The organism is Pseudomonas sp. NFACC46-3 (genome assembly GCF_900114515.1).
Classification (GTDB): domain Bacteria; phylum Pseudomonadota; class Gammaproteobacteria; order Pseudomonadales; family Pseudomonadaceae; genus Aquipseudomonas; species Aquipseudomonas fluorescens_Q.
The window spans coordinates 1-56,693 of sequence record NZ_FOTH01000020.1; the positions used below are offsets into that span (position 1 = coordinate 1).

Here is a 56,693-nt window from a genome sequence, read left to right on the forward strand (position 1 = left end):
TTGCTCCGTGGGCCGCCGCGAAGGGCCATCCATGGCCCAGCGCGGCTATCCCGGCATCCATGCCGGGATGCCCACTGCGCAATGCCTGCGTTCGGCCAGCGTGGTTTAACGGGGCGCCCCAGATCAAAAGCATGCCCGAGGCGGCCTTATAGCCGGCCTGTCTCCTTGTCGTACTCCGCTCCAATTGTGGGAGCGAGCTTGCTCGCGATGGCGGCCTGACAGCCGACCAGGATTGGTGGGATGGCCGGAGATTTTGATCGCTCCCCTGGCCTTCTGAAAATCTCGTAGGAATCTCCCCTTTTGTGACGAGGGGATTTATCCCCGCTGGGCTGCAAAGCAGCCCCCTCTTTTCGTCAGACCAGCCCCATACCCAGGATTTACGGCGGCTGCGCCACCGAGCGAGAGCAAGCTCCCTCGTCACAGAGGTTGTGGGCGTCCTACAGGTCGGTTGTTGCCTCAAAAATCCCCTTCTATAGTTCGGTTCACCTGCTGGCTTTGGTTAGCGGAGGGTTTCGCAGCCCTATCGAGGAATACATGGCATTTCTTTTTCTTCGAGGACTTCAACCTTATGTCGACAAATCAATCATCCAGCAACTTCACCCCGCTTACCCCAACAGCCACCACCCACCCCGTCCTGTTCATCGATAAAACCGCCCCACTGACCGAACTCCACGCCTGCGCCAGCGAACGCCTGCACGCCACCCTCGACTACCTGACGCTCATGGCCTGCACCACACTGCGCGATTCGGCCGAGACCGACATCAACACCATCACCAACATCGCCCGGATCATGGTCCAGGATGTGGCGGATGTTTTTGGGGTGATTGAACAGCGCGGGCTCGAAGGACAGTAAAAACCTGCGGGAGGAGTCTGCTCGCGATACTGTTGGCGCAGCAGGAAGAGCTGTTGGCTGACGCACTATTAACGCGAGCGGGCTCGCCTATCGTCCGCCTACAGTCATCGCTGACTCAGGAAGTCATGTGCATATTCTCCAGAGCAGAGTAGGATTAAATCCTATCTTATTCAGGAAGCCCATCATGCGTAGCACTCAACAGTTCAGCATAACTCTGCCTAAGCAGATGGCCGACGTGGTGAAAGCCAAGGTTGCTGCCGGTGAATACGCCACTGAAAGCGAAGTCATTCGTGATGGCCTCCGGGCGCTGCTGGCCCGTGATCGCGCTTTGGAAAACTGGCTCGTAGGCCAAGTAGCCCCCGCTTATGATGCATTGAAAGCTGACCCCTCACGCGCGCTGAGCGTCGATGAAGTGCGCTCCCGATTGGCGGCGGAGCACCAGAATGCCACTATCAAATCGTAATGGCGTATAGCATTGATTTTGTCCCGGAAGCCCTTGAGCAGTTAGCTGCGCTATATAGCTACATTGCCACGGCGTCTTCGCCAGAAACCGCGCAGCGGTATACCAACGCCATCGTGACCTATTGCGAAGAACTACGGACGTTCCCGCACCGAGGCAACCAGAGGGACGACATACGCCCTGGGCTGCGTATCACAAACTACCGCAAGCGGACCGTGATTGCCTTTGTCGTTGATGCCGAGCAGGTTTCCATCTTGGGCGTTTTTTATGGGGGGCAGGACTTTGAAGTCGCTTTGCAATGTGAACTGGACGATTAACGTGCAGTAGATTCTGTGTAGGGTCAAAGGGGATTTACACACAAATACAAAACAAAAAAACCCGCATCACTGCGGGTTTTTTCTGACACCTGAAACTCAGTTGACCTTAGCGTTCAACTCACCCTTCAAATACCGCTGATACATCGCTTCCAACGAAATCGGCTTGATCTTCGAAGCATTCCCCGCCGTCCCAAACGCCTCATAACGCGCAATGCACACATCACGCATGGCCGTCACAGTAGCGCCGAAGAACTTACGTGGATCAAACTCGCTCGGGTTGGTCGCCATCAAACGACGCATGGCACCGGTAGAGGCCAGGCGCAGGTCGGTGTCGATGTTGACCTTGCGCACGCCGTACTTGATGCCTTCGACGATTTCTTCAACCGGCACGCCGTAGGTTTCTTTGATGTCGCCGCCGTACTGGTTGATGATCGCCAGCCACTCCTGCGGTACCGAGGACGAACCGTGCATCACCAGGTGAGTGTTGGGGATGCGCTTGTGGATTTCCTTGATGCGGTCGATGGCCAGTACGTCGCCGGTAGGTGGCTTGGTGAACTTGTAGGCGCCGTGGCTGGTGCCGATGGCGATGGCCAAGGCGTCGACCTGGGTCTTCTTGACGAAGTCCGCAGCCTCTTCCGGGTCGGTCAGCATCTGGCTGTGGTCCAGCACGCCTTCGGCACCGATGCCGTCTTCTTCACCGGCCATGCCGGTTTCCAGCGAGCCCAGGCAACCCAGTTCGCCTTCCACGGAAACGCCGCAAGCGTGGGCCATGGCCACGGTTTGCTGGGTGACGCGCACGTTGTATTCGTAATCGGTCGGGGTCTTGCCGTCTTCGCCCAGGGAGCCGTCCATCATCACCGAGCTGAAGCCCAGCTGGATGGAGCGCTGGCAGACGTCAGGGCTGGTGCCGTGGTCCTGGTGCATGCACACCGGGATGTGCGGGAACTCTTCGATCGCCGCCAGGATCAGGTGACGCAGGAATGGCGCACCGGCATATTTACGGGCGCCGGCCGAAGCCTGGACGATCACCGGAGAGTCAGTCTTGTCAGCGGCTTCCATGATGGCGCGCATCTGCTCAAGGTTGTTGACGTTAAAGGCTGGAACGCCGTAGCCGAACTCGGCTGCGTGGTCCAGCATCTGACGCATGCTGATAAGTGCCATTAGTGTGTCTCTCCCGGTCGAGGGTCGTTAATCGTGCCAGCCTGCCGGAGCGGCGGCGGCTATTCAAGTCATTGCGGATCGGGGGTCGGCCCCGGCCTGCGTGTTCGGTGAAACAAAATCTCAAAACTAAGAGGCCCGCTCCCACATTGGGTCTCCGTGGATCAATTGGCCTTGCAACCCCGCCCAATCAAGTCATTGGTGGCGACCCAATACACCAGGCCTTCCTCACCCTTGACGTGAAACGCCAGCATGTCATCGCTGTACAGTGAACCTTCAGCACCCGGTTCAAGCTTGAGGCGATAAACCTTATCGGCGCCGCCCAGGCGTACATCGACTTCCTTGTGGGCGGTATCGGTGTAGCGCCAGAGCACTTTGGCCTCGCTGTCACAGGTCCAGGTCGTCCAACCTTCAACAGGTTCGGACGAGTGTAAAAAGTCCAACTGCGCACAACCGCCCAGCAATACCAACGCCACGACGGCGATCAAGCCTTTCATCCGTGTTCCTCGACTGACGGCACACGCCGCCAGCCATGAGTTAAGAGTCAGACCCGTCAAGGACAGCCATGTTCCTTGGTCGGGGTTTGCGTCTCGTATTTGTCCAGGCCGTCCGGCCCGGAACGCTTGTTCAGCACCGGGTTGGTCTCGGCCTGCCAGTCGGCCTGGTAACAGCCATCTTCAGGCGCCGGCGTGCCGGGTTGCGGGGCCGTAGCCTGCGGGCCGCTTGAGCAGGCCACCAGCATCGTCGCCGCCAACAGCAACGGGATCGTCTTGACCATCAGAACACTCCTTTGCCTGGTCAACGCAGCTTCAGGCCTTGGCCCGGCTTTCCAGGACTTCCACGGCTGGCAACACTTTGCCTTCGACGAACTCGAGGAATGCGCCGCCGCCCGTAGAAATGTAGGAGATCTGCTCGGCCACGCCATATTTGTCGATGGCCGCCAGGGTGTCGCCGCCACCTGCGATGGAGAACGCAGCGCTGTCGGCGATAGCCTGGGCCAGCACCTTGGTGCCATTGCCGAACTGGTCGAACTCGAACACGCCGACCGGGCCGTTCCACAGGATGGTTTTGGAAGACTTCAGCAGTTCGGCGAAGTTGGCTGCGGTTTGCGGGCCGATGTCGAGGATCATGTCGTCCTCGGCTACGTCATCGATCAGCTTGACGGTGGCGGTGGCGCTTTCTGCGAATTCCTTGGCCACGACCACGTCCACAGGCAACGGTACGCTGACCTTGGCGGCGATTTCCCGAGCGGTGTCCAGCAGGTCCGGTTCGTACAGGGATTTGCCGACCGGGTGACCCGCAGCGGCGAGGAAGGTGTTGGCGATGCCGCCACCGACGATCAACTGGTTGCAGACCTGGCTCAGGCTGTTGAGCACGTCCAGCTTGGTGGAGACCTTGGAGCCGGCAACGATGGCGGCCATCGGCTGGGCCGGGGAGCCCAGGGCCTTGCCCAGTGCGTCCAGTTCAGCAGCCAGCAACGGACCTGCTGCGGCGACTTTGGCGAACTTCGCCACGCCGTGGGTCGAACCCTCGGCGCGGTGGGCGGTGCCAAAGGCGTCCATCACGAACACGTCGCAAAGGGCGGCGTACTGCTGGGCCAGTTCGTCGGCGTTCTTTTTCTCGCCCTTGTTGAAGCGCACGTTTTCGAACAGCACGACATCGCCGGCCTTCACGTCCACGCCGCCCAGGTAGTCAGCAACCAATGGCACATCGCGGCCCAGGGCACGGCTCAGGTAATCGGCCACAGGCTTGAGGCTGTTTTCCGCCGAGAACTCACCTTCGGTCGGACGGCCCAGGTGGGAGCAGACCATCACGGCCGCGCCTTTTTCCAGGGCCAGCTTGATGGTCGGCAGCGAAGCCAGGATACGCGCGTCGCTGGTGACAACACCGTCCTTGACGGGGACGTTGAGGTCTTCGCGGATCAGTACGCGCTTACCTTGCAGATCGAGGTCGGACATCTTCAACACGGTCATGGGTCGCAATTCCTGGGTAACTGTTTAGAGAGCAGGTTTTTTTGAAGCGGTTTGCAGGTAATGCTCGGCAACATCCAGCATTCGGTTGGCAAACCCCCATTCGTTGTCGAACCAGGCCAGGATGTTCACAAGCCGAGGCCCGGAAACACGGGTCTGGCTGGCATCGACGATGGCCGAATGCGGGTCATGGTTAAAATCACAACTGGCATGAGGCAACTCGGTGTAGGCCAGAAGGCCTTTGAGCGGACCGCTGGTGGCGGCTTCGCGCAGGATCCGGTTGACCTCGGTGGCGTCGGTATCGCTCACGGTCTGCATCGTAATGTCGAGGCAGGACACGTTGACCGTCGGCACCCGCACGGCTTTGGCCTGAATTCGCCCCGCAAGTTCCGGCAGCAGCCGTTCAATGCCGCGCGCCAGACCAGTGGACACCGGAATCACCGATTGGAATGCCGAACGGGTGCGGCGCAAGTCCTCATGGTGGTAGGCGTCGATCACCGGCTGGTCGTTCATCGCCGAGTGAATGGTGGTGATCGACACGTATTCCAGGCCAATGGCCTGGTCCAGCAGGCGCAACAGCGGCACGCCGCAGTTGGTGGTGCAGGACGCGTTGGACACCAGCAGTTCGTCGCCGGTCAGGCAATCCTGGTTCACGCCGTAGACAATGGTCGCGTCCACGTCCGTTTCGCTGGCCATCGGCTGGGAGAACAACACCCGTGGCGCGCCGGCAGCGAGAAAACGCTGGCCGTCTTCGCGGGTGTGGTAGGCACCGGAGCATTCGAGCACCAGATCGACATCCAGGGACGCCCAATCGATGCCTTCGGGGGTGGCACTGCGCAAGACCTTCACGCAGTCGCCGTTAATATGCAGACAATCGCCCTCGACCCGCACTTCGCCGGGAAACCGGCCGTGGGTGGAGTCAAAGCGTGTCAGGTATTCGATGCTGGCCATGTCGGCCAGATCGTTGATGGCCACAATCTCGAACCCGGCCTTGGCCCCTCGCTCGAACAACGCACGCAAGACGCAACGACCAATCCGGCCGTAGCCGTTGAGTGCAACTTTGTAGGGACGCGGTTGGGGCATGGGGTTCTCTGACCTAGTTGAATCCATTGAGGCAGTTCGTCTGAGCCACCGCTATCGCGAGCAAGCTCGCTCCCACAGGATCGGTGAAAATCCTTGTGGGAGCGAGCTTGCTCGCGATGGCGGCAGAACAGACAACCTGTTTGCGGATCAGTCTTCCAGCAACTCTTCAGCCTGACCCAGGATGTTTTCCAGGGTAAAACCGAATTCCTCGAACAGCGCTGGCGCAGGCGCCGATTCGCCGTAAGTGGTCATGCCAATCACGCGACCTTCCAGGCCCACGTATTTGTACCAGTAATCGGCATGGGCAGCCTCGATGGCGATCCGTGCACTGACCTGCAGCGGCAACACCGCTTGCTTGTAGCCGGCATCCTGGGCATCGAACACACTGGTGCAAGGCATGGACACCACGCGCACGTTGCGGCCCTGCCCGGTCAGCTTGTCGTAGGCCTGGACGGCCAGGCCGACTTCGGAACCGGTGGCGATCAGGATCAGCTCAGGCTCGCCGATGCAGTCCTTGAGCACATAGCCGCCACGAGCGATGTCGCCGATCTGGTCGGCATCACGGTTCTGGTGCTGCAGGTTCTGGCGGGAGAAGATCAGCGCCGACGGGCCGTCGTTACGCTCGATCGCGTATTTCCAGGCCACCGCCGATTCCACGGCATCGCATGGGCGCCAGGTATCCAGGTTCGGCGTGCAACGCAGGCTCGCCAGTTGCTCGATCGGCTGGTGAGTCGGGCCGTCTTCACCCAGGCCGATGGAGTCGTGAGTGAACACATACAGGACGCGTTTTTTCATCAGCGCCGACATGCGCACGGCGTTGCGGGCGTATTCCATGAACATCAGGAAGGTCGCGCCGTAAGGCACCAGGCCGCCGTGCAGCGCCACGCCGTTCATGATCGCGCTCATGCCGAACTCGCGAACGCCGTAGTACATGTAGTTGCCGCTGGCATCTTCAGCGCTGACGCCTTTGCAGCCTTTCCACAGGGTCAGGTTGGAACCGGCCAGGTCGGCCGAACCGCCCAGCAGTTCCGGCAGCAACGGGCCGAAGGCGTTCAGGGTGTTCTGGCTGGCCTTGCGGCTGGCGATGGTTTCGCCCTTGGCGGCGACTTCAGCGATGTACGCCGAGGCTTTTTCGGCGAAGTCGGCCGGCAGCTCGCCGCTGAGGCGACGCACCAGTTCATTGGCCAGTTCAGGGAATTCGGCGGAATACGCGGCGAAACGCTGATCCCATTCGGCTTCGACCGCGCGACCTTTTTCCTTGGCATCCCATTCGGCGTAAATGTCGGCCGGGATTTCGAACGGGCCATGGTTCCACTTCAACGCGGCACGGGTCAGGGCGATTTCCTCGGCACCCAATGGCGCGCCGTGGCAGTCTTCCTTGCCTTGCTTGTTCGGCGAGCCGAAACCGATGGTGGTCTTGCAGCAGATCAGGGTCGGCTGGGCGCTTTTGCGGGCCGTCTCGATGGCGGTCTTGATCTCTTCCGGGTCGTGGCCGTCGACGTTGCGGATCACCAGCCAGTTGTAGGCTTCGAAGCGCTTGGGGGTGTCGTCGGTGAACCAGCCTTCGACTTCGCCGTCGATGGAGATGCCGTTGTCGTCGTAGAAAGCAATCAGCTTGTCCAGGCCCAGGGTGCCGGCCAGGGAGGCGACTTCGTGGGAAATGCCTTCCATCATGCAGCCATCACCCAGGAATACGTAGGTGTGGTGATCGACGACGTTATGGCCGGGACGGTTGAATTGCGCCGCCAGGACTTTTTCTGCCAATGCAAAACCCACGGCGTTGGCCAAGCCCTGGCCCAATGGACCGGTGGTGGTTTCCACGCCTGGGGTGTAGCCGTATTCCGGGTGGCCCGGGGTGCGGCTGTGCAGTTGACGGAAGTTTTTCAGGTCATTGATCGACAGGTCGTAGCCGGTCAAGTGCAGCAGCGAGTAGATCAACATCGAGCCGTGACCGTTGGACAGTACGAAACGGTCACGGTCGGCGAAGGCTGGGTTGCTCGGGCTGTGCTTGAGGTAGTCGCGCCAAAGCACCTCGGCGATATCCGCCATACCCATGGGGGCACCGGGATGGCCGCTGTTGGCTTTCTGCACGGCATCCATGCTGAGGGCACGAATGGCATTGGCACGCTCACGACGGCTGGGCATCGCTGTTCTCCTGCGGGTATTGAATCGAGAATGAATAAAATGGAACTGAAAAAAGGCGAGCATTTTCCCTCACCCACCCGCCCCGGGGCAATGACAGATAGTCATCCTTGGGCGTTTTTCCGGCAGATAAAGTCGCATTCACCAGGTGAAACCTTTCCGCTGATGGCTTGTAGAGTCAAGCACAGGCTGGGAAGTGCCATTTATCCAGCAATATCAAAACTTTTTGATATTGAACTTGCGGTGATCCAAACCCCTCACTAGACTGCCCCACTATGAAACAGACTGCCGCACTATGAACTTACCTGCGCCTTCCATTCGCCATGACGACTGCGATGAGCTGGCGGCCCTTTGCAAGGCCGGCGGCGATCCGTTGCGGCTCAATGTATTGCGCGCCCTGGCCAACGACTCGTTCGGCGTGCTGGAACTGGCGCAGATCTTCGGCATCGGCCAGTCCGGCATGAGCCACCACCTCAAGGTCTTGGCCCAGGCGGACCTGGTGGCGACCCGCCGGGAAGGCAACGCCATTTTCTATCGCCGCGCCCTGCCCCACACCGACCTGCTGGGCGGCAAGCTGCACGCCGCGCTGCTGGACGAAGTGGACACGCTGAACCTGCCGACGGACGTGCAGGCTCGCATCGCCCAGGTACACGGGCAACGGGCCGCCGCCAGCCAGGACTTTTTCGCCCGGGTCGCCGAGAAATTTCGCGCCCAGCAAGACCTGATCGCCGGTCTGCCGCAATACCGCGAAAGCGTCGTGGCACTGCTCGACAAACTAAGCTTCGAAGCCACGGCCACGGCGATCGAAGTCGGCCCCGGTGATGGTGCTTTCCTGCCGGAACTGGCGCAGCGTTTCAGCCAGGTGACGGCGCTGGACAACAGCCCGGCCATGCTTGAACTGGCGCGCCAGGTGTGTGAACGCGAGGCCCTGGCTAATGTCAGCCTGCAACTGGCCGATGCATTGGATGGCATGAGCTTGCAGGCCGATTGCGTGGTATTGAACATGGTGCTGCATCATTTCGCCGCGCCGGCCGATGCACTCAGGCACATGGCCGGCCTGCTGCAACCGGGCGGCAGCCTGCTGGTGACGGAGTTATGCAGTCACAACCAGAGCTGGGCCAGGGAGGCCTGTGGCGATCTCTGGCTCGGATTCGAACAGGACGACCTGGCCCGCTGGGCCACCGCTGCGGGCCTCGTGCCCGGGGAAAGCCTCTATGTAGGCTTACGCAATGGTTTCCAGATCCAGGTTCGCCACTTTCAGCGGCCGACTGGCGACACTCACCAACGGTAACTTGTAGGAAAACATCGAGATGAGCGAATACTCCCTTTTCACCTCCGAGTCCGTGTCTGAAGGGCATCCGGACAAAATCGCCGACCAGATTTCTGATGCGGTGCTGGACGCCATCATTGCTGAAGACAAGTTCGCCCGCGTGGCGTGCGAGACTCTGGTGAAAACGGGCGTGGCGATCATCGCCGGCGAAGTCACCACTTCGGCCTGGGTCGACCTGGAACAGATCGTCCGCGACGTGATCCTCGGCATTGGCTACAACAGCTCCGACGTCGGCTTCGACGGCGCGACCTGTGGCGTGATGAACATCATTGGCAAGCAGTCTCCCGACATCAACCAAGGCGTTGATCGGGCCAAGCCTGAAGACCAGGGCGCCGGCGACCAGGGCCTGATGTTCGGCTACGCCAGCAACGAGACCGACGTGCTGATGCCGGCCCCGATCACTTTCTCACACCAGTTGGTCCAGCGTCAGGCCGAGGCCCGCAAATCCGGCCTGCTGCCTTGGCTGCGCCCGGACGCCAAGTCCCAGGTGACCTGCCGTTACGAAGGCGGCAAAGTGGTCGGTATCGACGCCGTGGTCCTGTCGACCCAGCACAACCCTGACGTGTCCTACAAAGACCTGCGCGAAGGCGTGATGGAGCTGATCGTCAAGCACGTGCTGCCTGCCGAGTTGCTGTCCAAGGACACCCAGTTCCACATCAACCCGACTGGCCAGTTCATCATCGGCGGCCCGGTGGGCGACTGCGGCCTGACCGGTCGCAAGATCATCGTCGACAGCTACGGCGGCATGGCCCGTCACGGCGGCGGCGCGTTCTCCGGCAAGGACCCATCGAAGGTTGACCGCTCGGCGGCCTACGCCGGCCGTTATGTAGCCAAGAACATCGTCGCCGCCGGCCTGGCCGAGCGCTGCGAGATCCAGGTGTCCTACGCCATTGGCGTGGCCCAGCCTACGTCGATCTCGCTGAATACCTTCGGCACCGGCAAGATCGGTGATGACAAGATCATCAACCTGGTCCGTGAAGTGTTCGACCTGCGTCCATACGCCATCACCACCATGCTCGACCTGCTGCACCCGATGTACCAGGACACTGCCGCCTATGGCCACTTCGGTCGTACGCCGCAGACCAAGACCGTGGGTGACGATACCTTCACCACGTTCACCTGGGAAAAAACCGACCGCGCCGACGCCCTGCGCGCCGCTGCCGGCCTGTAATACCGGCGTGTAAAGAAAAAGCCCCTGGCGACTGGGTCGCCAGGGGCTTTTTTTGTGCCAAAAGATAACCCTGTGGCGAGGGAGCTTGCTCCCGCTGGGGTGCGAAGCGCCCCCCTGCAACCCTCAGGAGTATTGGGTTGCCTGGGTGGTTAGTTGGGGTTGCTTCGCAACCCAGCGGGAGCAAGCTCCCTCGCCACAGGGGACCCTCAGTGAAGTTAGGTCCTGCGTGCCACCAACAAAAACGAAGCCGCACTGGCCAGCAGCCCCGCACACATCCGATTGAACAGGCGCTTGCCACTGGGCCGGGCGAATAGCCGTCGCGCGTAAATGCCCATGTAGCAATACAAGCCGATGGCGATGCACTCCAGTGCCAGGAACAAACCACCCAGCACGGCGAATTGTTGGGTGACGGTGCCCGCACGGTCGACGAATTGCGGCAGGAACGCGGTAAACAACAGGATCGCCTTCGGATTGCCGATCGCCACCAGGAACTCCTGGCGCGCCAGGCCGGCCCGGCTCATCGACGCAACCACGGTTTCGCTGCCGGCCTCGGGCTGGGCCCGCCACAATTGCACCGCCAAATAGAACAGGTAACCGGCACCGACGAGCTTGATCCCCAGGAACAGCAACTCCGAGGTGTGCAGCACGGCGGTAAGCCCCACCGCTGCCAGGGCGATCATGATCGCAAATGCCAGCAATCGACCAATGCCGCCACTGCACGCCCGGACGAAGCCATAACGCGAGGCGTTGCTGATGGACAGCAGGTTGTTCGGCCCCGGCGCCATGTTCAGCGCAAAGCAGGCCGGGATGAAAACAGCGAGCGTCGACAGTTCCATCGGGAGCATTCCAGGCAGCGGCGAATCGAAAGTCCATTCTGCGCCGGCCGTTGACGAGGACAAGGCACAGTTGCGCGACTAAATCGCCTCGCACTGTACCGCCGCGATTTTGCCACCAGGCCCCGCAAAATCCGGTAACGCTCCGGGCCTCGCAACTTCCGGGACGGTGGCTAGCCTTCAGTACTCAACCAAGCAAGGATGCTTCGATGCCACCGTTTTTGTATGCACTCGCCTGTCTTGTCTTCATTGCCATTCCTGCGCTCGCCGCGCCCTGCCCCGATTGGCCCACTGAACGCGCCCAGGCCGAGATCGCCGCGCGGCAGCAGCAAATCGACACCTGGGACGACAGCTATCACCGCCTCGGCCAATCGCTGGTGGCCGATGAACTGTATGATCAATCCCGCATAGAGTTGGGCCAATGGCGCCACTGCTTCAACCTCGCAGCGCCCGACGATCCGCTGCGCTCAGCGGGCGGGAAGATACCGCACCCCGTGGTCCACACCGGCCTGGAAAAGCTTAAGGACGCCGACGCCGTGGGGGCTTGGTTGCGGGGTCGCAAGGACGTCTGGGCACAACCGAAAGTCGATGGCGTGGCGGTAACCCTGGTCTATCGCAAGGGTCGCCTGCATCAGGCAATCAGCCGCGGCGATGGCGTGCAAGGGCACGACTGGACCCCGAATGCGCGCAAGATCGGCGCCATCCCACAACGGCTGCGCCAGCCTCTGGACCTGGTCGTCCAAGGCGAGTTGTATTGGCGCTTGCTCACCCACGTCCAGGCCAGCAGCGGCAGCCTCAACGCCCGGGGGACCGTGGCAGGCCTGATGGCGCGCACGAACATGACGGCGCAGGAGGCGGCGGACATTGGCCTGTTTGTCTGGGACTGGCCTGAAGGGCCGGCCACCCTGCCGGAACGGATGGCCGCGCTGAATGAACTGGGCTTCGCTGATACGCTCCATTACAACCAGCCTATCCAGGTTCTGGCCGATGCCGAGCACTGGCGCGACCATTGGTACCGCACACCGCTGCCATTCGCCAGCGACGGGATCGTCCTGCACCAGAGCCGCCGCCCACCCGCCGACCGCTGGCAGGCCAGGGCGCCGTTCTGGAGCGTGGCCTGGAAATACCCGTATGCCCAGGCGCTGGCCGAAGTGCGCAAGGTGCACTTCAAGGTCGGTCGTACCGGACGCATCACGCCCGTACTGGAGCTTGAACGTATCCGGCTCGACGACCGGTGGATTCGCCGGGTAAGCGTCAGTTCCCTCAAGCGCTGGAAGGAAATGGACATTCGTCCCGGCGACCGGGTCGCTATCAGCCTGGCCGGGCTGACCATCCCACGACTCGACAGCGTCGTGCTGCGCAGCGCCGAGCGGCAGGACCTCAACGTCCCTGCGCAAACCGACTATCACTTCTTGAGTTGCTGGCAACCGACAGCCGGCTGTGAAAGCCAGTTCCTCGCACGACTGGGCTGGCTCAGTGGCAAACAAGGGCTTGCCCTGCCCCACGTCGGCCCGGGCACCTGGGAAAAGTTGCTGGCCGCCGGACGACTCGACGGATTGCTGGATTGGATGACCCTCGATGCCGCCGAGCTTGCTAATATTGCCGGCTTCGGCGAACACAGCAGCACCCGCCTGCTCGCCAGCCTGCACAGCGCCCGGCAACGCCCTTTCGCGCAATGGCTCAAGGCCCTGGGCCTGCCGCCCGCTGGTGAGGCCCGGCTGGAAGGGCCGTGGCAGGTGCTGGTCGAGCGCAGCACCGAACAATGGCAAGCCGAGGCCGGTATCGGACCGGGACGCGCCGCGCAACTGAGCGCATTTTTTCGCGACCCGCAGGTACAGGCCTTGAGTGACGTATTACGCACTGCCGGGGTCGACGGTTTTTAATCCGGGCCCTGTGCGGTTGAACCCAAGGGGCAAGCATGCGTTCCAACAGCGCATCTGTACCGACCGCTCGAGATTTTTTACGGAGTTGCTATGAATTTCCTGTCCCCCGTTGCCCTGCTGGTCTTATGCAGTGCCATGGCCGCCCCCTTGATGGCGGACGAGCAAACCCCGGAGCTCACCGGTTGCGCGGCCAAGCGCCAGGGCATCATCAACCAGATCGAACTGGCCAAGTCCCGTGGCAACCAGGACCAGCAGGCAGGCCTGGAAACTGCGCTGGACGAAGTCACCAGCCATTGCACCGATGCGTCCTTGCGCAAGGAGCGTGAAAACAAGGTGCTCGATGCCAAGCACGAGGTCAGTCGGCGTCAGGCCGACCTGGAAAAGGCCATGAAGAAAGGCGACGCCGAGCGGATCAACAAACGCAAGGACAAGCTGGCAGCCTCCCGCAAGGAACTGCAGGAAGCGGTGGATGAGTTGGATCAGTAGCAGTTGCAAGTGTGGAGCTTTGAGCTTGCCGCTTGAAGCTTGAAGCTCGCAGCTGCTTTCATTCAATGATCGCGAAACTCTTTATGGCAGGCGCTGCACGCATCCTCGACCTTTTGCACCGCCGGCCCCAAGTAACTGGCCTTGTAGGGTTGAACGTTGCTGGCGGTCACCAATTCACCGGTGGCGGCTTCAAGGTGGCGGGCCATTTCCTGGAAACGCGCCTGCTTTTGCCAGACTTCATCCCGGGCGCTGGTGTGGTCTTGCTCGCGCACTTGCGGGAAATGTTTCCACGGCTCATGGGAGAGTTGATCCAGTTGCGCCGCGCCTTCGGCAAATCGTGGGCCATCGAACGGGACCCGGCCACGCAACATGCCGCCCAATTCTTCGTTGGTCTTGAGCATCTGCTTGAAGATCGCCTTGCGCTGGCCAAGGGGAGAATTGGGATCGACGCCGCCACAGGCGGACAACATCAGGCAAGCCAGCACTGCCATGGAAAATCGTTTTACAAACATCTTGGCCTCGGGGCAGGAAACGGCGGTTAGTATCCTCGGGTCATCGGTAAAGACCAATGGCCTTATCAACAATACGGGTTGTACGAGCGCCTGGCAGCGTTCGAATGACTGCAAAGGAAATCTTCATGAACAGCCGCATCAAGACCTGGCACAAAGGCCTGGCACTGGCCCTACCGCTGATCGCACTGTTGGCCGGTTGTAATCGCGGCGAAAAGGTCGAAGAACCTCAGACCCACGCCCTCGCCACCTATGTCAGCGTACCGTGGGAGGCCTTGCCGGCGGTGTCCGATGAAGACCTGCTGGCCGGGTTCGGCTCCTGGCGCAGCGCTTGCACCCGGCTCAAGGCCGATGCGAACTGGGGGCCGACCTGCGCGGCGGCGGCCAATGTGCCGCAAACCGCACAGGATGTACGCAATTTCCTGAAACAGAAACTGGACGTCTATGGCCTGCGCTCGGGGGACAACAGCCCCAATGGCCTGATTACCGGCTACTACGAGCCGGTCTACCCCGGCAGCCTCACCCAGACCGCCACGGCGAATATCCCTGTCTACGGTGTGCCGGAGGACATGATCATTGTGTCGCTGGACAGCATTTACCCTGAACTCAAGGGCAAACGCCTGCGTGGCCGCCTCGAAGGCCGCGTGCTCAAGCCATACGACGACGCGGCCACCATCGAAACCAACGGAGTCAAGGCACCGATCATCGCCTGGCTGACCGACCCCATGAACCTGCAATTCCTGCAAATCCAGGGTTCGGGACGCATTCGACTCGCCGATGGCCGCCAGCTGCGCATCGGTTATGCCGACCAGAACGGCCACCCTTACCGTCCCATCGGGCGCTGGCTGGTTGAACAGGGCGAGCTGAAGAAAGAAGACGTGACCATGGGCGCCATCAGTGCCTGGGCCAAGGCCCATCCGAACCGTATTCCCGAATTGCTGGGCAGCAACCCCAGCTACGTGTTCTTCAACCGTAACCCCGACAGCAACGAAGGACCGCGAGGCTCGCTGAATGTACCGCTGACAGCCGGCTACAGCGTGGCGGTGGACCGCAAGGTAATTCCGCTGGGCAGCCTGCTCTGGCTATCCACCACCCGACCCGACGGCAGCACATTGAACCGGCCCGTCGCCGCCCAGGACACTGGCGGTGCAATTGCCGGCGAAGTGCGGGCGGACTTGTTCTGGGGCACAGGCGAGGCGGCCGGACAACTGGCCGGGGACATGAAGCAACAGGGGCAGATCTGGATGTTCTGGCCCAAGGGCATGGCGTTGCCGCAAGTGCCACAGGTGGCGAATGCGGTTACCGCCAATCCCTAGGGAATGGGCTGACTGTGTCGACCCCATCGCGAGCTTGCTCGCGATGGCGCCAGCACCGACCCCGGGATTCCGCCGCCAGGTTCAGACCGAAACGAAGAAGAAACTCAACACCAACCCCACCCCCACGAACCACACCAGCGAACGCAGAATCGCCCAGTCAGCCAGATAGCAAATGATGTAGAGCAGGCGACTGGTGATGAACAGCACCGCCAGCACATTGATGGTCACCAGCTCGGCATTGCCGGCCAGGTGCGCGACGATCACGGCGGCGGCAAAAAAAGGGCTGATTTCAAAGCTGTTCAGTTGCGCCGCGTATGCCCGCCGGGGAGCGCCTTCGAGTGTGTCCAGAAAGTCCCGAGGGTCGTGGTTATCTGCCAGCCTGTATCTTCCACCAATCTTGGCAATGGCGACGCACAGGTAAGGCAGGAGAAAGGCAATCAAAATACACCACAGGGCAACCGTCATTGACGCAGTTCCTTCTTTGAGTTTTATAGAAAATCGCGAGTTCGGGCGCCGGTCAGAACTTCATCACCAGCATGCCAACCAACACCAGCCCGCAGGCTAAGAGCCGCGGCAAACCAAAAGGTTCTTTCAAGTAACGCATGCCGAACAGCACCACCAGGATCACGCTGATCTCCCGCAGGGCCGCCGCTTCGGCAATCGACCCCAGCTGCATGGCCCACAGCACCAGAGCGTAGCTGAATAACACGCAGAATCCGACCGCCAACCCCAGCCGCCACTGCTCACGCCAGAACCGCATGAACGCCGGCCGCTTGCCCACCAACGCCAGCAACGGGAATGGCCAGGCGCTGAGCAGCGTGACCCAGACCAGGTAATCCAGCGGATGGGACCAGCGTCGCAAGGCATGGCCGTCAATGAAGGTGTAGCAACCGATGCACAGGCCGATCAGCGCCACCACCGGCAGCATCGACCAGGGCAACCGCGCCCCGCCACCGCCCTGCCATAACAGGCAGAGCATGCCGAACGGGATCAGCAGGATGCCGAAGATTTGCTGGGTCGTCAGCGCTTCACCGGCAAAGATGAAAGTCAGGGCCAGCACCACCAGCGGCGACAGGCCGCGCATCAGCGGATAGACCAACCCCAGGTCGCCGACCCGATACGCCTGGATCAGCAAATAGCGATACAGCAGCTCGAACGCCGCCGAAGCCAGGATCCACGGCCATATCGCCAACGGCGGCAGTGCCACGAAGCCCAGGGCCAAGGCGACGAACAGCAACGCAACGCTGTCCATGCAAGCCACCACCAGCAAACGCTCGCCGCTGAACTTGATCAGCGTATTCCATGCCGCATGCAACAGCGCCGCTACCAACACCAAGGCCGTTGCAAGCACGGCACGCTCCTTAGCCATTCAGAGAATTGATTCGCCATCCATCGGCAGCCGTTTATACTGCTAGCGACCACGCCGCACTCAGTTGCGCATAAGCCTATTCCAATAATTCTGCTGCTGTCCTGTTCGTTCGAACCAGGACGCCGGCATGCGTATGCCTGATCAGAGCGTCAAGACTACAGACAGAGACCCTGCGCATGCCACTCGCCTTGCTTGCTTTGGCCGTCGCCGCTTTCGGCATCGGCACGACTGAATTCGTCATCATGGGCCTGTTGCCCGATGTCGCCCGTGACCTGGCCGTGAGCATTCCCCAGGCCGGGCTGCTGATCACTGGCTACGCCCTGGGCGTGGTGTTCGGTGCGCCGATCCTGGCCATCGGCACCGCCAACATGCCACGCAAGGCCACGCTGCTGGGCATGACCCTGATGTTCATCCTCGGCAACGTGCTCTGCGCCCTGGCGCCGAACTACGCCACGCTGATGGCCGCCCGGGTCATCACCGCGCTGTGTCACGGCGCCTTCTTTGGCATCGGTTCGGTGGTGGCGGCCGGGTTGGTGGCGCCGAACAAACGGGCCCAGGCGATTGCGATGATGTTCACCGGCCTGACCCTGGCCAATGTGCTGGGCGTACCGCTGGGCACAGCCTTGGGCCAATACGCCGGCTGGCGCTCGACCTTCTGGGCGGTGTCGGTGATCGGGGTGATCGCCGCCATTGCCCAATGGGTCTGGCTGCCCAAGGACATCCCCATGGACAAAGCCAACCTGGCCAGCGAATTCAAGGTCCTGGGCAAGGCCAACGTATTGCTGGCCCTGGGCATGAGCGTGCTGGCCTCCACCAGCCTGTTCAGCGTATTCACCTACATCGCGCCGATCCTGCAGGACATTACCGGCGTCAGCCCCCATGGCATCACCGTCATGCTGCTGTTGTTCGGGGTCGGCCTGACGGCGGGCAGCTTCCTCGGCGGACGCCTGGCCGACCGCCGCCTGCTGCCCTCGCTGGTAGGCATGGCCCTGGCCGTGGTGCTGGTGCTCGCCGCGTTCAGCCAGACCAGCCAGTCGGTGATTCCGGCAGCGATCACCCTGGTGTTGTGGGGCATCTTCGCCTTCGCCCTGTGCCCGATCCTGCAATTGCTGATCATCGACCAGGCCTTTGAGGCGCCGAACCTCGGATCGACCTTGAACCAGAGCGCCTTCAACCTCGGCAACGCGGCCGGGGCATGGATCGGTGGGTTGGTGGTGGCCAGTGGGGCTGACCTGGCGGACTTGCCGTGGACGGGGGCCGCTGTCGGCGGCCTCACGGTATTGACGGCTTTGTTCTTTATTCATCGACAACGACGCTTGGCGGCAATCGCTGTCTGAGCGTGTAGGAAATTTGCCCCAGCACCTCGATGAATGGGCGACACGTTCAGTAGGGCCTCAACCCAGATCCGTGCGGGCTGTTTTACCTGCCCGCCAAAAAGCCCATTCCAGAGCGCTCGCTTCGAAAACATGCGAGCGCCGTTCGCGGACGGCTGATGTTTTTCCAATTGAGTAATGACGCAATCTGCCTTCAGGTTTTGTTTACAGTTCGCGCCTCCGCCCTAGGTACAAGGAACGAACCTGAATGCCCATATCCCCGATCGTCCTTTCTTTCCCTACCGGTCAGAAGCCCATCCAGACATCGCCAGAAGTCGTCGACAATGTATATGACGGTCGCGACTTCGATTGCGAGGACAACGTACTTGCGGACCTGAAAAACCCACGCGTACTGGTACGCGGCGCGACTGAACAGTCGATAACCATCGTCGAACATGACGATGGTGTCGTACTCATTATTGGTCGCCCCCCTATCGGTCGATTGGCCATGAGTGGGGGTGGCGTCAAGGGAGCCGCCTTCTCCGGCGCCATCGAGGCACTCGAAGCCATGGGTATCATGAAGTCTATCCATACGATTTCAGGATCCTCCGCAGGGGGCTTATCGGCCGCTCTGCTGGCCAGCGGAATGAACCATAAGGGCTTCGACCGGATCTCTGACAAAATTTCCCTTATTCAATTGCTCGACAGTGATAAGGCTGACGTTAAAGCCGAGCAGAGAGAGTGGTCGCGGATGGGCGAGAACATGAAAGCCCTCCCCATGGTGCAACTGCTTTGCAATCTATTGCCACGCCTGGGTACCAAAGGTACGGAGCTGGAAAAGCTGATCAGGGAAGAATCCTGTGCGGCGTTCGTGGCGTTGTGTAAAAACAGGACAGGGCTTACCGAGTTAGCGCAAAAGGCTATTGCCGATGTGCAGACGCGCAATTACGTCACCTTCCGCGACCTGGAGATCCTGAGCAAGGAGGTCAAGGAGATCAAGGCCCTGGAGATCACCGGCACCGCCATGTTCAAGGAAGGCGCGCAACTGGTGGTTTTCAGTGCGGAGCTGACCCCCGACATGGACATCGCCAAGGCTGCGCATATCTCCGCAGCGCTGCCGATCGTATTCAGCAAACCGACCGAGCAAGGGCTGCCGTTCCAAGAAAGGAAGGAGGAAGGCAGCGATGAAGGCATCGATGAGGTCACGGCATTTGCCGATGGCGGTATCCTGCGCAACACACCGATCCACGGACTCGGCGACCCCGTGACCAGCATGAGCGCGATACCGGATGAGGAGTCGTTGATTCTCGTATTCGAGTCGGTACCCGCCAAGGAAAGCACGCACGGCACAGGTCTATCGGCCTTTGCCGACTGGTTCCTTGGAGCCCCTCATGCGGCGAGCTCTGCCCACGATGCCAAACGAATGGAAGATTTCGAGGAGCAGACCGTCACCGTGCCACTGAACACCGAGGAAGGCGATCGCCGCGGAATAGTAGATGGAACACTCGCCTTCAACATATCAGAGGAGAGCAAGGACTATCTTCAGGAAGAGTTGCGCAAGGTGACCTTGAAACATTTGGACAAGCGTGGCGCCGCACGAAAAACCCATCACTTCCCTTCGCACGACGCCGCCCTGCTGGCATTGAATGACAAGCTGTTCATCCAGTTAGGTGCGCAGTTGGAAGGCAACGAAACCTATGCCGAGGTGAAAGCCTTCAGGCAGGCTGCGCTGACAGCACTGTCGGAACTGAAAGTCGCGATCAAGCCCTCCGGCCTTGAGCCGACCCCGGAGCTACGCAACGCCATTCTGAACCTCGACGTCGTGGCGGATACTCCCGACAAGGTGGAGTGGCTGGCGAAACGCATCACTCACGACAACGATCCGGATTTCATGTACTTGCTTCAGGCTGCTGTTCGTTGGGATCGCGAAGCTTCTGACGCAGCTCGCCGAGCCGTAGAGAAACTGAACCCCGGAAATGATCAGGACCTCATCCAGCACCTGCAGGCCGCGGCTCGCAGGGAAATCCGTGCATCCGCTCATACCCCCCAGGTGATCCGCCAGGCCGTCGAGGAAATGAATAGACGGGACATCGCCACCCGTGCCGCTAACGTCGTGCAACACGTGCTGTACCGCTCGCTCTTTCGCGGCGGCCAGCCTGGCTCGAACATCACACTGTTAAGCCGCGCCATTCACGATCTAAAGGATGTACAAAACAAATACGCGTTCAACAACGTACTCCTGCGGGTCATCCACAACTACAAGTCGCGCTCTACGGGATTGTCCAACCCTAAATCAACCACCATCAATGATCTGCGCGAAAGATTGATCCACTGACGGCCCATTCACGCCGGGAGCCCGCGATCAGGCTCCCGTTCATTCCGAGTCGTTGCGCTGTTTTACCGGATCTAACGGCTTGCCTTTGGGTGGTCCTACTTCACTACGAATCTGCGCATGGCTGATCAGCGCAAAAATAAAGCTGCCACCGATGATATTCCCCGCCAACGTCGGCCCGGCGAACACCATCCAGAAGTCCTCCCACGACAACTGCCCGGCGAAGACCAGATACGACACCTCGGCCGAGCCGACGACGATGTGGGTGAAATCCCCCAGCGCCATCAGGTAAGTAATCAGAGTGATGATCCACATCTTGGCGCTTTCCATGGATGGGATCATCCAGACCATGGTGGCGATCATCCAGCCGGAAATGATGCCCTTGGCGAACATCTGGCCAGTGTCGTTCTCCATGACCTTGCGGCCGATCTCCAGGAAGGCCTGGTCGGTGCGCGGGTCGAAAATCGGCAGGTGTAGCATCACGTAGGCCACCAGCAAGGTGCCACACAGGTTGCCCACCAGCACCACGCCCCAGAGCCGCAACAGCCGACCGAAGTTGCCCAGGGTGGGTTTGCTCATGATCGGCAGCACGGCGGTCAGGGTGTTTTCGGTGAACAGCTGCTGGCGGGCGAGGATCACCGCGAGAAAGCCGGCGCAGTAACCGAAACTGGCGATCACCTTGAAGCCTTCGTGGTCCGGCAACCGGGAGTTGAGCAAGCCCATCGCCATCAGCGACAGGCCCATGGTCAACCCAGCCGCCAGGGCTGACCACCAGAGCGCGGCGATACTGCGCTCCAATTCCTGATTGCCCTGGGTGCGGATGATTTCATGCAGCACCGCGGCCCGTGGCGGTTGGTTGCGGTCGACTTCGTGCTGCTCCTGGGCCGAGAGGTCAGGGGTCTTGCCTTCTTCATGGGTGTCCATACAGCTCCTGAACCGGTGGCGTGATGTACCTACGACACGCGGCGTTCGGAGCTGTTCAGTCACCTGGGCCTGAAACCGCTATCGATCTCACTCGACGACAGCATCCTTGAACTGATCCTTGACGTACTTGATCTCGGTCCGCCCGTGAGGCGCCGGCAAGCCGTCTTCGCCGAGGTTGACGAAGACCATCTTCTCCACGGTCAGGATGCTCTTGCGGGTGATTTTGTTGCGCACCTCGCAGGTCAGGGTAATGGAAGTACGGCCAAACTCGGTGGCGGTGATGCCCAGCTCGATGATGTCGCCCTGGCGCGAAGCGCTGACGAAATTGATTTCCGAGATGTACTTGGTGACCACGCGCTGGTTACCCAGCTGGACGATGGCGTAGATCGCCGCCTCCTCGTCGATCCAGCGCAACAGGCTGCCGCCGAACAGCGTGCCGTTGGGGTTGAGGTCTTCGGGCTTGACCCATTTGCGGGTGTGGAAATTCATGATCACTCCTGAGTGTCTGGCCGATGAATGCCTGCATCATGGCAGACCAGGCTGCCCGGCTCTACGTCGCGGGCCCTATGACGATCATCGGCAATTTCGATTTGCCGACAGAAACCCTTTTGGAAGATCCGATTAGCCCGTTATAATCGCCACCGCTTTACCCGGTCCACCCGTTGGACCGTTCCCGCCACCTGTCCGAGGGGCGCTGCAGCAGGCTCGACCTGTCAGGCTCGGATGGGGCGTTGTTTGTACGGGGGCTCCCCGCACGGACACTAAACGCACAACGGCGCCCATTCGCATACATTACGAATGGAGACTCTTCATGAGCGCTGTTATCACGCCTGCCGATTTTACCGACTACAAAGTCGCCGACATGTCCCTGGCTGCCTGGGGCCGTCGCGAAATCATCATCGCCGAATCCGAAATGCCAGCCCTGATGGGCCTGCGCCGCAAGTATTCTGGCGAACAGCCATTGAAGGGCGCAAAAATCCTCGGCTGCATCCATATGACCATCCAGACCGCCGTGCTGATCGAAACCCTGGTTGCCCTGGGTGCCGAAGTGCGTTGGTCGTCCTGCAACATCTTCTCGACCCAGGACCAGGCCGCTGCCGCCATCGCTGCCGCCGGTATCCCGGTATTCGCCTGGAAAGGCGAGACCGAGCAAGAGTACGAGTGGTGCCTGGAGCAGACCATCCTCAAGGATGGCCAGCCGTGGGACACCAACATGATCCTCGACGACGGCGGCGACCTGACCGAGCTGCTGCACAAGAAGTACCCGGCCGTGCTGGAAAACGTCCACGGCGTGACCGAAGAGACCACCACCGGCGTACACCGCCTGTTGGACATGCTGGCCAAGGGCGAACTGAAGATCCCGGCCATCAACGTCAACGACTCGGTGACCAAGAGCAAGAACGACAACAAGTACGGCTGCCGTCACAGCCTCAACGACGCCATCAAGCGCGGCACCGATCACCTGTTGTCGGGCAAGCAGGCGCTGGTGATCGGCTACGGTGACGTGGGCAAGGGTTCGGCCCAGTCCCTGCGTCAGGAAGGCATGATCGTCAAGGTGTCGGAAGTCGACCCGATCTGCGCCATGCAAGCCTGCATGGACGGTTTCGAGCTGGTTTCGCCGTTCATCGACGGGATCAACGACGGCACCGAAGCCAGCATCGACAAGGCCCTGCTGGGCAAGATCGACCTGATCGTGACCACCACCGGCAACGTCAACGTCTGCGATGCCAACATGCTCAAGGCCCTGAAGAAGCGCGCCGTGGTCTGCAACATCGGTCACTTCGACAATGAAATCGACACCGCTTTCATGCGCAAGAACTGGGCATGGGAAGAAGTGAAGCCACAGGTGCACAAGGTTCACCGCACCGGTACCGGCAGCTTCGACCCACAGAACGACGACTACCTGATCCTGCTGGCTGAAGGCCGCCTGGTTAACCTGGGCAACGCCACCGGCCACCCAAGCCGCATCATGGACGGCTCGTTCGCCAACCAGGTCCTGGCCCAGATCTTCCTGTTCGGCCAGAAATACGCCGACCTGTCGCCGGCCCAGAAAGCCGAGCGCCTGACCGTGGAAGTACTGCCCAAGAAACTCGACGAAGAAGTGGCCCTGGAAATGGTCCGCGGTTTCGGCGGCGTGGTCACCAAGCTGACCAAGCAGCAGGCCGACTACATCGGCGTGACCGTCGAAGGCCCGTTCAAGCCGCACGCTTACCGCTACTGATCGGCGCGGCTCCCCCAGGGGGAGCCGGCTCTTTGTGGGAGCGAGCTTGCTCGCGATGCAGACACCTCGGCCCAACTGCCGGAGCGAGGCGATGGCAATCGCGAGCAAGCTCGCTCCCACACAAGCCTGAGCGCTTCACCGGCCTACGAGTTTCCAAGGATATGACCATGTCCCAAGACCGTCGCTACAGCTTCGAGTTCTTCCCGACGAAGACCGATGCTGGGCATGAAAAACTGATCGCCACTGCCCGTCAGTTGGCCAGCTACAACCCCGACTTCTTCTCCTGCACCTATGGCGCCGGCGGCTCGACCCGTGACCGCACCCTGAACACCGTGTTGCAACTTGAAAGCGAAGTCAAAGTCCCGGCCGCCCCTCACCTGTCTTGCGTGGGTGACAGCAAGGACGACCTGCGAAGGCTGCTGACCCAGTACAAGGCCGCTGGCATCAAGCGCATCGTTGCCCTGCGCGGCGACCTGCCGTCAGGCATGGGCATGGCCAGCGGCGAGCTGCGCCACGCCAATGACCTGGTTGAGTTCATTCGCGAAGAAACTGGCGAGCACTTCCATATCGAAGTCGCGGCATACCCGGAAATGCACCCCCAGGCGCGCAATTTCGAAGACGATTTGCGCAACTTCGTCCGCAAGGCCAATGCTGGCGCCAACAGCGCGATCACCCAGTACTTCTTCAACGCCGACAGTTATTTCTACTTCGTCGAGCGCATACGCAAGTTGGGCGTCGACATTCCTGTGGTACCGGGGATCATGCCGATCACCAACTACAGCAAGCTGGCGCGCTTCTCCGACGCCTGCGGTGCAGAAATCCCACGCTGGATCCGCAAGCAACTGGAAGCTTATGGTGACGACACGTCGAGCATCCAAAGCTTCGGCGAGGAAGTCATCACGCAAATGTGCGAGCGATTGTTGCAAGGTGGAGCCCCGGGGCTGCACTTCTATACCCTGAACCAGGCCGAAGCCAGCCTGGCGGTATGGAACAACCTCAAGCTGCCGCGTTAACAGCCAATACCGTGGTACAAAAGGCCCTGGTGAAAACCAGGGCCTTTTTTATCCAGTTGTCGTGAGGGTCTTCGGCCCCGAATGGATGTGTTTGCCTCGGGACAAATACCGCGAAGCCTTCGATCTGCACCGACTGCAAGTAAAAGGCAACTAAGGCGCGAGCCAGAGCGCTCTAGCTATTTGAGGAGTTCTCGTCGTAACCTCAGGCCATGCCCGTTATTGCCCGGTTACTGACAGCCCTTCTCCTCTTGTGCCTGAGCATGACTGCCCGGGCCGAGAAGTTGCGCATTGTCACCGAACCCTGGGCCCCGTATGTCTACGAAGAGAACGGCAAGATGCTGGGCCTGGACTACGAAACCACGGCCATTGTCTTCAAGCGCCTGGGTATCGACGTGGAATGGCAGTTCCTGCCGTGGAAGCGTTGCCTGGTGATGCTGGAGCAGGGGTTGGCGGACGGTGCGCTGGACATTTTCCACAGCGATGAACGCGATGCCATGCTGCTTTACCCCAGCGAACCGCTGTCGGACGTAGAGTTCGTGATGTTCTACGCCAATGCCCGGCCCCATCCGTTTCGCACGCTCGATGACCTGCGCGGCCTGACCGTCGGCACCTCACCCGGTTATCTCTACAGCCAGGCCTTCAGTGAGTCGACCCTGTTCACCCGGGAAACGGCGCCAACCCACGAAGCCAATTTCGGCAAGTTGCAGTTGGGACGCATCGACCTGCTCATCACCGACCGCAGGGTGGGCCGACATGTGCTCGAACACATGCAGTTGGGCGACCAGATTACCGAAAACCCGATGGTCGTGAGCCGCCAAAGCCAATACCTGGCGGTGCGGCGCAATGCCGGGATGGATTTGCTGGTGCAACGCTTCAGTGCCGAACTCAAGCGTTTCAAGCGCGAACCCGCCTATGCCGAACTGAGCGCCCGCTACGGTACCGGCCCAGTGGCCAAGGTCATCTCGCCCGGCCTGGGTCAACGTTGAAATAAACCGTTGAGCAGCAGGAAAGCGGCGCACGGCGTTTGCTCTGTTATACTCCGGCCTTCCCGCCAGGCTCACGCCCGGACGCCCGGTCTTGCAAAAGGCATCCCGACACCGCTACAGCGCAGCTTCCAGCCCGCGCGAGCCCTGTCCGGACCCGTCTTTCAGACCCGGCAGGACCGGACGGGATGACGTTTCCATGTTGAACGTCATTCGCGCCAGGCAAGACTATCCCATTGGGCCAGGCCCTCACTAAAACAGGATTACTCATGTCCTTTGCTTCCCTCGGTCTCTCCGAGGCTTTAGTCGGCGCCATCGAAGCCGCCGGCTATACCCAGCCTACCCCCGTGCAACAGCGGGCCATTCCCGCCGTGTTGCAAGGTCGTGACCTGATGGTCGCGGCGCAGACAGGTACTGGTAAAACCGGCGGTTTCGCCCTTCCGATCCTGGAGCGGTTGTTCCCCAACGGTCACCCAGACAAGTCCCAGCGTCATGGCCCGCGCCAACCGCGCGTACTGGTCCTGACCCCAACCCGCGAACTGGCGGCCCAGGTACACGAGAGCTTCAAGGTCTACGCTCGCGACCTGAAGTTCGTCAGCGCCTGCATTTTTGGCGGCGTGGGCATGAACCCCCAAGTCCAGGCCATGTCCCGTGGCGTCGATGTACTGGTGGCCTGCCCCGGTCGCCTGCTGGACCTGGCCGGCCAGGGCAGCGTCGATTTGTCCCACGTGGAAATCCTCGTGCTGGACGAAGCCGACCGCATGCTCGACATGGGCTTTGTCCATGACGTGAAGAAAGTCCTCGCTCGCCTGCCCGCCAAGCGTCAGAACCTGCTGTTTTCGGCGACGTTCTCCAAGGACATCACCGACTTGGCTGGCAAGCTGCTGCACAACCCGGAGCGCATCGAAGTCACGCCACCGAACACCACGGTCGAGCGCATCGAGCAACGCGTCTTCCGCCTGCCGGCCAGCCACAAGCGTGCTCTGCTGGCGCACCTGATTACCGCCGGTGCCTGGGAACAGGTCCTGGTGTTCACCCGCACCAAGCACGGCGCCAACCGCCTGGCCGAGTACCTGGACAAGCATGGCCTGCCGGCTGTGGCGATCCACGGTAACAAGAGCCAGAACGCCCGCACCAAAGCCCTCGCCGACTTCAAGGCCGGCGAAGTGCGCATTCTGGTGGCCACCGACATCGCGGCCCGTGGCCTGGATATCGACCAACTGCCTCACGTGGTCAACTTCGAACTGCCGAACGTCGATGAAGACTATGTGCACCGTATCGGCCGTACCGGCCGGGCCGGTCGCTCGGGCGAAGCGATCTCGCTGGTCGCACCGGACGAAGAAAAGCTGCTCAAAAGCATCGAGCGCATGACCAAGCAGAAAATCGCCGATGGCGACCTGATGGGCTTCGATGCCAGCACCATCGAGGCCGAGAAGCCTGAAGTGCGCGAACGTCCGGACGTGCGCAATCCGCGCAATGCCCGTGGCCCGCGTGGCGACGGTCCGAATGGCGGCGGTGGTGGCGGTGGCCGCAAAGACAAAGGCAAGGACAAGGGCAAGGAAAAATCGGCCAGCAACAGCAATGGCCGCGGCGAACGCCCAGCCCGCGAACAGAAGCCCCGCGAAGGCACGCCAGCCCGTGAACAGCAGCGTCCAGCCCCGCGCGCCGCGGCTGATCGTGCCCCGGACGAGTTCCTGGACGACGATATCGATAACTTCGGTAACCGCGTCGACTACGTGCCCCAGCAGAAACCGGCCCAGGGCCGTGGTCGTCGCCCGGGTGCCCCGGCACAGGGTGCAACTGCAGGCGCGCCGCGCAGCGGCCAGCCACAAGGTCGCCAGAATGGCCCGCGCAACAGCAACGGCTCGTCCACCGGCACGCCACCGGCCAAGCGCAGCGGCCCACGCAACGGTGCCCCGCGTGACGGTCAGGCTCGCCGCGATGACACCCGCCCGCGCCGTCCGGCCCGTGAGGACCAGCCTCGTCAGGAACCCGCCGTGCAGAACCCGCGCAGCAACCAGCCAAAGATCATGCACAAGGAATCGAAAGCCGATCGTTTCCCGACGCCTGAACAGCTGGATCAACTGCCAAGCCGTCCACGGGGCGAAAAACCGGCATTGCTGACGCGCAATCGCTGAGTTTTTCCAAGCGTTGAAAAAATGCCCCAGGTCTCGCGACCTGGGGCTTTTTTTGGTCCAACACAATCCAAATGAGGGAGCGAGCTTGCTCGCGATAGCGGTATGTCAGTCAGCATCAAGTCGACCGGCAAGACGCCATCGCGAGCAAGCTCGCTCCCACAGGGTTTTCTGTGCTGCCCGAATCCGCGTAATAAAAAACGCCCCTGATCGCAAGACCAGGGACGTTTTTTGTCAGTGCGAAGGTTACTTCGCTTTGACACCTTCAAACGAGATGTACAGCTCAACGGCGTCGGATTGTGGACCCAGGTCCATCATCTTGCCGAAGTCGGAACGCTTGATGCTGGTGGTGCCCTCGAAGCCGGCACGGTAGCCGCCCCATGGGTCCTTGCCTTCACCCAGGAAGGTGGCCTTGACCACGATTGGCTTGGTCACGCCGTGCAGCGTCAGGTCGCCGGTCACGTCGGCAGTCTCTTTGCCAGCGGCATTCTTACCGGTGGATTTGACGCTGGTGGACACGAACTTGGCATCGGCGTACTTGGACACCTCCAGGAAGTCCTTGCTGGCGATGTGCTTGTCGCGCTCGGCGTGGTTGGTGAACACGCTGGCGGTACGTACGTTGAACTCGATCTTGCTGTCTTCTGGCTTGGCGGCGTCGAAGCTGAACTTGCCGTCGATGTCCTTGAAGGTACCGGTGATGTAGCTATAGCCCAGGTGGCTGATCTTGAAGTCGACGAAGGCGTGCTGGCCTTCCTTGTCGACCACGTAGTCGGCAGCCATGGCCTGGCCGGCTGACAGCAGGGCAGAACCGATTGCCAGGGCGGCGAGCGTCTTTTTCAACATGCTTTCTATTCCTTTGGAGTCGAGGTTGAACATCAGGCTTGGCGTCCCAGCATGCGCTTGAGGGTCGCGTCACGGTCGATAAAGTGGTGTTTCAATGCTGCCAACGCATGGAGGCCGGAGAAAATGACCAACGCCCATGCCAGGTACAGGTGAATCTCGCCAGCGACGTCTGCCTGATCGGGCAGTCCGGACACCAGCGCGGGGACTTCGAACAAACCAAACACCGGGATCCCGACACCGTCTGCGGTGGAAATCAGGTAACCGGCGATCATCACGGCGAACAACCCGAGATACAGAGCACTATGGCCAAGCTTGGCGCCGACGCGGGTCAGGCGGCCATAGGTTGGCAGGGTCGGTGGCGGCGGGCTGACGAAACGCCAGATCACCCGCAGCAACATGACCGCCAGCAGCACCAGGCCAATGCTCTTGTGCAGGTCTGGCGCGTCTTTGCGCCAGGTGCTGTAGTAATCCAGGCCGACCATCCACAGGCCCAGGGCGAACAACCCATACACCACCAGCGCAATGCCCCAGTGCAGGGTGATACTGACCCAGCCATAACGAGAAGAAGAGTTGCGTAGCTGCATTGCTCATATCCTGTAAAAACTGCGTCCAAGACTAGCGAGTTATCTATCGATTTAAAGCGGAAATTTTCGCTTTGAAATATCGAGAAATACGATGATCAGTCTGGGAGAGGTGGGTTAAGGAAAGATTAAAGGGGGAAATGGTGGGTGATGGCGACCGGCGCAAGCAGTGATCGCGTGATGGAAAGGGCCCTATCGCAGCCTGCTCACGGCGGTTTTGTGCCATGAAGCATGTGTATTAAGGAGCCTAGGGCCGATGACTGGTGCGCTCTATCACTTCCATCCTGTTAATAGGTGGGAAGTTTCCGATATATCACCGCGGCGTATAGGACGTTGGCGCTCGTTGTACAACGCCGGGCTCTGGGTGTGGCGATGAATCCGTGGCGAGGGAGCTTGCTCCCGCTTGAGTGCGAAGCGCTCACAAAAAGGGGCTGCTACGCAGCCCAGCGGGAGCAAGCTCCCTCGCCACAATGATTCAGACAAGCCTTGAGCGAACAGTGCTAGACCCTTGAGCCGCGCTTTAGGTGGCGGCGCCGGTACGCTCGATGCTGGATAAAAAACACGGCCCTTGAGCCCAATGCGGTTCACTCAAGAAAAATGATGGCCCTGTGGCGAGGGAGCTTGCTCCCGCTCGGCTGCGAAGCAGTCGTAAACCGGCAGGTGCGGTGTATCTGATGCTCCGCATTTGGCCGGTTTTGGGGCCGCTTCGCGGCCCAGCGGGAGCAAGCTCCCTCGCCACGGGTTTGTCGATTGCCTTAAGTGAACAGCATTAGGTCCTTGAGTCGCGTTCTTTCCGCCTGATCGTTACTGAGCCTTCGTCTCAGTAGCCGTCGTCGGTTTGACTGCTGGCTTCTTCACCGGCTCGGCCTTTTTTACCGGAGCCTTGGCCGGGGCTTTTTTGGCTGGGGTCTTGGCCGCCGGTTTTTTCGCCGCAGGCTTGGCCGTGGCTTTCTTGGCGGGTTCGACTTTCACCGGGGCAGGCGCGGGTGGCGCAACCGGGGCAGGCGCTGGGGCGGGTGTCGGTGCAGGCGCTGGAGGCGGCGCTACCGGCTCCGGTGCCTTGACCGGCTCCGGCTTCTTCTCGTCATCCGAGCCACCGAACAGGTTGCTGAAGAAGTTGCCCTTCTTCGCCGTCACCGCACCGGCAGCTGCCGCCGTTGCAGCAGGCGCGACCTTGACCGGTTCAAACGACTTGCCCGCCGCCAGGTCTTCAACCTGGCTGGCGGCCCGCTGGCCGCTGCGCAGCGCGCCTTCCAGGGTGCCCGGATACAGGGTGTCGGTGTGTTCACCGGCAAAGGCTACGCGCTGCAATGGTTTTTCCCACAGGCGCCAGTACTTGCTGATCTGGCCCGGACCAAAGGCCAGGTACGCGCCGCCCATGGACGGGTCGGTGCTGTAGCGGCGGATTTCATAGCCGGTGAACGCGCCACGGGCCTGGGGATAAAACGCGTGCAGACGGATCAGTACCTGGTCGACCATCTGCTTGTCGCCGAAAGCCTGCATCACCCGGGCGTTGTCGCCGGACAGGTTGATGACCACGTTGGCGCCGCCCTTCATGGCCGGCTCGATCCACATCATGCCCAGGCCAGTGTTGCTGTAGATCTCGCCAGACATGCGCGCCTTGCTGTCCCAGACCGGGGTCTTGAACTTGAGCATGATCTGGTCGCGCCAGCCGTAGTTGGTGCCCTTGATCGCGCCTTGATGCTGGGCATCCAGGGCCGGGGTCAACTGGATCTTGTTCAGCGCCCGCAGCGGCACCGCCAGCACCACGTAGTCAGCCTGATAGCCAACGGCGCCAACCTTGACGGTCACCCCGTCCTTGTCCTGGGAAATGGCCGACACGGGCGAATTGGTCTTGATGGTTTTCAGTTGCTTGACGAACGCCTGGGCCAGGGTCGGGCTGCCACCCAACAGGCGCGAGGCCCGCAGGTCGCGGTCGGACACGCCACGATAGACGCGGTTCTGCTGGGCGAAATACAGCAGCGACAGACGCGAAGGCTCGTCGTAACGGGTGCGAATCTCCTGGTTCACCAACTGCCGCGCCGTGGCCGGCAGTTGCAGACGGTCGAGCCAGTTGGACACGGTGATCTGGTCCAGCGCGTGCAATGTGTTGTTGGCCGCCGGGTTCTGCGGGTCTTCGATGGAGCGCGCCAGTTCGTCCAGGGTGGTTTCGTAGCGCTTGAGGGCTTCAGCCGTGGCCGGCTGTTTGGTCGCCAGGTCCGCAGCGGTGAAGTAGGTGCCGTCGATCAGGTAGCTGGGGGTGCGCACGAACTCCGGCGCCGGCGTGGTGCTCAGCTTGAATGTGGAGACGTATTTGTTCAGCACCGGCTGGGTCTTCTCGTTGCCGATCCACTCACTGGTGGCCATGCCTGAACGACCGCCCAAGCTCGGCTTGGCTTCCAGCAGGGTCACGACCCAGCCTTTGTTCTGCAGCTCATAGGCCGCCGTGAGTCCCGCCAGGCCGCCGCCGATGACGATGGCCGTCGGTTGCTTGTCCTTGGCCAGCGCCGAAACGCTGAACAGCCCTATCATCACCAGCGCACAGGCGCGCAGCCAACCAGCAGACATTCAACGAACTCCGGAGTAAACGTAGGTAATTTCAGTTTTTCGAGCCAGACAGCCCAGAAGAGCCGCGAAGAATACGTCAGCCATCAAAGCGCCGCCAGCGGCGTCTATCGCCTCGCTCAAAGTCGCCGCGATGACACAATGGGTTGTCCCCAGGGCCGCCATTGCATAGGCTTGCGCGATTGTTTTGCCCGCGCCCGCCGCGAGCCGCCTCGAGGAGACTGTTAATGGGCCTGAATAACCAGTGGATGCAACGCGACCTCGCGGTGCTGTGGCATCCCTGCACCCAGATGAAAGATCACGAACAGCTGCCGCTGATCCCCATCAAGCGCGGTGAAGGCGTGTGGCTGGAAGATTTCGAAGGCAAGCGCTATCTCGATGCCGTCAGCTCCTGGTGGGTCAACGTGTTCGGCCACGCCAACCCGCGCATCAACCAGCGCATCAAGGACCAGGTCGATCAGTTGGAGCATGTGATTCTCGCCGGCTTCAGCCACCAGCCGGTGATCGAGCTGTCCGAGCGCCTGGTGAAGATGACGCCCGAAGGCCTGACCCGGTGCTTCTACGCCGATAACGGCTCGTCCTGCATCGAAGTGGCAATGAAGATGAGCTTCCACTACTGGATCAATCGCGGTCGGCCGGACAAGAAGCGCTTCGTCACCCTGAGCAACAGTTACCACGGCGAAACCATCGCGGCGATGTCGGTGGGCGATGTGCCGTTGTTCACTGAAACCTACAAGGCGTTGCTGCTGGACACGATCAAGGTGCCGAGCCCCGACTGCTACCACCGCCCTGAAGGCATGGGTTGGGAAGAACATTCGCGCAACCTGTTCGCGGCCATGGAACAGACCCTGGCCGAGCACCACGACACGGTGGCGGCAGTGATCGTCGAACCGCTGATCCAGGGCGCCGGCGGCATGCGCATGTACCACCCGGTGTACCTGAAGTTGCTGCGCGAGGCTTGCGATCGCTATGGCGTGCACCTGATCCACGACGAAATCGCCGTCGGCTTTGGCCGTACCGGGACGATGTTCGCCTGTGAGCAGGCCGGCATCATGCCGGATTTCCTCTGCCTGTCCAAGGCCCTGACCGGCGGTTACTTGCCGCTGGCCGCGTGCGTGACCACCGACGAGGTCTACAGCGCCTTCTACGACGACTACCCGACCCTGCGCGCCTTCCTGCACTCCCACAGCTACACCGGTAACCCGCTGGCCTGCGCGGCGGCCCTGGCGACGCTGGATATCTTCGAGGACGACAACGTCATCGAAAACAACCAGGCCCTGGCCCAGCGCATGGCGAGCGCCACCGCGCACCTGGCCGATCACCCGAACGTCGCCGAAGTGCGCCAGACTGGCATGGTGCTGGCCATCGAGATGGTCAAGGACAAGGCCAGCAAAACCGCTTATCCGTGGCAGGAACGGCGCGGCCTGAGTGTGTTCCAGCATGCCTTGGAGCGTGGTGCCTTGCTGCGCCCACTGGGCAGCGTGGTGTATTTCCTGCCGCCGTATGTCATCACCCCGGAGCAGATCGATTTCCTGGCCGAAGTGGCCAGCGAGGGCATCGACATCGCCACCCGGGACAAGGTCAGCGTGGCGGTGCCGAAGGACTTTCATCCCGGTTATCGCGATCCGGGCTGATATCGCGATGCACTGTTGGAACACCATTGTGGCGAGGGGATTTATCCCCGTTGGGCTGCGCAGCAGCCCTAAAACCGGATACCCCAGTGCTTCAGGCAAATCGCGTTGGATGTATTTGGGGCTGCTTCGCAGCCCAACGGGGATAAATCCCCTCGCCACAGGTGTGGGGGGCCTCATAGCACCGTTAACTTTTTCAGAGATCCGACATGAGACTGTCCCGCTTCTTCATCGACGCGCCCCTGAGCCTCGGCGACCACGAACTGCCCGAGGCACAGGCCCACTACATCGGCCGTGTGCTGCGCATGGCCGAAGGCGATGCGGTGCAGGTGTTTGACGGCTCGGGCCAGGAGTTTCGCGGCACCCTGGCCGAAGTCGGCAAGAAACGCGTGCGGGTGCAATTGGACGAGCAGTTCGCCGGACAACCTGAATCGCCGCTGCGCATCCACCTCGGCCAGGGCTTGTCCCGAGGCGAGCGCATGGATTGGGCGATCCAGAAAGCCACGGAGCTGGGGGTCAGCGAGATCACGCCGATTTTCAGCGAACGCTGCGAAGTGCGCCTCAAGGACGAGCGCGCCGACAAGCGCCTGCTGCACTGGCGCCAGGTGGCAATCAGTGCCTGCGAGCAATGCGGGCGCTCGAGCGTGCCGATCATCCACCCGCCCCTGCTGCTGGCCGACTGGCTGAAGCAGACCGAGGCCGAGCTCAAACTGGTGCTGCATCCGGTGGCCGAGCCGCTGGCCAGCCATGACAAACCGTCGACACTGGCGTTCCTGATTGGTCCTGAAGGCGGTTTGTCGGACGCCGAAGTCGAACAGGCCAAGACCGCCGGCTACCATGCCGCCCGCCTCGGCCCTCGCGTGCTGCGCACCGAAACCGCGCCGGTGGTGGCGCTGGCGGTGGCGCAGCAGTTGTGGGGGGATTTCTAAGCCGCCGCAGGTCCCACATTGAATCCAGGTTGCTCAGGGATTAGAGCACATAAAACAGAATCGCCACGAAGTGCAGCAGGCTGCCGGCGATCACGAACAGGTGCCAGATGCCATGGGCGTGGCGCAGCCGATGGTCGAGGGCGAAGAAGATAATGCCCACGGTGTACAACACGCCGCCCGAGGCCAGCCAGGCAAACCCGGCGCTGCCCAGGGCCGCCAGCAGCGGCTTGACCGCCACCAGCACGATCCAGCCCATCACCGCGTAGATGACGATCGACAGGATCCGCGCTTCGGAGCGTGGCTTGATCTCCTGCAGTATCCCTATCAGCGCCAGCCCCCAGACGATCCCGAACAAGGTCCAGCCCCACGGCCCGCGCAGGGTCACCAGGCAGAACGGGGTGTAACTGCCGGCGATCAGCAGGTAGATCGAAAAGTGATCGACCTTCTGCATGATCGCTTTTTTGCGCCCGCGCACGCTGTGGTAAACCGTCGAAGCGCTGTACAGCACCAGCAGGGTGAACCCGTAGATCGCCACACTGACGATCTTCCACGGATCGCCCGCCATCCCGGCAATCACCAGCAACCACACCGCCCCGATAAAAGCCGCCACCGCCCCGACCAAGTGCGTCCAGGCATTGAGTCGTTCTCCGTGATACATCCAGTCCCACCTCACATTCCAGAGCAGACGCCAAGGCTCAGGCCTGGCGCTGCAAAGTGCAATGGTTTGCTGTAGTCCTCAGGGCACACGACACCCTGTGGCGAGGGGATTTATCCCCGCTGGGCTGCGAAGCGGCCCCAATACAGTTGAATGCAATTTGCCTGACACGGTGATGCGGCAGAATTGGGGCTGCTGCGCAGCCCGGCGGGGATAAATCCCCTCGCCACAGATTAACCCCTCCAAAAAGAGTCGATTGGGGCACAATCGGGCGATACGAATAAGAGCCCACCCCATGCTGATCGACGAAGAATTGACCCTGAAGAAACTCGAGGTGTTCCTGGCCTTCATGCGCACCGGCAACCTGGCGCGGGCGGCAGCCGAGTTGCAGACCAGCAATGTCAGTGTGCACCGGGCCATTCACTCGCTGGAGAGCGCCCTGCGCTGCCCGTTGTTCAAGCACGAAGGCCGCAACCTCACGCCGCTGGAAAGTGCTTACGTGCTGGAAGAGCGGGCGCAGAAGCTGATCCAGGACGTGGTCGAAAGCGTACGCCTGACCCGCGAAGCCGCCGGTTTCTCCGCCGAACGCTTCAAGCTCGGCTCGCTGTATTCGTTGACGGTCAAGACCGTGCCGCAACTGATCATGGGCCTGAAAATCCGTCGCAGCGAGCTCAATATCGACCTGATCCTGGGCTCGAACATCGACCTGCTCTACAAGCTCAAGAACATGGAAGTGGACGCGATCCTGATCTCCCTGGACGACAGCGTGAACGACCCGGACTGTGAGCATATCGAGCTGTTTTGCGATGACATCTTCCTCGCCACGCCGGCCGACTCGCCCTTTGCCCGGCGCAGCGAGGTCGATCTGGCCGAGGTGCGCGACGAGACGTTCATCACCCTGACCCAGGGTTTTGCCACGCACCAGGACGGTATCCGGGTGTTCAAGCAGGCGGGGTTCGAACCGAAGGTGGCAATGCAGGTCAACGACATCTTCACCCTGCTGAGCATGGTCAGCTCCGGGGTGGGCTACGCGTTGCTGCCGGGACGAATTGCGGCGGTGTATGAAAACCGGGTGAAATTGATCCCGTTGCAGGAAAGGTATCGGCTACAACAGCGCATTGGCGTGGTGTTCCTGAAGGCCAAGGAGCGTGATCCGAATCTGCTGGCGCTGTTGGCTGAGTGCCGGATGTATGCCAACCGCCAGGCTTGAGACCGTGTTGCCTTCATCGCGAGCAAGCTCGCTCCCACAGGGACACGCGGTCAACTGTGGTAGCGAGCCTGCTCGCGATGGGACAGTCCTGTCGACAAAGAGACCAGGCCCTACCCCATCAACCCCCGCATGATCAAAAACAACAACGAAGGCCCCAACAAGCACCCAAGCGCCGTATAGAATGCCGCCGTCAGGCAGCCATATGGCACCAGTTTCGGATCGGTGGCCGCCAGGCCACCGGCCACGCCGCTGGAGGTGCCCATCAGGCCACCGAAAATCACCGCGCTGCGCGGATTGTTGAGGCCAATCAACGGTGCCACGAACGGCGTCGCTACCATCACCAGGATTGCCTTGATCAACCCGGCGGCAATGGACAACGCCATCACCTCGGAACTGGCACCAATCGCCGCCCCGGTCACCGGCCCGACGATGTAGGTCACCGCCCCGGCGCCAATGGTGGTCAGGCTCACCGCGTCGGTGTAACCGAACGCCATCGCCACGCCCACGCCAGCGATGAACGACGTAGCGACCCCGACGAACAGCGCCAGCACCCCGACGAAACCGGCGCGCTTGAGTTCTTCGATACTCACGCCAAACGCCGTGGCGACGATGGCAAAGTCCCGCAGCATCGCACCGCCCAGCAAACCAATCCCGGACAGCAGCGGAATGTCCACCACCCCCTTCTGCCCACCCGTCATAGCCCCGCCAATGTAGGAGAGCACCAGCCCCAGGAGAATGGCGATGGCCGAACCATGCAGCCGACCTTTGGTGAACGTGTTGCTGATCCAGTAGGACACCCACATGGTGATGCCGACAATCGCAAAACCGCTGATCAGGCCGTAGCCGGTGATGACTTTCATCATGGATTCGTACATGGCAATCACCCGACCGTCTTAACGGAGACGTTGCCCTGGGGCCCTTTGTTACCAATGCGCACCAGCACCGGCACCAACGCAAAGGCAATCACCACCGCCAGGGTTCCGGCCAGGATCGCCATCGGTCCGCCCTTGAGCGCGCCGTAGACGTTTTGCTGCGCCGCCATCGCCACCACAATGGGAATGTAGACCGCGCTCCAGAATTCCACGCCGGCCTCGGATTTGCCCTTGAACAGGCCACGCTTGCTCAGGTAACTGCCCAGGCCGATCAACAACAGCATCGCAATGCCGACGCCGCCGACGTTGGCCGGCACGCCGATCAATTTGCCCAGCAGTTCACCGATAAAAATACCCGCCAGGGTACAAAAGGCCAAAAATGCCACACCGTAGATAATCATTGTTGTAGTCCTCAAAGTGCATCGTCGAAGTTGTTGTTTTTGTGCTTCGCCAGCTTGAGTCGGTGGTTTAGGGTTGGCGGTTTCCCTCCTCACGCAACAGCGCCTGCAAGGTGTCGAGCCGGGCGCCGTCGAAAGCCATGACAGTGCCCTGCTCGAATACCCGGCGCGCCAGGGCGGTCAGCACCGCACCGGGCGGCAGTTCGATCTGTAGTCGCACGCCTCGCTCGTAGGCGCTTTGCACAGTGCCGCGCCAATCCACCACGCGGCACATGTTGAACGCCAGGTCGTCGCGCAAAGCCTCGGTGTCGATCAGCGGTCGCGCGCGGCTACCGCTGAGATAACCCAAGGCCGGTGCCTTCAACGACACGTCGGCAAATGCCTGGGCCAATGCCCGGGCCGGTGCTTCCAGCAACGGACAATGGGACGGCACGCTCACCGCCAGCCGACAGGCCTTCCCGGCGCCCAGGCTGCGCGCCTGCCTGGCAACGTTGTTCATGGCCTCATCGTTGCCAGCGATGACCACCTGGTTATCCGCGTTGATGTTGGCCAGGTAGACCGGAGTGTGGTCGCTGTGCACCTGCGCCAGCAATGCCTCCACTGCCGCGAGGTCGAGGCCGATGATCGCGGTCATGCCATAGCCTTGCGGATACGCCTGCTGCATCAATTCGCCCCGCAGGCTGACCAGCCGCAAAGCATCCTCGAACCCCAGCGCCCCGGCCACCACCGCCGCCGGATAAGCACCGATGGACAGTCCCGCCACGTAGTCCGGGGCAGGTGCCTGCTCCAGCAGTTGACGGGCCGCCGCCACACCGGCGATCAACAAACACAGCTGCACGGCGCGGGTCGACTGCAAGGCTTCGGCGCTGTCCAGTTGCAACACGTCCTCACCGAGCACGTCAGCCGCCTCGTCGAGGACTTGCGGCACCAGGCCATGGAGCATGCCCGCGCGCTGCGCACCCTGGCCGGGAAAGACGAAGAGGCTGCTCACGCGACTTGCTCCAATGAAGGCTGCCAAGGATCGCTCACCAGCCGTGCCTGCACGTCGTCCTTGAGCAAGACCCGCCGCGACGAACCCGCCCACTCGCGCAAGGCGACGGCACCGCAGGGTGTTTGCAACTGCATATCCACGGCACAAACCGAGGCATCCAGTTGCGCCAGCAATTCCCCGGCCTGGAGACGATCGAGAAAATGCGGCACCCGCAGAATCAAATCCAGGTCGCTGCGTTCATGCAGCGCCTCGATACCCGTGGCAAGCTCGAACCCGGCGCTGCCGCTGACGCCCCAGGTCCAGCCACTGGCATCGAGCAGCGGACGCAGGCGGGACAGCGCTTGCAGGGCTGGCAAGTCGCGAGTCGAGGCAACGTGACAAAGGTCTTCTGGCATGACGCGACGGGCAATCGCCGCGATCGCCATCGAGGTTGCATAACGCTGCTCGCGCAAGCGCCCGCGCACGCCGACCGCGATTTGATCCGGTGCCGTCAGTGCGCGCCGAACCACCACCGGTTGACCGGCGGTGATCGACTCGACTACCCATGTTGGCGCATCCGCAGCCAACTGCTCCGGAGTCAGCCCCCAGAGCAGGTCATGGGCCAGATACGTACTCACCACTGCTCTCTCAGCAGTTGGCGAACCCGGCTCGACGCGATACGGTTGTACGCCCCCAGACGGCCGCTCAGATCACGCGGCCCCGCCTCGACATCTTCAATCGCCTGGAGCAGACAATCCGTCACCCGCGTCAGATCCTCCGCCAAGGGCTGTTCGATTTGCTCCACCGACAAAATTTCCCATAACAACCCCAGGCTGGCAAAGCTGTCGATGTCATAGGCCATCGGCGGCACGCTGGCGGCCAGGGCTTCAAGCTCCTCGACGCTGCGCAGGGTCACCCGCGCCGCCGAGGCCTTGCCCATGGCGTGGACCATCACCCCCGGATCGCGCAGTGCAATCAGCCGATTAGCCTGGTAGCCGTGGGCCAGAAACGCTCCGGACATCGCCTTGCCCACCAACAAGCCGATCACCGGATGCCCGGCCAATCGTGCGCGGGCATAGCTGTCCGCTGCACCGGCCAAGGCCTGATGAATACCGAGGGCTTCTTCGCGCCGGCCATAGGCTTGGCTCGGCACATCGACAACGGCGATCAACGCACGCTTGTGGGAGGCATCACGGTCGGCGTCGATGGCATCGTCCACGGCCTTGGCCAGGCCCCAACCCTCGAGCAAACCCACCTCGCCATTGCGGGCACGGGGAAAACGACTGTCGGGATCCGCCACCACCGCCAGCAGGCGCACGTGTTGCCCGCCCAGCGTGACGTCCGCGACCTTCAACGAAGCAGGCAAGCCTTCCAACGGTTTGGCGCCGCCGCTCAAGGCTTCGAACCAGCGCAAGCCTCTCAATGAATACGAGTTCATGGGCGTTCTCCCTGATACAGCTGACGAACCGTGGCCGGCTCGATTTGCACTTCAGTGTCCAAACGGGCCAGGCGTTGCAGGAACAGCTCGGCCTGGCCGCTGCGGTGTTGCGCGGGAACGCCCAGGTGCAGCAATTGGCTGACCTGCTGGCGGATCCGCGCCACATCATCGGCGACGTAACGGTCCACCAGTCCACTGGCGAAACGTTGCTCGCCGCCGGTCAGGCTCCAAATGAACGGCCGGTCGCGGGAGTCGTATTCGTCGATCCCGGCCTCCTGTTCGATCACTTGTGGGCCGTTGAGGCCCAGCCGCGCTTCCTGGGTCACCAGCAGATAACTGCACAGCCCGGCGGCGATGGACATGCCTCCGAAACAGCCGACGCTGCCGGCCACCACACCGACCACCGGTTGGTATTGGCGCAGGTCGACGGTCGCCGAATGAATCTCGGCAATCGCCGCCAACCCGAGGTTGGCTTCCTGCAAACGCACGCCGCCGGTTTCCAGCAGCAGCACGGCGCGGGTCGGGATGCCTTTGCGATTGTCCTCGGCGGCCAGTTCCAGCGCACCGGCAATCTTCGCCCCGCCGACTTCACCGAGGCTGCCGCCCTGGAACGCGCCTTCGATGGCGGCGATCACCACCGGCAAGCCATCGAGGCTGCCCTTAGCGATCACCACGCCGTCGTCGCTTTGCGGCACCACGCCCTGGCGCAGCAGCCAGGGCGACATGATCCGCTGGAAGGGATCGAGCAGTTCGCGAAAAGTGCCGTCATCGAGCAAGGCCTTGGCCCGCTGCCGGGCGCCGAGTTCGACGAAGCTGTGCTTGTTGAGCAACGCTGCACTGTCAGTCATGGCCGATCTCCTCGAAGCCTTGCTCCAGGCGCAAACGCACCACGCCGGGGGTGGCGCCGAAATCGTGGATGTCGATAGACAAGGCCGGCGGTGTCTGGCCATCGAACATACGGGCGAACAGGTGCTGCCAGCGTTGTTCACTGCCGTTGACCGAGGTCCGCACCTGAATGGTCAACTTGCCCGCCAGGCCGGGTTCGATCAGCACTTCCAGGTCGCCCGAGCCGACGCAGCCCACCAGCGCCCGCCCCCGTGGCGGCTGCCCGGCGGGGAATTCAAAGGATAAGGTTTCCATCAGCACACTCCAGGGAAGAGGCCATCGCCGCGTTCGATACGATCGAGGAACAGGCAGGCGGCGAGCAGGTCGGCAGCGCCGCCGGGCGAGGCGTTCAAGGCGATCAGTTGTTGGTCCAGCGCGTGCAACTGGCGGCGTCCGCCCAGGCTGGCACTGCCACCGGCATCGAGCACCGCCTTGGCGCCCAACTGCATAGCCTGCAAACCGGGTTCGCCAGCACGGTAGAGCACGCAAGTGTCAGCCAGGGTGGTCATGATCGCCAGCAAGGCATCGAGCCGGGCGTTCTGCTCGCCCGCCCCCGCCGCGCGGCTGCGTTTGAGTTGCGGCAGGCCGAGGCCGGTCACCGCCGGGAACGCCAGTTGCGCTTCTTCCCGGGCACCGCGTACGCCGTAGCGCTGAGCCACCTGGGCACCATGGCTCAAGGGCTGGGGCGCGTAGCGGTCGTTGAGCAAGGCCAGGCGCGCAGCCCTCAGGGTGACTGCGCCTGGAGCATTGGATTCAGGCTCCAGCGCCGTCGCCGCCACGAGCAAGCCCAAGGCCCAGATCGCGCCACGGTGAGTGTTCACGCCGCCCGTGGTGACAAGCATCGCGGCTTCACCTTCACGGCCGATCCGGCCGAGGGCTTCGCGCAATGGCAGGCCGATTTCGCCACAATCGAGGGCGGTTTCGGCCATGGCCTTGAACGCGGGCCACAGCGACAGCGCCGAGGCGTGCATCAGGCCCAGGTGCAGATCGGTGTGGGCGCCGTTGCCGCGCCGGTCCACCAGGGCGGGTTTGGGCGACAGGTCGGCCTCGTCGATCAGCGCATCCACCGCCATGTCCGCCAGACGTTCGGCCAAGGACAGTTTTTTCGGTTGCAGGTTGAAGGCGTGCATTTACCAGCTCCTGAACTTGGCGGGCGGGTTGTAGAGGCCACCGGACCACTCCACCAGGTCGGCCACGCTCTTGGCCGCAAGCAGCTCGCGGGTGGCGTCGGTCCGGCGGATGCCGAGGTCTTCCGGCAAAGCGATCAACCCTTCGCGGCGCATGCGCGCGGTGTCTTTCGGGTTGTGGCGCAAGCCGATGGCGGTGACCCCGGCCACAGCCGCGATCATCGCCTGGCGCTCTTCCAGGGAACGAGCCTTGTACAGGTAGGCGATGCCCTCTTCGGTGAGCAAATGGGTGACGTCATCGCCGTAGATCATGATCGGCGCCAGGGGCATGCCGGCTTTCTTCGCCACGTCCACCGCGTCGAGCGTCTCGACGAAGGTCGGTTTGCCGCCCTCCTGGAACGTCTCGACCATCTGCACCACCAGCTTCTTGCCGCGCTCGAGCAGCGGCGCCTCGCCATCGCCGTGGCGCATGTCGAGCCAGGCCGGCGTGCCGTGGCGGCGACCGCGCGGGTCGTGGCCCATGTTCGGTGCCCCACCGAAGCCGGCCAGTCGGCCACGGGTCACGGTGGAGGAATGGCCGTCGCCGTCCACTTGCAGCGTTGCGCCGATGAACAGGTCCACCGCGTACTGTCCGGCCAATTGGCAAACCATGCGGTTGGAACGCAGCGAGCCATCGCGACCGGTGAAAAACACATCCGGTCGCGCGGCGATATAGTTTTCCATGCCCAACTCAGTGCCAAAACAATGCACGCTTTCGACCCAGCCGCTTTCAATGGCCGGGATCAAGGTCGGGTGAGGATTGAGGGTCCAGTTACGGCAGATCTTGCCCTTCAAACCGAGGGACTCACCGTAGGTCGGCAGGATCAGTTCGATGGCAGCGGTGTTGAAACCGATGCCGTGATTGAGGGATTGAACGTTGTGTTTTTCGTAGATCCCGCGGATCGCCATCATCGCCATCAGCACATGCACAGGCTTGATGTGGCGCGGGTCACGGGTGAACAGCGGCTCGATGTAGAACGGCTTGTCGGCCACCACCACAAAATCGACCCAGGACGCCGGAATGTCGACTCGCGGCAGGTCACTGACGTCGTCCACCAACTGGTTGACCTGGACAATGACGATACCGTCACTGAAGGCCGCCGGTTCGATCAGCGCCGGTGTGTCTTCGGTGCTGGGACCGGTGTAGATATTGCCGGCGCGGTCGGCCATGAAACCGGCCGAGAGCACCACGTTGGGAATCAGGTCCACCACCAACCGGGCGTAGAGCTCGATGTAGGTGTGGATCGCGCCGATTTCCAGCAGGCCGTCTTCCAGCAATTGGCTGATGCGCAGGCTCTGGGTGCCGGCGAAGGAGAAGTCGAGCTTGCGGGCGATGCCGCGTTCGAACAGGTCCAGGTGCTCGGACCGGCCGACGCTGGGCATGATCATGTGTAAATCGTGCAACTTCGAAGGATCGACTTTCGCCAGCGAGCGCGAGAGAAAGTCCGCCTGCTTCTGGTTATTGCCCTCCAGCACCACGCGGTCGCCGGGCAGGATCAACGCTTCCAGCGCTGCAACGATCTTGTCGGTGGGCAACACCACACCGTCGGCAAGCCCCTTCACCAGCTCGAGACGCCGCTGCTTTTCGCTGCGTCGCCGCGTCCAGCGCGAGTCGGGGGATATTGTTGTTGTCATGACCACTCCACGGGTTCGCTGTCGTGGGGGTTACCTTAGGAGTGTTGTGGCGAGGGCATCAATCAAGCTCAGCGGCGGATCGTTACGGTTGGAGTAATGGTGGGATGGACACACCGCCCTGTGGCGAGGGAGCTTGCTCCCGCCGGCCTGCGAGCAGGCCCCTGTGTATTTTCAGGCAGACCGCATTGCCGGGTTCGCGGCTGCTACGCAGCCGAGCGGGAGCAAGCTCCCTCGCCACAGGGTTATTGGTAGGCCGGTTAATCACGGCGCAACGATGCCCCGTGTGGGAGCGAGCTCCCACAGGAATTAGATTTTGCGGCTATCACGAGGCTTCAACTGATACTCATCAAACACGATCGAAAGCGTCTTCACCCAGCAAGCTGATCTTGTCCTGCCGCGCTACCCGCACCACGAAGCTGTTACCCGCCGCAAATTTTGCAGCCCAGTCCTGGGGCGTGTAGAGCGTAGGGTTAAGAGGACGGCCCAGTTGCTCCTCCAGAGGCATGGCGAGGGTTTCGCTGAGGTTGGCCAGGAGGCATTCGCTGTCGAGGTCATCCACGACAGTGAACAGTTGACCAGGAGGTTGTTTCTTTTTGGTTTGAGGTTTGGGGTCGAGATAGAAGCTCAAGGCACGTTCGGCGGCTTCATCAAGCTTTTGCGGATCAAGGCCGGTATGGGCTGATGAGGGGTCGGTTTCGGGGGGATTGGGGGTGACCTTGAACATAGGGTGACACTCCGTTTACTGGTTGGAGCTGCTACGTTCGTTTCCAAGCGAATGGGTGGCAGCCGTACGCAGGTTGGAAAACCGGGGTAAACGAGCCCGGCAGACCCGAAGGTCTCCCGCGCACAGCCGCCATAACGAAAGCAAGGTCAAAAAACGACCGTCAGCATACGTTATGAAGGGCGCTTTTGCGCCGTCTACTTCGGGTTTCCAAGCCCGATCGCTGAATTTGCAGCGACAGGAAAAGGTTAGCGACAGCCCTTCCCCACCCGGCAACCGCCAGAGCTCGTCGGAAAAATCTGCTTGAGTCAGAAAGTTTGTCCGACCATTCCCACAACCTTGGTCGGCTGTCAGGCCGCCATCGCGAGCAAGCTCGCTCCCACACAGGTTTTTGGTCGTTTATAAGATCAGTGTCCACCGCCAATCTTGCTCGCGATGGCGGTGGCTCTGCTTGCATCAATGCAGAATGTGCCGTCGCCTTCGCGGGCAAGCCCACATTGGAATTGAGTACACCCGGGCGAAACAGGTCGGCTATAAGGCCGCCTCGCGAGCAAGCTTTGCTCCCACAGATCCAGCCCAAACAGGTCTGATTGGTAAACACCGCCCGCAAGAGCAAGGCCGGCTATAAGGCCGCCTCGCGCCGGACGTTGATCTCGGCGCCCCGTTAACCACGATGGCCGAACGCAGGCATTGTGCAGTGGGCATCCCGGCATGGATGCCGGGATAGCCGCGCTGGGCCATGGATGGCCCTTCGCGGCGGGCCCACGGAGCAATGCCGGAGTGAGGGCATGCCGAGCCCTAGCGAGGCACCGAGTGGTGGGGCAAAAGCGTTTTGCTTACTTTTGCGCTTCTCAAAAGTGAGACGCCGTAAGGGCGGAACCCTAAGTGGCCGTTACCGAAGAAATGGATATGTACCCGGTCAACGACTGTCAGGCCACCTCGCGGGCAAGCTCATTGGAACTTCGTATGTCTCAGGATTTGTGCTGCCGAACCAATCCCGCAGCCACCACCAACTCCTCCAACGCCAACAAATCCGGCACCTTCGCTACATGCTCACCCACCTGCACCGCCGCCTGCTCCAACCCGCACAGCGGCACGTCGACGTAGCTCAGTTGAGTGTCGAGCTTGTAGGAGCGCGGGATGCCCTGCACCAACAGCGCAATGAACCTCAGCTCCGGCCGCCCGCCCAGGGCGTTGAGCACGACGATGCGCGCTCGCTCGCCAATCACGGTTTTCTGGCCGCAGGCCGATTCGAAGCTCAGCAGCGGGATTTGCCGTTCGCGCCAGCTCACCCAACCCAGAAACCACGGCGGGGTGTCCATGTCGAAGGCGCTGCTCTGGTAGTCGATCAACTCGGCCACGGCCACGTTGGGCAGGATCAGGTGGCGGTCGGCCAGTGGCAGCAGCAGGCCGGTGAGGTGGTCAGTGCGCGAGTGATGCAGGTCATGCATGGGTTCTGCTCCAGTACGCGATGCTGTCGAGCAGCACCGATTCCTGGTACGGCTTGCCCAGGTAGTCGTTGACGCCGATGGCCATGGCACGGTCGCGGTGTTTCTGGCCGGTGCGGGAGGTGATCATGATGATCGGCAAATGTGCCAGGCGCGGGTCGTTGCGCACTTGCGTGGCCACTTCGAAGCCGTCCATGCGCGGCATCTCGATGTCCAGCAGCATCAGGTCCGGGGCGTGCTCGGCCAGCAGCGCCATGGCATCCACGCCATCCTTGGCAGTCAGGACGTGCATGCCGTGGCGCTCCAGCAGGCGACTGGTGACCTTGCGCACGGTCACCGAGTCGTCCACCACCAGCACCAGCAGCGGCCGTTGCGGTTCGCCCTCACCTTCTACCGGCACTTGGCGGCGCGGCACCTGGTGGGGCAAGGCGCGGATCGGCGCCAGCAGGTCGAGAATCAACACCACCCGGCCGTCCCCCAGGATCGTCGCCCCGGACAGGCCCTGTACCGCCGAGAACTGCGGACCGAGGCTCTTGACCACAATCTCTCGGGTCCCGGCGGTAGCGTCCACCTGCACCGCAACATGCCGCTCGTTGCACTGCACCAGCAGCACCGGCAAGGGCTGGCTCTGGCCCAGCAGTTTCGGCCGGGCGCCGGTTTTCAGCAGCTCACCGAGGTAGCACAACTCGTACCGCTGCCCGGCGTAGGTGTAGGTTGGCGGATCGAGCTGGTAATGGCCGTCCAGTTCGGCGGGCAACACCCGGACAATGCTCTCGATGGTGTTCAGCGGGATCGCGTACTGGTCTTCGTGACAGTGCACCATCAACGCCCGGTTAACCGCCACGGTAAACGGCAGGCGAATGCGGAAATGCACGCCCTGCCCCGGCGTGGAATCGATGACCATGCTGCCGCCCAATTGCCGCACCTCTTCGTGGACCACGTCCATGCCGACGCCACGCCCGGAGATCTGGGTGATTTTCTCGGCAGTGGAAAACCCTGGTTGCAGGATGAACTGCAGCACGTCGCGGTCGCTGATGTCGCTGTCCGGCGCCAGCAAGCCACGCTTGATCGCCTTGCTGCGCACCGCCTCCAGCGGCACGCCGGCGCCGTCGTCGCGGATGTCGAAAATGATGTCGCCGCCTTCCCGGGACAGGTCGAGGCTGATACGTCCTCGTGCCGGCTTGCCGGCGGCAATGCGCACGTCGGCCGGCTCCAGACCGTGGTCGACGGCGTTGCGCAGCATATGTTCAAGAGGGGCAGCCATGCGCTCCAACACGTTACGGTCCATCTCGCCGTCGGCGTTGCCGACCAGGAATTCCACGTCCTTGCCCAGCTCCTGCGCCACTTGCCGGACGATGCGCTTGAGCCGGGGCAGCATACGCTCGAAGGGCACCATGCGCGTACGCATCAGGCCTTCCTGGAGCTCGGTGTTGATACGCCCCTGCTGTTGCAGCAGGACCTCGGCATCGTGATTGCTGCGATCAAGGGTTTCCTTGAGCTCAAGCAAGTCCGAGGCGGACTCGAACAGTGCCCGGGACAGCTGCTGCAACTGGGAATGGCGGTCCATCTCCAGCGGGTCGAACTCTTCATAGCCCAGGCGCTCGGCCTCGACCTGTTGTCGGCTGAGAATTCGCCCCTGGGTTTCGGTATCCAGCCGTCGCAACTGATCGCGCATGCGCTCGATGGTGGTTTCCATTTCGCCCAGGGCCACGCGCGCGTCGTTGACCTGCTGTTCGATACGCCCACGGAAGATCGACGTTTCGCCCGCCAGGTTCACCAGGTCGTCGAGCAGTTCGGCGGAGACCTTGACCATGTCCGCACCGTCGCCCGCCGCGCCGGGGTCCGGTCTTGCAGGCGCCGCGGGTGGGCTGACGATGGGAGTAGGCACCGGCTCCGGCGCCGAGACAGCCTGCGGCGCGGCATTCTCCTGGGGATGATTCACCGCCTGGATCTGTGCAATCAGCCGGTCCGCCAGCGGGCACGGGTGGCCGGCGCGCACGGCGTCGAGCATCTGCGCCAGTCGGTCATGGCTGCTTTGCAACAAGGTGAACAGCGCCGGGGTCGGCTGCAGCAGACCCGCCGACAGACCTTCATAGAGGTTTTCCAACTCGTGGGCCAGGTCGCCGATGGGGACGATTTCCACCATGCGCGCACCGCCCTTGAGGGTGTGCAAATCCCGTAGCAAGGTTTCCACGGCCTGGCGATTCGACGGTTCTTCCTGCCAGCGCAGCAGCGCCGCGCCCGAGCTGTCGAGGATGTCGAAGCCTTCCTCAAGGAAGATTTCCAGCAACTCGGGATCATGGCCGGCGCCGTCGGCCTGGGCCGCTGCGCTCGTCTCGATGGCGTTCGGCTTGTCCTGGCGGAACCGTCGAATGGCGTCGATCAGCGCAACGGGATCGCCCAACGGCTGGCCCTGCTGCAACTGCCCGAGCAACAGGTCGAGGCGTTCATGACTGCTGGCGAGCAGTTGCGCCAGCTCCTCGCTGTAGCTGTAGCGCCGGTCCACCAGCCCTTCGTAAAGGTTTTCCAACTCCTGGGCCAGGTCGCTCACCGGCCGGATGTCGGCCATTCGCGCACCGCCCTTGAGGGTGTGCAAGTCACGTTGCAGCGAGGACAGCGGCGCGCCGTTATCCGGATCGGCCAACCAGCGTTGCAAGGCTTGTGCGGCGCTTTCGAGGATGTCTTGGGCTTCTTCGAGAAAAATCGCCGAGAGATCATCTTCCATCGAGGTATCGACGGGCGCGTCACGCTCCATTTCCGCCGTTGCGTGGCCCAGTTCGCGGATGCTCAGGGTGCGGCTGCCGTCGCTGCGGATCAGACCGGTGGCCGACGGGTCGAGGCTCTCCTGGAGCAGGCGGCGCAAGGCTTGTACCCGCGCCGGCTGCGGATGCACATGCTGCCCGGCCGCCAGCTCATCGAGCATGTCGATCAGCGCTTCATGGGCGCGCTGGGCCTCCTGGAAAAATTCATTGCTGACCGCCAGGCTGCTTTCCTCTACCGCACCGTAGAGGTCGAGCAAGGCTTCGCAGAGTTCGTCCACCGGGTGCAAGTCGGCCAAGTGCGCGCCTTCGCCGAGGGTGGTCAGCTCATCGAGCAGCGCACTCAGTTCCTGGCCTTCACCGGGGTGCTGCTGCCAGCGCTGCAAAAGGCTTTCGGCGTCCAGCAGGATGTCCATGCCCTGGGCGAGGAAGTTGTTGATCAGTTGTGGGTCGCGCTTGGTTCGCAGCACTTTGTCTGGCGCATTGTTGGCGGCGTGCAGACGCTCGGCCAGCAGGGCCTGGGCACGCAGGATCAGATCCTCGGCCCCGGGGATCGCCGCCAGCGGCTCGCTGTGCAACTGGCGCAAGCCACGGCGCAGCAGCCCTTCGGCTTCCAGCAGCAATTCGACTTCATCCAGGTCGAGGGCAATCAGATGCGCCCGGTATTCCCGGGCCAGCTCATCCATCGCCCCCGCCAGTTCGGCGATCGGCAGCACGCCGGCCATCGAAGCGCTGCCCTTGAGCGTATGCAAGGCCCGCTGCAATTCATCACTGGCCTGCAAGGGCAGGTGGTCGGCCGACTGATCGAGAAAGCGATTGAGGCTGGCGAGGTGGCCCTGGGCTTCGTTGTCGAAGATCTTCAACAGCAGCGGATCGAGAGCGGCCACGTCCTGCTCGTCTTCATCCTCCTCGTCGCCGCCCTTGGCCAGGACATGGGCGCGGGCGGCCAAGCGGTCGACGTCGTCGCGCTGGCGCTGGTGATTGGCCGCGAATTCAGCCACCAGGGCCGGCAACAACTGCACCGTGTCTTCAACCAACTGGCGGACCGAGGCCTGCGGCTCGACGCTGCGCTCCAGGACCCGGTTGAGCAGGTTTTCCACGGCCCAGGCCAGTTCACCCAGCACCAGCGCCCGGACCATCCGGCCGCTGCCCTTGAGGGTATGGAAGGCCCGGCGCAGTTCGCTCAGCGCGCCGTGGTCGTCGGGATGAGCACTCCAGCGCGGCAGGTATTCACGCAGGACGTCCAACACCTCGCCGGTTTCCTCGAGGAAGACCTCGCGCAACTCGTCGTCCACCGGACGTTCATCCAACGGTGGCGGCAACAGGCTGCCCGGGGTGCTCCTGGCCGGCGGATTGACCGCCGAGATCGGGCTGGCCAACACCTCGGCCAAGGATTGCACCGTCTGCGGGTCATCCAGTTCCTGCAAGTCCTGCATGACCTGGGCTTCGTTGGGGCTCAACACATCGTCGAGCACCGGCACCCGCGCTTCGTCAGGGAAATAACCGAGCGCAGCCAAGCTCCGCTCGACCCCATTGAGCAACGGCTCGCCGGAGGTTTCCGGGTCCTCGCTCAAGCGCTCCAGGTAGTATTCGAGGCCGGTGATCACGTCGGCCAGGTGGTCGAGTTCTTCCCACCCCGGCTGGGCCTGGTCCAGCAACAGGTGGTCGCGGATGAACGCGTTGCAGGCCTCCACCAGGCTGGCGGCACGACTCAGGGGAATCATCGCCAGCGCGCCGCGCACCTGGGTCAGCAGCGCCGGCAAGGGTTGCAGTTGCTCGCTGTTCCAGTCCGCGTCGATGTAGTCGACGATCATGTCCTTGGCCTGTTGCAGGCAGGTGTGGGCTTCCTTGATGACGATCTGGTGGATCTGGGTCAGGTCGGTGGTGGGCAGGTGGGTGTCTTCGCGGCTCTCGGGCTCGACGGTGCCGACCATGCCGGCCAGGGTCGCCTCGACGTAGAGCAAGGCTCCGGCGACGTCCATGAGGGTCGCGTCATCCGGCTCGCGCTGGCCCTGGGCGAGGCTCAGGACCACCGCCAGTTGATCGATGATGACCTTGCGCGGTTGGCCGAAACCGAGCACCGCCAGGGTGTCGGCGATCTGCCGCAGCGGCGCCAACAGGCTGTCCAGCTCCGAGGCATGCTGGCGGTCACTGCGCACGAACAGGTCCAGGCGCTCCTTGACCCGTACCAACTCCTCGCACAGCGCGGCAAGCACCGAGCGCATGGCATCGCGGTCGGGCCCGGCCAGGCGCGCGCGTTCTTCGTCGACCATGGCGCTGTCGGGCAGCGCGTCGTCCAGTGAGTAGCGTTCTTTCATGATCTGCATCTGCCCGCTGGGATGTTCGGCCTTGGCAATATAGAACAACAAGCTCTTGAGCAGGTGGGGCGGTGCCGGCTGATTGATGCCAGGCATGCCTTGGTCCAGCAGGCGCTTGAGTTCCTTGTCGGCTTCCTTGAACAGGCTGCGCAGCGCCGGGCTGTTGGCGATACGCCCGTCGCGCATGCCTTCGACCAGCGCCGAGGCCACCTGCCATAACGCATTGAGCGGCGCCCCAGCGCACAAGGTTTCCAGGCGGTGGAAGACCTTGGCCAGGTAACCCAGGTGGGTCGCGTCATCCTGTTCGCGCAACAGGCCCACCAGGGCCATTTGCAGGGTCTGGCGCAGTTTGCGCAAGGTGTTTGGCAGGTCCGCGGGTTCGAGGCGCTGCAACGCCTCGTCGCTGAGCGGCGCGATATCGGGCAACTCGGGGCTGAACAGGCTGGTTTCCGACAACAGGCTCTCGCCCCGGGCACTGCGCAGGTCGTTGATCAAGGGCAGCACCACCAGCGGCAGGTCGCGACGGGCACCTTGTACGCGGTCCAAGTAGATCGGCAACTGCCCCAAGGCCTGGCTCAACAGGCTGATGGCTTCGTCGCGATGGGTGACGCGGTTGTCCTGCAGAGCGGCGCACAGCTGCTCCATCTCCTCGGCCAGCAGCGCCGCACCGTAGAACTCGACCATCTGCAGGCCGCCGTGGACCTGGTGAATGCAGGCCAGGCATTGCCCGAGGGCGTCCGACGCCTGCGGATCGTCCACCAAGCGGTTGAGGGCCAGATGAGCCTGCTTCAGCGTTTCGGCAATCTCGCCCTTGACCCATTCCAGGGCCACATAGTCGTGCCGATCACCCATAACCACTCCAAATCCTGTGGCGAGGGGATTTATCCCCGCTGGGGCGCGAAGCGGCCCCCAAAAATGCTGAATCCAACATCTATGTCCCAGACTGGCTATTTCGGGACTGCTTCGCAGTCCAGCGGGGATAAATCCCCTCGCCACAAATGATCTTCATCACCAGACAGGTCAAACCAGTCACCCTTTTTCCTCATCGCCAGCCGCTGCCGCCGCCGGCAAGGTAAAACCCGACACCGAACGGCGCAGCTGGCTGGCCATTTTCGCCAGGTTGCCAATGCTCTCGGCAGTGGCGGTGGAACCGGATGAGGTCTGCGAGGTGATCTGCTGGATCACGTTCATGGTCAAGGAAATCTGCCCCGCCGAGGTGGTCTGTTGCTGCGCAGCGTTGGAGATGCTCTGGATCAGCGCCGCCAGGGTCTTGGACACGCCTTCGATTTCTTCCAGGGCGACGCCGGCGTCCTGGGCCAGTCGCGCACCGCGCACCACTTCGGTGGTGGTCTGCTCCATGGAAATCACCGCCTCGTTGGTGTCGGCCTGGATCGCCCGCACCAGGGTCTCGATTTGCCGGGTCGCCGCCGAAGAGCGCTCGGCCAAGCGCTGCACTTCATCGGCCACCACCGCGAACCCGCGCCCGGCATCACCGGCCATGGACGCCTGGATGGCGGCGTTGAGTGCCAGGATGTTGGTCTGGTCAGCGATGTCGTCGATCAGGCTGACAATGTCGCCAATTTCCTGGGATGACTCACCCAGGCGCTTGATGCGCTTGGCGGTGTCCTGGATCTGTTCGCGAATGTTGTCCATGCCGTGAATGGTGTTGTGCACCACCTCGTTGCCCTTGTTGGCAATTTCCACCGACCGCTCGGCCACCGCCGACGACTCGGCGGCATTGGCCGACACCTGGTCGATGGACTGGGCCATTTCATTAATTGAAGTCGAAGCTTCGGAAATCTGCTGGGCCTGGTGCTCGGAGGCCTGGGCCAGGTGCATCGCCGTGGCCTGGGTTTCCTGCACCGCAGCGGCGACCTGGCCGGCGGTCAGGTTGATGGTCGCCACCAGGTCGCGCAGTTGATCCACCGAATAGTTGATGGAATCGGCGATGGTGCCGGTGAAGTCCTCGGTGACCGAGGCCGTGACGGTCAGGTCGCCATCGGCCAGGTCTTCGATTTCATCCAGCAACCGCATGATCGCGTTCTGGTTGCGTTCGTTCTTTTGTGCGGTTTCGTGCAACTGGCGGTTGGTTTCGCGGACCATCACCAGGCCAATCAGGATGATCGACATCAGCGCCAGCAAACCCAGCACATAGCCGCCGATGGTATTGATGGACCGCCCGCCGGCGAGATTTTCGAAGGCCGTGGCCAGGTGCGAAGCCTCGTCGAGCAGGGTCTGCGACAGGTTGAAGATGTTGCCGGCCGATTCGCGGACCTTGAACAGCTCCGGGGAGGTCTCGAGGATTTCGTCCACCGAGCCGGAGACGAACTCGAAGAGCTCGCTGATTTCGCTCAGGCGTGCCCGGGCATCGCGGTCCTGGACCTGGGATATCTTCAGGGCCGGGTCACCTTGCAACATGCCATTGAGCACCTGGCCAAAACGCGCGGCGTCGCGACCAAAGGTGTCGGCGGCCTGGCTGGCGTTTTCGTCCCCCGCCAGCACGGTATTCACCGCGCCGAGAATCCGTTCGGCCAGCAACGACTGGCGCTGGGCCATGGCCACCTGGGCGGCCGGCGCGCCGCGTTGCAGCAGGATCTCGACGACTTTTTCGTACTCGACCTGCAACTGCGGCACGGTTTCGGCCAGGGTCGCCGCCACCTGGTGCAGCGACAGCACGGTCTGTTCGCTGGAGAGGATGGCATCGGTGTTCTTGAGCAGGCGTTCCCAATCCAACTGCACGGCGCGCATCTGCGGGCGCAGGGTAGCGGGCGCCGGGGGCAGGCCGGTCACCGGGTCGCCTTGTTTGAGGTAGCCCCAGCGCTGGGCGAAGTCATTGCGCGCATCGCTCAGCAGCTTGAATGCCGCGGGCTTGCCGGCGGCAGCCTCGGTGGCGTTCTTGGCGATGCGCTGGGACAGTACCCGCAGCTCACCGGCATGGCCGATGTACTGCTTGTCGTAGGAGGACTGGGTGTTGAGGTAAGCGAAGTTGGCGAACAGCAGCATGATGAAGACGATCAGCGCGACGAACAGCACGATGATCTGCGAACGACTGCGCGACGCTTCCAGTGGCTTGCCTGTTTTTGCTTTGATCATCGGTTCTCGCCTGTACTGCCCAATCCAACCCAGTCACCGCCGAACCAATGTGGGAGCGAGCTCGCTCCCACAAGGGGCCTGCGCTGCACCTCGTTAAATCGCCACATCCATGAACCCCGGCGACCGCGCCAGGGCAAACGGGCTGAACACTTGCCACTCGCGCTCGCCGCCAAACCGCCCCTTGACGAAGGCCGCTTCGGGGCCGTCAAGGTCGTCCACCAGCGTCGGTTCCAGGCTTTCCTGGGCAAAATGCTGCAGCCCAAGGACCTCGTCCACCAACAACCCGGCGAACACCTCGTCGTGATCCACCACCAACACGCGCCGCTGCTTGCGCACGGTCGACAGCTCGTGGCCAAAGAACCCGCACAAGTCCATCAACGGCAACAAGCGCCCGCGCAGGTTAGCCACTCCACGCACCCACGGCTTGACCCCGGGCAAATGCGTGTGACGTGGTTCGTGCAGCACTTCGCTGACTTCGCCCATCGGCGCCACGTACCAGTGCTCGCCCAAGCGAAAGCCGATGCCGCTCCAACCGGCGCGATGGGCCGGCTGGGAGGGCAGGTCCGCCCCCAGCAACCGGCAGCGCCGGTCGATCTGCAGCAGCAGTTCGAATGCAGTCAGGGATTGGCTCATGGCCGTGCCGTCAACCCGCCAGCACTTTGTTCAGGGTCGCGATCAGGGTTTCTTCGTCCACCGGTTTGGTCAGGTAGTCCCTCGCACCTTGGCGCGTGCCCCAGACCTTGTCGGTGTCCTGGTCCTTGGTGGTGATGATGATCACGGGGATGTGGCCGGTGTCCGGGTCCTTGGTCAACTGGCGCGTGGCCTGGAAACCGTTGAGGCCGGGCATGACGATGTCCATCAGCACCGCATCGGGTTTTTCCTGGCGGGCCAGGGCCACGCCATCGGCGCCATTCTCGGCCTTCAGGACCTGATGGCCGTGCTTTTCCAGCATGCCGGTCAGTTTGTACATTTCAGTCGGCGAATCATCGACGATCAGAACTCGTGCCATGGTGTTCCCCATTTTCTTGTTGACCCCTGGCCCGTTGGCCAAGTGTCATTAATGTGCCTGGTGCGGCTGGACAGCGGCAAAGCCCGGGACATGGGCCTGTATCGCGCCCAGCAGTTCTTCCTTGCTGAACGGCTTGGTCAAAAACTGATCGGAACCGACGATGCGCCCCTTGGCCTTGTCGAACAACCCGTCGCGGGACGACAGCATGATCACCGGCGTGGCCTTGAACGCGCTGTTGTTCTTGATCAGGGCACAGGTCTGGTAGCCATCCAGGCGCGGCATCATGATGTCGACAAAAATGATGCCCGGATGATGGTCGGCGATCTTGGCCAGGGCATCGAAACCATCGACGGCCGTGATCACCTCGCAGCCCACGTTGCGCAGCAAGGTTTCGGCGGTGCGGCGGATGGTCTTCGAATCGTCGATGACCATGACCTTCAAGGCGCTGGGTTGCTGCTGCGTGAGATGCTCTGCCATTGCCACTGCAAACCGGTTTTTAACGCGTAAGTGTGATCGACAGCGCAAACCCTTGATGTTCAAGGCCCGCACGTCACATGGCAGCCTTTTTAGCACAGTCTCCATCGCCGATCTATCGGCCGCTCGGCGCGGTGGTTTTTCCTTGACCGCCAATCTTCCGGGCGCCACTCTGACGCCACTTTTTCGCACCAATATGTGCCCATCACATTCGAGGAACCAAGCCATGAGCGTACGCGTCGGCATTGTCATGGACCCTATCGCCAGTATTTCCTATAAAAAGGATAGCTCGCTGGCCATGCTGCTGGCCGCTCAGAAGCGCGGCTGGGAGCTGTTCTACATGGAACAGCGCGACCTCTACCAGGCCGAAGGCCAGGCTCGGGCGCGGATGAAGCCGCTGAAAGTCTTCGCCAACCCCGAGAAGTGGTTTGAGCTGGGCACCGAGAGCGACGCGCTGCTGAGCGACCTGGACGTGATCCTGATGCGCAAGGATCCGCCGTTCGACATGGAGTTCGTGTACTCCACCTACCTGCTGGAACAGGCTGAAAACGCCGGCGTGCTGGTGGTCAACAAGCCCCAGAGCCTGCGCGACTGCAACGAAAAGCTGTTCGCCACGCTGTTCCCGCAGTGCACGCCACCCACCATCGTCAGCCGTCGCCCGGACGTGTTGCGTGAGTTCGCCGACCACCACGGCGACGTGATCCTCAAACCCCTGGACGGCATGGGCGGCTCTTCGATTTTCCGCCACACCGCCGGCCACCCGAACCTGTCGGTGATCCTCGAAACCCTGACCTTGCACGGCAAGCAGCAGATCATGATCCAGGGCTACCTGCCGGCCATCGTCGACGGTGACAAACGCATCCTGATGATCGACGGCGAACCGGTGGATTATTGCCTGGCGCGCATCCCGGCCGCCGGCGAAACCCGTGGCAACCTGGCGGCCGGCGGGCGTGGCGAGGCGCGTCCATTGACCGAGAAGGATCGCTGGATCGCCGCCCAGGTCGGCCCGACCCTGCGCGAGAAAGGCCTGTTGTTCGTGGGCCTGGATGTGATCGGCGAGCACCTGACGGAAATCAACGTCACCAGCCCGACCTGCATCCGCGAGATCGACAACGCCTTTGGCACCGACATCGGCGGGATGCTGATGGATGCCATCGATCAGAAGCTCAAGGCTCGTTGATCCAGATCCTGCTGAAGGAAACCCACATTGCGTTATCATGCCCGGCCTGAAAAAAACGCGATGTTGGTTTCCTTGTCATGACACTCCCGTCCGATCTGCCTCAAGAGCTCGC

The 56,693-nt window shown here is 62.1% G+C and carries 51 protein-coding genes, 1 pseudogene and 1 riboswitch (1 of these 53 running past the window's edge); of the genes and pseudogenes, 20 read left to right on the forward strand and 32 right to left on the reverse strand.

Features of this window, described 5'->3' with window-relative positions; all coding sequences use genetic code 11:
- Positions 1-568 precede the first annotated feature (568 nt).
- The 3 genes from BM300_RS19235 (at position 569) to BM300_RS19245 (ending at position 1,630) form a co-directional block, all read left to right on the forward strand.
- Entirely contained in the window at positions 569-853 is a 285-nt protein-coding gene (locus BM300_RS19235) for a fructose-bisphosphate aldolase (protein ID WP_092150775.1), read from the forward strand.
- A gap of 184 nt (positions 854-1,037) precedes the next feature.
- Complete coding sequence (locus BM300_RS19240; RefSeq protein WP_092150772.1) at positions 1,038-1,316, forward strand: ribbon-helix-helix domain-containing protein; 279 nt, start codon at positions 1,038-1,040, stop codon at positions 1,314-1,316.
- Positions 1,316-1,630: a type II toxin-antitoxin system RelE/ParE family toxin gene (locus BM300_RS19245; protein ID WP_092221436.1), complete on the forward strand. Its 315-nt coding sequence runs from the start codon at positions 1,316-1,318 to the stop codon at positions 1,628-1,630. Before BM300_RS19240 ends, BM300_RS19245 begins: the two co-directional genes overlap by 1 nt.
- 96 nt (positions 1,631-1,726) lie before the next feature.
- Here the strand turns inward: BM300_RS19245 and fba are convergent, their stop codons facing one another.
- The 6 genes from fba to tkt form a co-directional block, all read right to left on the reverse strand.
- Entirely contained in the window at positions 1,727-2,791 is a 1,065-nt protein-coding gene (fba, locus tag BM300_RS19250; protein WP_003177554.1) for a class II fructose-bisphosphate aldolase, read from the reverse strand.
- Between the two features lie 161 nt (positions 2,792-2,952).
- Positions 2,953-3,285 carry an MliC family protein gene (locus tag BM300_RS19255; protein WP_063324006.1) on the reverse strand — a complete coding sequence of 111 codons (333 nt, stop codon included), beginning with the start codon at positions 3,283-3,285 and terminating at the stop codon, positions 2,953-2,955.
- Between the two features lie 56 nt (positions 3,286-3,341).
- Positions 3,342-3,566 (reverse strand): YajG family lipoprotein, encoded by a 225-nt coding sequence (locus BM300_RS19260; protein WP_092150766.1) that lies wholly within the window; start codon positions 3,564-3,566, stop codon positions 3,342-3,344.
- 31 nt (positions 3,567-3,597) lie between these two features.
- Positions 3,598-4,761: a phosphoglycerate kinase gene (locus tag BM300_RS19265; protein WP_063324004.1), complete on the reverse strand. Its 1,164-nt coding sequence runs from the start codon at positions 4,759-4,761 to the stop codon at positions 3,598-3,600.
- 24 nt (positions 4,762-4,785) lie between these two features.
- On the reverse strand, positions 4,786-5,841 hold the full coding sequence (gene epd, locus BM300_RS19270) for an erythrose-4-phosphate dehydrogenase (RefSeq protein ID WP_092345260.1): 1,056 nt from the start codon (positions 5,839-5,841) through the stop codon (positions 4,786-4,788).
- Between the two features lie 147 nt (positions 5,842-5,988).
- Complete coding sequence (gene tkt, locus BM300_RS19275) at positions 5,989-7,986, reverse strand: transketolase (RefSeq protein ID WP_092463667.1); 1,998 nt, start codon at positions 7,984-7,986, stop codon at positions 5,989-5,991.
- 30 nt (positions 7,987-8,016) lie between these two features.
- Here tkt and BM300_RS30490 point away from each other — a divergent pair, with 30 nt between their 5' ends.
- From BM300_RS30490 to metK, 3 genes are read left to right on the forward strand one after another with little or no spacing between them, the layout of a single operon-like run.
- On the forward strand, positions 8,017-8,247 hold the full coding sequence (locus tag BM300_RS30490; RefSeq protein WP_139197653.1) for a hypothetical protein: 231 nt from the start codon (positions 8,017-8,019) through the stop codon (positions 8,245-8,247).
- A 31-nt stretch (positions 8,248-8,278) separates the two neighbouring features.
- Complete coding sequence (locus tag BM300_RS19280; protein ID WP_092150763.1) at positions 8,279-9,274, forward strand: ArsR/SmtB family transcription factor; 996 nt, start codon at positions 8,279-8,281, stop codon at positions 9,272-9,274.
- Between the two features lie 19 nt (positions 9,275-9,293).
- Positions 9,294-10,484, forward strand: coding sequence for a methionine adenosyltransferase (metK, locus tag BM300_RS19285; RefSeq protein WP_003177547.1), 1,191 nt, complete (start codon positions 9,294-9,296; stop codon positions 10,482-10,484).
- Between the two features lie 215 nt (positions 10,485-10,699).
- On the opposite strand, the gene BM300_RS19290 is transcribed toward metK, so the two are convergent.
- A complete protein-coding gene (locus BM300_RS19290; RefSeq protein WP_092221432.1) occupies positions 10,700-11,320 on the reverse strand; it encodes a LysE family translocator in 621 nt (206 codons plus the stop codon).
- A 206-nt stretch (positions 11,321-11,526) separates the two neighbouring features.
- Between BM300_RS19290 and ligB the strand changes: the two genes are divergently transcribed.
- Together ligB and BM300_RS19300 are read left to right on the forward strand one after the other, a co-directional pair.
- A complete protein-coding gene (ligB, locus tag BM300_RS19295; RefSeq protein ID WP_092345258.1) occupies positions 11,527-13,200 on the forward strand; it encodes an NAD-dependent DNA ligase LigB in 1,674 nt (557 codons plus the stop codon).
- A 90-nt stretch (positions 13,201-13,290) separates the two neighbouring features.
- Positions 13,291-13,686 carry a DUF1090 domain-containing protein gene (locus BM300_RS19300; protein ID WP_063323998.1) on the forward strand — a complete coding sequence of 132 codons (396 nt, stop codon included), beginning with the start codon at positions 13,291-13,293 and terminating at the stop codon, positions 13,684-13,686.
- Between the two features lie 62 nt (positions 13,687-13,748).
- Here the strand turns inward: BM300_RS19300 and BM300_RS19305 are convergent, their stop codons facing one another.
- A complete protein-coding gene (locus BM300_RS19305; protein WP_063323997.1) occupies positions 13,749-14,198 on the reverse strand; it encodes a c-type cytochrome in 450 nt (149 codons plus the stop codon).
- Between the two features lie 125 nt (positions 14,199-14,323).
- On the opposite strand from BM300_RS19305, the gene BM300_RS19310 reads away from it, so the two are divergent.
- Positions 14,324-15,511 (forward strand): murein transglycosylase A, encoded by a 1,188-nt coding sequence (locus BM300_RS19310; RefSeq protein ID WP_092345256.1) that lies wholly within the window; start codon positions 14,324-14,326, stop codon positions 15,509-15,511.
- Between the two features lie 81 nt (positions 15,512-15,592).
- Here BM300_RS19310 and BM300_RS19315 read toward each other — a convergent pair whose 3' ends face one another.
- On the reverse strand, positions 15,593-15,976 hold the full coding sequence (locus BM300_RS19315) for an MAPEG family protein (RefSeq protein ID WP_063323995.1): 384 nt from the start codon (positions 15,974-15,976) through the stop codon (positions 15,593-15,595).
- A 52-nt stretch (positions 15,977-16,028) separates the two neighbouring features.
- Positions 16,029-16,862, reverse strand: coding sequence for an EamA family transporter (locus BM300_RS19320; RefSeq protein ID WP_063325210.1), 834 nt, complete (start codon positions 16,860-16,862; stop codon positions 16,029-16,031).
- 194 nt (positions 16,863-17,056) lie between these two features.
- Here BM300_RS19320 and BM300_RS19325 point away from each other — a divergent pair, with 194 nt between their 5' ends.
- Together BM300_RS19325 and BM300_RS19330 are read left to right on the forward strand one after the other, a co-directional pair.
- Positions 17,057-18,217: an MFS transporter gene (locus BM300_RS19325; RefSeq protein ID WP_092221426.1), complete on the forward strand. Its 1,161-nt coding sequence runs from the start codon at positions 17,057-17,059 to the stop codon at positions 18,215-18,217.
- 244 nt (positions 18,218-18,461) lie between these two features.
- Positions 18,462-20,528 carry a patatin-like phospholipase family protein gene (locus tag BM300_RS19330; RefSeq protein WP_256575850.1) on the forward strand — a complete coding sequence of 689 codons (2,067 nt, stop codon included), beginning with the start codon at positions 18,462-18,464 and terminating at the stop codon, positions 20,526-20,528.
- Between the two features lie 39 nt (positions 20,529-20,567).
- On the opposite strand, the gene BM300_RS19335 is transcribed toward BM300_RS19330, so the two are convergent.
- Entirely contained in the window at positions 20,568-21,449 is an 882-nt protein-coding gene (locus tag BM300_RS19335; RefSeq protein WP_092345254.1) for a formate/nitrite transporter family protein, read from the reverse strand.
- A gap of 87 nt (positions 21,450-21,536) precedes the next feature.
- The gene (locus tag BM300_RS19340; protein ID WP_003206420.1) at positions 21,537-21,938 is read right to left on the reverse strand and encodes an acyl-CoA thioesterase; all 402 of its coding nucleotides are present in this window, start codon (positions 21,936-21,938) and stop codon (positions 21,537-21,539) included.
- A gap of 191 nt (positions 21,939-22,129) precedes the next feature.
- A riboswitch (S-adenosyl-L-homocysteine riboswitch) is annotated at positions 22,130-22,237 on the forward strand.
- Between the two features lie 23 nt (positions 22,238-22,260).
- Here BM300_RS19340 and ahcY point away from each other — a divergent pair.
- The 4 genes and pseudogenes from ahcY to BM300_RS19360 all read left to right on the forward strand — a co-directional run bounded on the left by ahcY (position 22,261) and on the right by BM300_RS19360 (position 27,804).
- The gene (gene ahcY, locus BM300_RS19345; protein ID WP_063323991.1) at positions 22,261-23,670 is read left to right on the forward strand and encodes an adenosylhomocysteinase; all 1,410 of its coding nucleotides are present in this window, start codon (positions 22,261-22,263) and stop codon (positions 23,668-23,670) included.
- Between the two features lie 167 nt (positions 23,671-23,837).
- Positions 23,838-24,683, forward strand: coding sequence for a methylenetetrahydrofolate reductase [NAD(P)H] (gene metF / locus BM300_RS19350; RefSeq protein ID WP_092345252.1), 846 nt, complete (start codon positions 23,838-23,840; stop codon positions 24,681-24,683).
- Between the two features lie 209 nt (positions 24,684-24,892).
- A pseudogene (locus BM300_RS19355) lies at positions 24,893-25,674 on the forward strand (substrate-binding periplasmic protein).
- Between the two features lie 261 nt (positions 25,675-25,935).
- Positions 25,936-27,804, forward strand: coding sequence for an RNA helicase RhlE2 (locus BM300_RS19360; RefSeq protein WP_170862076.1), 1,869 nt, complete (start codon positions 25,936-25,938; stop codon positions 27,802-27,804).
- Positions 27,805-28,047: 243 nt separating this feature from the next.
- On the opposite strand, the gene BM300_RS19365 is transcribed toward BM300_RS19360, so the two are convergent.
- From BM300_RS19365 to BM300_RS19375, 3 genes are all read right to left on the reverse strand, one after another.
- Positions 28,048-28,644, reverse strand: coding sequence for a YceI family protein (locus tag BM300_RS19365; RefSeq protein ID WP_063323987.1), 597 nt, complete (start codon positions 28,642-28,644; stop codon positions 28,048-28,050).
- A 32-nt stretch (positions 28,645-28,676) separates the two neighbouring features.
- Positions 28,677-29,228 (reverse strand): cytochrome b, encoded by a 552-nt coding sequence (locus tag BM300_RS19370; RefSeq protein WP_092150736.1) that lies wholly within the window; start codon positions 29,226-29,228, stop codon positions 28,677-28,679.
- Between the two features lie 801 nt (positions 29,229-30,029).
- Positions 30,030-31,793, reverse strand: a complete 1,764-nt coding sequence (locus tag BM300_RS19375) for a flavin monoamine oxidase family protein (RefSeq protein ID WP_092463670.1) — start codon at positions 31,791-31,793, stop codon at positions 30,030-30,032.
- Between the two features lie 224 nt (positions 31,794-32,017).
- Between BM300_RS19375 and BM300_RS19380 the strand changes: the two genes are divergently transcribed.
- Positions 32,018-33,424 (forward strand): adenosylmethionine--8-amino-7-oxononanoate transaminase, encoded by a 1,407-nt coding sequence (locus BM300_RS19380; protein ID WP_092463673.1) that lies wholly within the window; start codon positions 32,018-32,020, stop codon positions 33,422-33,424.
- 206 nt (positions 33,425-33,630) lie between these two features.
- Complete coding sequence (locus tag BM300_RS19385; protein WP_092150727.1) at positions 33,631-34,350, forward strand: 16S rRNA (uracil(1498)-N(3))-methyltransferase; 720 nt, start codon at positions 33,631-33,633, stop codon at positions 34,348-34,350.
- Between the two features lie 40 nt (positions 34,351-34,390).
- Here the strand turns inward: BM300_RS19385 and BM300_RS19390 are convergent, their stop codons facing one another.
- Positions 34,391-35,008, reverse strand: coding sequence for a PAQR family membrane homeostasis protein TrhA (locus BM300_RS19390; RefSeq protein ID WP_018609564.1), 618 nt, complete (start codon positions 35,006-35,008; stop codon positions 34,391-34,393).
- 292 nt (positions 35,009-35,300) lie between these two features.
- Here BM300_RS19390 and BM300_RS19395 point away from each other — a divergent pair, with 292 nt between their 5' ends.
- Positions 35,301-36,215, forward strand: a complete 915-nt coding sequence (locus BM300_RS19395; protein ID WP_092150724.1) for a LysR family transcriptional regulator — start codon at positions 35,301-35,303, stop codon at positions 36,213-36,215.
- Positions 36,216-36,325: 110 nt separating this feature from the next.
- On the opposite strand, the gene madM is transcribed toward BM300_RS19395, so the two are convergent.
- The 16 genes from madM to BM300_RS19475 all read right to left on the reverse strand — a co-directional run bounded on the left by madM (position 36,326) and on the right by BM300_RS19475 (position 55,404).
- A complete protein-coding gene (madM, locus tag BM300_RS19400; protein WP_072346254.1) occupies positions 36,326-37,090 on the reverse strand; it encodes a malonate transporter subunit MadM in 765 nt (254 codons plus the stop codon).
- 5 nt (positions 37,091-37,095) lie between these two features.
- On the reverse strand, positions 37,096-37,488 hold the full coding sequence (madL, locus tag BM300_RS19405) for a malonate transporter subunit MadL (protein WP_072346252.1): 393 nt from the start codon (positions 37,486-37,488) through the stop codon (positions 37,096-37,098).
- A 67-nt stretch (positions 37,489-37,555) separates the two neighbouring features.
- A complete protein-coding gene (gene mdcH / locus BM300_RS19410; RefSeq protein WP_092463675.1) occupies positions 37,556-38,476 on the reverse strand; it encodes a malonate decarboxylase subunit epsilon in 921 nt (306 codons plus the stop codon).
- Complete coding sequence (locus tag BM300_RS19415) at positions 38,473-39,093, reverse strand: malonate decarboxylase holo-ACP synthase (RefSeq protein WP_092463746.1); 621 nt, start codon at positions 39,091-39,093, stop codon at positions 38,473-38,475. Before BM300_RS19415 ends, mdcH begins: the two co-directional genes overlap by 4 nt.
- Entirely contained in the window at positions 39,090-39,893 is an 804-nt protein-coding gene (gene mdcE / locus BM300_RS19420; protein ID WP_092345246.1) for a biotin-independent malonate decarboxylase subunit gamma, read from the reverse strand. Before mdcE ends, BM300_RS19415 begins: the two co-directional genes overlap by 4 nt.
- Positions 39,890-40,741 (reverse strand): biotin-independent malonate decarboxylase subunit beta, encoded by an 852-nt coding sequence (locus BM300_RS19425; protein WP_092463677.1) that lies wholly within the window; start codon positions 40,739-40,741, stop codon positions 39,890-39,892. The genes mdcE and BM300_RS19425 overlap by 4 nt, the downstream gene beginning before the upstream one ends.
- A complete protein-coding gene (locus BM300_RS19430) occupies positions 40,734-41,033 on the reverse strand; it encodes a malonate decarboxylase subunit delta (RefSeq protein ID WP_092345244.1) in 300 nt (99 codons plus the stop codon). Before BM300_RS19430 ends, BM300_RS19425 begins: the two co-directional genes overlap by 8 nt.
- Positions 41,033-41,908, reverse strand: coding sequence for a triphosphoribosyl-dephospho-CoA synthase (locus BM300_RS19435; protein WP_092463680.1), 876 nt, complete (start codon positions 41,906-41,908; stop codon positions 41,033-41,035). The genes BM300_RS19430 and BM300_RS19435 overlap by 1 nt, the downstream gene beginning before the upstream one ends.
- Positions 41,909-43,579 carry a malonate decarboxylase subunit alpha gene (gene mdcA / locus BM300_RS19440; RefSeq protein ID WP_092150706.1) on the reverse strand — a complete coding sequence of 557 codons (1,671 nt, stop codon included), beginning with the start codon at positions 43,577-43,579 and terminating at the stop codon, positions 41,909-41,911.
- 346 nt (positions 43,580-43,925) lie between these two features.
- The gene (locus BM300_RS31450) at positions 43,926-44,303 is read right to left on the reverse strand and encodes a hypothetical protein (RefSeq protein ID WP_092463683.1); all 378 of its coding nucleotides are present in this window, start codon (positions 44,301-44,303) and stop codon (positions 43,926-43,928) included.
- Positions 44,304-45,271: 968 nt separating this feature from the next.
- On the reverse strand, positions 45,272-45,751 hold the full coding sequence (locus BM300_RS19450) for a chemotaxis protein CheW (protein WP_092463686.1): 480 nt from the start codon (positions 45,749-45,751) through the stop codon (positions 45,272-45,274).
- Positions 45,744-51,677 carry an Hpt domain-containing protein gene (locus BM300_RS19455; protein ID WP_092463689.1) on the reverse strand — a complete coding sequence of 1,978 codons (5,934 nt, stop codon included), beginning with the start codon at positions 51,675-51,677 and terminating at the stop codon, positions 45,744-45,746. Before BM300_RS19455 ends, BM300_RS19450 begins: the two co-directional genes overlap by 8 nt.
- Positions 51,678-51,854: 177 nt before the next feature.
- Complete coding sequence (locus BM300_RS19460) at positions 51,855-53,918, reverse strand: methyl-accepting chemotaxis protein (RefSeq protein ID WP_063323971.1); 2,064 nt, start codon at positions 53,916-53,918, stop codon at positions 51,855-51,857.
- Between the two features lie 93 nt (positions 53,919-54,011).
- Positions 54,012-54,551, reverse strand: a complete 540-nt coding sequence (locus tag BM300_RS19465) for a chemotaxis protein CheW (RefSeq protein ID WP_072346228.1) — start codon at positions 54,549-54,551, stop codon at positions 54,012-54,014.
- A 10-nt stretch (positions 54,552-54,561) separates the two neighbouring features.
- Positions 54,562-54,927: a twitching motility response regulator PilH gene (pilH, locus tag BM300_RS19470; protein ID WP_063325209.1), complete on the reverse strand. Its 366-nt coding sequence runs from the start codon at positions 54,925-54,927 to the stop codon at positions 54,562-54,564.
- A 48-nt stretch (positions 54,928-54,975) separates the two neighbouring features.
- Positions 54,976-55,404, reverse strand: coding sequence for a response regulator (locus BM300_RS19475; RefSeq protein ID WP_003206467.1), 429 nt, complete (start codon positions 55,402-55,404; stop codon positions 54,976-54,978).
- Positions 55,405-55,627: 223 nt separating this feature from the next.
- On the opposite strand from BM300_RS19475, the gene gshB reads away from it, so the two are divergent.
- Both gshB and BM300_RS19485 read left to right on the forward strand, forming a co-directional pair.
- Positions 55,628-56,581, forward strand: coding sequence for a glutathione synthase (gene gshB / locus BM300_RS19480; protein WP_063323969.1), 954 nt, complete (start codon positions 55,628-55,630; stop codon positions 56,579-56,581).
- 77 nt (positions 56,582-56,658) lie between these two features.
- Positions 56,659-56,693, forward strand: partial view of an energy transducer TonB gene (locus tag BM300_RS19485; protein ID WP_057449546.1) — the beginning only. The gene runs 862 nt beyond the window's last position; 35 of the gene's 897 nt are visible here — the first part of the coding sequence; its start codon is at positions 56,659-56,661; its stop codon lies beyond the right edge, outside the window.

What these genes read in the sequence shown, in the direction of transcription:
- tkt (WP_092463667.1), bottom strand. Translation starts at nt 7,986, where the DNA reads ATGCCCAGCCGTCGTGAGCGTGCCAATGCCATTCGTGCCCTCAGCATG.
- BM300_RS19305 (WP_063323997.1), bottom strand. Translation starts at nt 14,198, where the DNA reads ATGTTTGTAAAACGATTTTCCATGGCAGTGCTGGCTTGCCTGATGTTG.
- BM300_RS19370 (WP_092150736.1), bottom strand. Translation starts at nt 29,228, where the DNA reads ATGCAGCTACGCAACTCTTCTTCTCGTTATGGCTGGGTCAGTATCACC.
- ahcY (WP_063323991.1), top strand. Translation starts at nt 22,261, where the DNA reads ATGAGCGCTGTTATCACGCCTGCCGATTTTACCGACTACAAAGTCGCC.
- metK (WP_003177547.1), top strand. Translation starts at nt 9,294, where the DNA reads ATGAGCGAATACTCCCTTTTCACCTCCGAGTCCGTGTCTGAAGGGCAT.
- madM (WP_072346254.1), bottom strand. Translation starts at nt 37,090, where the DNA reads ATGTACGAATCCATGATGAAAGTCATCACCGGCTACGGCCTGATCAGC.
- BM300_RS19375 (WP_092463670.1), bottom strand. Translation starts at nt 31,793, where the DNA reads ATGTCTGCTGGTTGGCTGCGCGCCTGTGCGCTGGTGATGATAGGGCTG.
- BM300_RS19240 (WP_092150772.1), top strand. Translation starts at nt 1,038, where the DNA reads ATGCGTAGCACTCAACAGTTCAGCATAACTCTGCCTAAGCAGATGGCC.
- BM300_RS19430 (WP_092345244.1), bottom strand. Translation starts at nt 41,033, where the DNA reads ATGGAAACCTTATCCTTTGAATTCCCCGCCGGGCAGCCGCCACGGGGG.
- BM300_RS30490 (WP_139197653.1), top strand. Translation starts at nt 8,017, where the DNA reads ATGAATAAAATGGAACTGAAAAAAGGCGAGCATTTTCCCTCACCCACC.
- gshB (WP_063323969.1), top strand. Translation starts at nt 55,628, where the DNA reads ATGAGCGTACGCGTCGGCATTGTCATGGACCCTATCGCCAGTATTTCC.
- BM300_RS19465 (WP_072346228.1), bottom strand. Translation starts at nt 54,551, where the DNA reads ATGAGCCAATCCCTGACTGCATTCGAACTGCTGCTGCAGATCGACCGG.
- epd (WP_092345260.1), bottom strand. Translation starts at nt 5,841, where the DNA reads ATGCCCCAACCGCGTCCCTACAAAGTTGCACTCAACGGCTACGGCCGG.
- BM300_RS19335 (WP_092345254.1), bottom strand. Translation starts at nt 21,449, where the DNA reads ATGGACACCCATGAAGAAGGCAAGACCCCTGACCTCTCGGCCCAGGAG.
- BM300_RS19280 (WP_092150763.1), top strand. Translation starts at nt 8,279, where the DNA reads ATGAACTTACCTGCGCCTTCCATTCGCCATGACGACTGCGATGAGCTG.
- BM300_RS19390 (WP_018609564.1), bottom strand. Translation starts at nt 35,008, where the DNA reads ATGTATCACGGAGAACGACTCAATGCCTGGACGCACTTGGTCGGGGCG.
- BM300_RS19435 (WP_092463680.1), bottom strand. Translation starts at nt 41,908, where the DNA reads ATGCACGCCTTCAACCTGCAACCGAAAAAACTGTCCTTGGCCGAACGT.
- BM300_RS19450 (WP_092463686.1), bottom strand. Translation starts at nt 45,751, where the DNA reads ATGCATGACCTGCATCACTCGCGCACTGACCACCTCACCGGCCTGCTG.
- BM300_RS19235 (WP_092150775.1), top strand. Translation starts at nt 569, where the DNA reads ATGTCGACAAATCAATCATCCAGCAACTTCACCCCGCTTACCCCAACA.
- pilH (WP_063325209.1), bottom strand. Translation starts at nt 54,927, where the DNA reads ATGGCACGAGTTCTGATCGTCGATGATTCGCCGACTGAAATGTACAAA.
- fba (WP_003177554.1), bottom strand. Translation starts at nt 2,791, where the DNA reads ATGGCACTTATCAGCATGCGTCAGATGCTGGACCACGCAGCCGAGTTC.
- BM300_RS19340 (WP_003206420.1), bottom strand. Translation starts at nt 21,938, where the DNA reads ATGAATTTCCACACCCGCAAATGGGTCAAGCCCGAAGACCTCAACCCC.
- BM300_RS19425 (WP_092463677.1), bottom strand. Translation starts at nt 40,741, where the DNA reads ATGACTGACAGTGCAGCGTTGCTCAACAAGCACAGCTTCGTCGAACTC.
- metF (WP_092345252.1), top strand. Translation starts at nt 23,838, where the DNA reads ATGTCCCAAGACCGTCGCTACAGCTTCGAGTTCTTCCCGACGAAGACC.
- BM300_RS19330 (WP_256575850.1), top strand. Translation starts at nt 18,462, where the DNA reads ATGCCCATATCCCCGATCGTCCTTTCTTTCCCTACCGGTCAGAAGCCC.
- BM300_RS19260 (WP_092150766.1), bottom strand. Translation starts at nt 3,566, where the DNA reads ATGGTCAAGACGATCCCGTTGCTGTTGGCGGCGACGATGCTGGTGGCC.
- ligB (WP_092345258.1), top strand. Translation starts at nt 11,527, where the DNA reads ATGCCACCGTTTTTGTATGCACTCGCCTGTCTTGTCTTCATTGCCATT.
- BM300_RS19290 (WP_092221432.1), bottom strand. Translation starts at nt 11,320, where the DNA reads ATGGAACTGTCGACGCTCGCTGTTTTCATCCCGGCCTGCTTTGCGCTG.
- BM300_RS19255 (WP_063324006.1), bottom strand. Translation starts at nt 3,285, where the DNA reads ATGAAAGGCTTGATCGCCGTCGTGGCGTTGGTATTGCTGGGCGGTTGT.
- BM300_RS19395 (WP_092150724.1), top strand. Translation starts at nt 35,301, where the DNA reads ATGCTGATCGACGAAGAATTGACCCTGAAGAAACTCGAGGTGTTCCTG.
- BM300_RS19385 (WP_092150727.1), top strand. Translation starts at nt 33,631, where the DNA reads ATGAGACTGTCCCGCTTCTTCATCGACGCGCCCCTGAGCCTCGGCGAC.
- BM300_RS19360 (WP_170862076.1), top strand. Translation starts at nt 25,936, where the DNA reads ATGTCCTTTGCTTCCCTCGGTCTCTCCGAGGCTTTAGTCGGCGCCATC.
- BM300_RS19310 (WP_092345256.1), top strand. Translation starts at nt 14,324, where the DNA reads ATGAACAGCCGCATCAAGACCTGGCACAAAGGCCTGGCACTGGCCCTA.
- BM300_RS19365 (WP_063323987.1), bottom strand. Translation starts at nt 28,644, where the DNA reads ATGTTGAAAAAGACGCTCGCCGCCCTGGCAATCGGTTCTGCCCTGCTG.
- mdcA (WP_092150706.1), bottom strand. Translation starts at nt 43,579, where the DNA reads ATGACAACAACAATATCCCCCGACTCGCGCTGGACGCGGCGACGCAGC.
- BM300_RS19380 (WP_092463673.1), top strand. Translation starts at nt 32,018, where the DNA reads ATGGGCCTGAATAACCAGTGGATGCAACGCGACCTCGCGGTGCTGTGG.
- BM300_RS19265 (WP_063324004.1), bottom strand. Translation starts at nt 4,761, where the DNA reads ATGACCGTGTTGAAGATGTCCGACCTCGATCTGCAAGGTAAGCGCGTA.
- BM300_RS19245 (WP_092221436.1), top strand. Translation starts at nt 1,316, where the DNA reads ATGGCGTATAGCATTGATTTTGTCCCGGAAGCCCTTGAGCAGTTAGCT.
- BM300_RS19455 (WP_092463689.1), bottom strand. Translation starts at nt 51,677, where the DNA reads ATGGGTGATCGGCACGACTATGTGGCCCTGGAATGGGTCAAGGGCGAG.
- BM300_RS19475 (WP_003206467.1), bottom strand. Translation starts at nt 55,404, where the DNA reads ATGGCAGAGCATCTCACGCAGCAGCAACCCAGCGCCTTGAAGGTCATG.
- BM300_RS19460 (WP_063323971.1), bottom strand. Translation starts at nt 53,918, where the DNA reads ATGATCAAAGCAAAAACAGGCAAGCCACTGGAAGCGTCGCGCAGTCGT.
- BM300_RS19325 (WP_092221426.1), top strand. Translation starts at nt 17,057, where the DNA reads ATGCCACTCGCCTTGCTTGCTTTGGCCGTCGCCGCTTTCGGCATCGGC.
- mdcE (WP_092345246.1), bottom strand. Translation starts at nt 39,893, where the DNA reads ATGAACTCGTATTCATTGAGAGGCTTGCGCTGGTTCGAAGCCTTGAGC.
- BM300_RS31450 (WP_092463683.1), bottom strand. Translation starts at nt 44,303, where the DNA reads ATGTTCAAGGTCACCCCCAATCCCCCCGAAACCGACCCCTCATCAGCC.
- madL (WP_072346252.1), bottom strand. Translation starts at nt 37,488, where the DNA reads ATGATTATCTACGGTGTGGCATTTTTGGCCTTTTGTACCCTGGCGGGT.
- BM300_RS19300 (WP_063323998.1), top strand. Translation starts at nt 13,291, where the DNA reads ATGAATTTCCTGTCCCCCGTTGCCCTGCTGGTCTTATGCAGTGCCATG.
- BM300_RS19315 (WP_063323995.1), bottom strand. Translation starts at nt 15,976, where the DNA reads ATGACGGTTGCCCTGTGGTGTATTTTGATTGCCTTTCTCCTGCCTTAC.